44 protein-coding genes and 2 CRISPR repeat arrays are annotated in these 57671 nt (G+C 39.5%); of the genes, 16 read left to right on the top strand and 28 right to left on the bottom strand.

All coding sequences use genetic code 11. The features are described from left to right. Positions 1 to 67 precede the first annotated feature (67 nt). Positions 68 to 1846: direct repeats of the CRISPR family, unit length 33 nt; unit sequence ATTTCAATCCACTCACCTAATGCTAGGTGAGAC. A gap of 170 nt (positions 1847 to 2016) precedes the next feature. From A6K76_RS08245 to A6K76_RS08225, 5 genes are all read right to left on the bottom strand, one after another. Beyond that, positions 2017 to 4737 (bottom strand): CRISPR-associated helicase/endonuclease Cas3, encoded by a 2721-nt coding sequence (locus A6K76_RS08245; protein WP_066463980.1) that lies wholly within the window; start codon positions 4735 to 4737, stop codon positions 2017 to 2019. After that, positions 4734 to 5624 carry a type I-C CRISPR-associated protein Cas7/Csd2 gene (gene cas7c, locus A6K76_RS08240; protein WP_066463976.1) on the bottom strand — a complete coding sequence of 297 codons (891 nt, stop codon included), beginning with the start codon at positions 5622 to 5624 and terminating at the stop codon, positions 4734 to 4736. The genes A6K76_RS08245 and cas7c overlap by 4 nt, the downstream gene beginning before the upstream one ends. Before the next feature lie 21 nt (positions 5625 to 5645). Next, positions 5646 to 7571, bottom strand: coding sequence for a type I-C CRISPR-associated protein Cas8c/Csd1 (locus A6K76_RS08235; RefSeq protein ID WP_066463974.1), 1926 nt, complete (start codon positions 7569 to 7571; stop codon positions 5646 to 5648). 17 nt (positions 7572 to 7588) lie between these two features. Beyond that, complete coding sequence (gene cas5c, locus A6K76_RS08230; RefSeq protein WP_066463972.1) at positions 7589 to 8236, bottom strand: type I-C CRISPR-associated protein Cas5c; 648 nt, start codon at positions 8234 to 8236, stop codon at positions 7589 to 7591. 274 nt (positions 8237 to 8510) lie between these two features. Further along, a CRISPR array of direct repeats spans positions 8511 to 9954; the repeat unit is 33 nt; unit sequence ATTTCAATCCACTCACCTAATGCTAGGTGAGAC. Positions 9955 to 10222: 268 nt separating this feature from the next. Further along, entirely contained in the window at positions 10223 to 10579 is a 357-nt protein-coding gene (locus A6K76_RS08225; protein ID WP_066463968.1) for a hypothetical protein, read from the bottom strand. A gap of 99 nt (positions 10580 to 10678) precedes the next feature. Here A6K76_RS08225 and A6K76_RS08220 point away from each other — a divergent pair, with 99 nt between their 5' ends. After that, positions 10679 to 11647 carry a hypothetical protein gene (locus A6K76_RS08220; RefSeq protein ID WP_066463965.1) on the top strand — a complete coding sequence of 323 codons (969 nt, stop codon included), beginning with the start codon at positions 10679 to 10681 and terminating at the stop codon, positions 11645 to 11647. A gap of 93 nt (positions 11648 to 11740) precedes the next feature. Here the strand turns inward: A6K76_RS08220 and A6K76_RS08215 are convergent, their stop codons facing one another. The 5 genes from A6K76_RS08215 to A6K76_RS08195 form a co-directional block, all read right to left on the bottom strand. Then, positions 11741 to 17041 carry a DEAD/DEAH box helicase gene (locus A6K76_RS08215; protein WP_066463964.1) on the bottom strand — a complete coding sequence of 1767 codons (5301 nt, stop codon included), beginning with the start codon at positions 17039 to 17041 and terminating at the stop codon, positions 11741 to 11743. Next, positions 17025 to 17951: a hypothetical protein gene (locus A6K76_RS08210; RefSeq protein ID WP_066463960.1), complete on the bottom strand. Its 927-nt coding sequence runs from the start codon at positions 17949 to 17951 to the stop codon at positions 17025 to 17027. The genes A6K76_RS08215 and A6K76_RS08210 overlap by 17 nt, the downstream gene beginning before the upstream one ends. A gap of 2 nt (positions 17952 to 17953) precedes the next feature. Beyond that, a complete protein-coding gene (locus A6K76_RS08205) occupies positions 17954 to 18151 on the bottom strand; it encodes a hypothetical protein (RefSeq protein WP_066463950.1) in 198 nt (65 codons plus the stop codon). A gap of 170 nt (positions 18152 to 18321) precedes the next feature. Beyond that, positions 18322 to 20085 (bottom strand): hypothetical protein, encoded by a 1764-nt coding sequence (locus A6K76_RS08200; protein ID WP_066463948.1) that lies wholly within the window; start codon positions 20083 to 20085, stop codon positions 18322 to 18324. A gap of 12 nt (positions 20086 to 20097) precedes the next feature. Next, positions 20098 to 21579 carry a competence protein CoiA family protein gene (locus A6K76_RS08195; RefSeq protein ID WP_066463946.1) on the bottom strand — a complete coding sequence of 494 codons (1482 nt, stop codon included), beginning with the start codon at positions 21577 to 21579 and terminating at the stop codon, positions 20098 to 20100. A gap of 227 nt (positions 21580 to 21806) precedes the next feature. Between A6K76_RS08195 and A6K76_RS08190 the strand changes: the two genes are divergently transcribed. Further along, positions 21807 to 21995 (top strand): antitoxin VbhA family protein, encoded by a 189-nt coding sequence (locus A6K76_RS08190; protein WP_066463944.1) that lies wholly within the window; start codon positions 21807 to 21809, stop codon positions 21993 to 21995. A gap of 8 nt (positions 21996 to 22003) precedes the next feature. Here A6K76_RS08190 and A6K76_RS08185 read toward each other — a convergent pair whose 3' ends face one another. The 8 genes from A6K76_RS08185 to A6K76_RS08150 all read right to left on the bottom strand — a co-directional run bounded on the left by A6K76_RS08185 (position 22004) and on the right by A6K76_RS08150 (position 29954). Continuing rightward, complete coding sequence (locus A6K76_RS08185) at positions 22004 to 23068, bottom strand: helix-turn-helix transcriptional regulator (RefSeq protein WP_066463942.1); 1065 nt, start codon at positions 23066 to 23068, stop codon at positions 22004 to 22006. A 75-nt stretch (positions 23069 to 23143) separates the two neighbouring features. After that, complete coding sequence (locus A6K76_RS08180) at positions 23144 to 23485, bottom strand: hypothetical protein (protein ID WP_066463940.1); 342 nt, start codon at positions 23483 to 23485, stop codon at positions 23144 to 23146. 140 nt (positions 23486 to 23625) lie between these two features. Beyond that, positions 23626 to 24576, bottom strand: a complete 951-nt coding sequence (locus tag A6K76_RS08175) for an SDR family oxidoreductase (protein ID WP_066463936.1) — start codon at positions 24574 to 24576, stop codon at positions 23626 to 23628. Then, positions 24573 to 25499: a bile acid:sodium symporter family protein gene (locus A6K76_RS08170; protein ID WP_066463935.1), complete on the bottom strand. Its 927-nt coding sequence runs from the start codon at positions 25497 to 25499 to the stop codon at positions 24573 to 24575. Before A6K76_RS08170 ends, A6K76_RS08175 begins: the two co-directional genes overlap by 4 nt. A gap of 3 nt (positions 25500 to 25502) precedes the next feature. Next, entirely contained in the window at positions 25503 to 27245 is a 1743-nt protein-coding gene (locus A6K76_RS08165; protein ID WP_066463934.1) for a thiamine pyrophosphate-binding protein, read from the bottom strand. Positions 27246 to 27258: 13 nt separating this feature from the next. Continuing rightward, a complete protein-coding gene (locus tag A6K76_RS08160) occupies positions 27259 to 28383 on the bottom strand; it encodes an iron-containing alcohol dehydrogenase (RefSeq protein WP_066463933.1) in 1125 nt (374 codons plus the stop codon). Continuing rightward, positions 28380 to 29114 carry a GntR family transcriptional regulator gene (locus tag A6K76_RS08155; protein WP_066463931.1) on the bottom strand — a complete coding sequence of 245 codons (735 nt, stop codon included), beginning with the start codon at positions 29112 to 29114 and terminating at the stop codon, positions 28380 to 28382. Before A6K76_RS08155 ends, A6K76_RS08160 begins: the two co-directional genes overlap by 4 nt. Positions 29115 to 29420: 306 nt before the next feature. Beyond that, entirely contained in the window at positions 29421 to 29954 is a 534-nt protein-coding gene (locus tag A6K76_RS08150) for a pentapeptide repeat-containing protein (protein WP_139108668.1), read from the bottom strand. Positions 29955 to 30561: 607 nt separating this feature from the next. Here A6K76_RS08150 and A6K76_RS08145 point away from each other — a divergent pair. The 11 genes from A6K76_RS08145 (at position 30562) to A6K76_RS08095 (ending at position 43076) form a co-directional block, all read left to right on the top strand. After that, positions 30562 to 31743 carry a betaine/proline/choline family ABC transporter ATP-binding protein gene (locus A6K76_RS08145; protein ID WP_083995340.1) on the top strand — a complete coding sequence of 394 codons (1182 nt, stop codon included), beginning with the start codon at positions 30562 to 30564 and terminating at the stop codon, positions 31741 to 31743. After that, positions 31740 to 32375 carry an ABC transporter permease gene (locus tag A6K76_RS08140; protein ID WP_066463925.1) on the top strand — a complete coding sequence of 212 codons (636 nt, stop codon included), beginning with the start codon at positions 31740 to 31742 and terminating at the stop codon, positions 32373 to 32375. The genes A6K76_RS08145 and A6K76_RS08140 overlap by 4 nt, the downstream gene beginning before the upstream one ends. 11 nt (positions 32376 to 32386) lie before the next feature. Next, the gene (locus A6K76_RS08135) at positions 32387 to 33301 is read left to right on the top strand and encodes an osmoprotectant ABC transporter substrate-binding protein (protein WP_066463924.1); all 915 of its coding nucleotides are present in this window, start codon (positions 32387 to 32389) and stop codon (positions 33299 to 33301) included. Further along, entirely contained in the window at positions 33301 to 33987 is a 687-nt protein-coding gene (locus A6K76_RS08130) for an ABC transporter permease (RefSeq protein ID WP_066463922.1), read from the top strand. Before A6K76_RS08135 ends, A6K76_RS08130 begins: the two co-directional genes overlap by 1 nt. A gap of 140 nt (positions 33988 to 34127) precedes the next feature. Then, positions 34128 to 34901, top strand: a complete 774-nt coding sequence (locus tag A6K76_RS08125; RefSeq protein WP_066463920.1) for an alpha/beta fold hydrolase — start codon at positions 34128 to 34130, stop codon at positions 34899 to 34901. 103 nt (positions 34902 to 35004) lie between these two features. Continuing rightward, positions 35005 to 35349 carry a helix-turn-helix domain-containing protein gene (locus A6K76_RS08120; RefSeq protein ID WP_066463918.1) on the top strand — a complete coding sequence of 115 codons (345 nt, stop codon included), beginning with the start codon at positions 35005 to 35007 and terminating at the stop codon, positions 35347 to 35349. Beyond that, positions 35330 to 36052, top strand: coding sequence for an ImmA/IrrE family metallo-endopeptidase (locus tag A6K76_RS08115; protein WP_066463915.1), 723 nt, complete (start codon positions 35330 to 35332; stop codon positions 36050 to 36052). Before A6K76_RS08120 ends, A6K76_RS08115 begins: the two co-directional genes overlap by 20 nt. Continuing rightward, complete coding sequence (locus tag A6K76_RS08110) at positions 36045 to 36656, top strand: type II toxin-antitoxin system VapC family toxin (protein WP_066463913.1); 612 nt, start codon at positions 36045 to 36047, stop codon at positions 36654 to 36656. Before A6K76_RS08115 ends, A6K76_RS08110 begins: the two co-directional genes overlap by 8 nt. 13 nt (positions 36657 to 36669) lie before the next feature. Then, the gene (locus A6K76_RS16515; RefSeq protein ID WP_083995338.1) at positions 36670 to 37635 is read left to right on the top strand and encodes a DUF2691 family protein; all 966 of its coding nucleotides are present in this window, start codon (positions 36670 to 36672) and stop codon (positions 37633 to 37635) included. Between the two features lie 260 nt (positions 37636 to 37895). Next, positions 37896 to 41714 carry an AAA domain-containing protein gene (locus tag A6K76_RS08100; RefSeq protein ID WP_066463911.1) on the top strand — a complete coding sequence of 1273 codons (3819 nt, stop codon included), beginning with the start codon at positions 37896 to 37898 and terminating at the stop codon, positions 41712 to 41714. Beyond that, positions 41715 to 43076, top strand: coding sequence for a hypothetical protein (locus A6K76_RS08095; RefSeq protein ID WP_066463909.1), 1362 nt, complete (start codon positions 41715 to 41717; stop codon positions 43074 to 43076). Between the two features lie 138 nt (positions 43077 to 43214). Here the strand turns inward: A6K76_RS08095 and A6K76_RS08090 are convergent, their stop codons facing one another. From A6K76_RS08090 to A6K76_RS08065, 6 genes are all read right to left on the bottom strand, one after another. Beyond that, positions 43215 to 44114 carry a hypothetical protein gene (locus tag A6K76_RS08090; RefSeq protein WP_066463907.1) on the bottom strand — a complete coding sequence of 300 codons (900 nt, stop codon included), beginning with the start codon at positions 44112 to 44114 and terminating at the stop codon, positions 43215 to 43217. 164 nt (positions 44115 to 44278) lie between these two features. Next, entirely contained in the window at positions 44279 to 44845 is a 567-nt protein-coding gene (pdxT, locus tag A6K76_RS08085; RefSeq protein WP_066463905.1) for a pyridoxal 5'-phosphate synthase glutaminase subunit PdxT, read from the bottom strand. Continuing rightward, positions 44845 to 45732: a pyridoxal 5'-phosphate synthase lyase subunit PdxS gene (gene pdxS, locus A6K76_RS08080; protein ID WP_211271752.1), complete on the bottom strand. Its 888-nt coding sequence runs from the start codon at positions 45730 to 45732 to the stop codon at positions 44845 to 44847. Before pdxS ends, pdxT begins: the two co-directional genes overlap by 1 nt. 489 nt (positions 45733 to 46221) lie before the next feature. After that, positions 46222 to 48609, bottom strand: coding sequence for a heavy metal translocating P-type ATPase (locus A6K76_RS08075; protein WP_139108667.1), 2388 nt, complete (start codon positions 48607 to 48609; stop codon positions 46222 to 46224). Positions 48610 to 48725: 116 nt separating this feature from the next. Beyond that, on the bottom strand, positions 48726 to 48929 hold the full coding sequence (gene copZ / locus A6K76_RS08070) for a copper chaperone CopZ (protein WP_066463903.1): 204 nt from the start codon (positions 48927 to 48929) through the stop codon (positions 48726 to 48728). 11 nt (positions 48930 to 48940) lie between these two features. Continuing rightward, positions 48941 to 49252 carry a metal-sensitive transcriptional regulator gene (locus A6K76_RS08065; RefSeq protein WP_066463901.1) on the bottom strand — a complete coding sequence of 104 codons (312 nt, stop codon included), beginning with the start codon at positions 49250 to 49252 and terminating at the stop codon, positions 48941 to 48943. Positions 49253 to 49546: 294 nt separating this feature from the next. On the opposite strand from A6K76_RS08065, the gene A6K76_RS08060 reads away from it, so the two are divergent. After that, on the top strand, positions 49547 to 49825 hold the full coding sequence (locus A6K76_RS08060; RefSeq protein ID WP_066463899.1) for a hypothetical protein: 279 nt from the start codon (positions 49547 to 49549) through the stop codon (positions 49823 to 49825). Here the strand turns inward: A6K76_RS08060 and A6K76_RS08055 are convergent. From A6K76_RS08055 to A6K76_RS08045, 3 genes are read right to left on the bottom strand one after another with little or no spacing between them, the layout of a single operon-like run. Continuing rightward, positions 49799 to 53935: a hypothetical protein gene (locus A6K76_RS08055; protein ID WP_066463897.1), complete on the bottom strand. Its 4137-nt coding sequence runs from the start codon at positions 53933 to 53935 to the stop codon at positions 49799 to 49801. The two genes, A6K76_RS08060 and A6K76_RS08055, sit on opposite strands and share 27 nt — an antisense overlap. 57 nt (positions 53936 to 53992) lie before the next feature. After that, the gene (locus A6K76_RS16510; RefSeq protein ID WP_083995342.1) at positions 53993 to 54457 is read right to left on the bottom strand and encodes a helix-turn-helix domain-containing protein; all 465 of its coding nucleotides are present in this window, start codon (positions 54455 to 54457) and stop codon (positions 53993 to 53995) included. A 14-nt stretch (positions 54458 to 54471) separates the two neighbouring features. Next, a complete protein-coding gene (locus tag A6K76_RS08045; protein ID WP_066463895.1) occupies positions 54472 to 54831 on the bottom strand; it encodes a helix-turn-helix domain-containing protein in 360 nt (119 codons plus the stop codon). Between the two features lie 137 nt (positions 54832 to 54968). On the opposite strand from A6K76_RS08045, the gene A6K76_RS08040 reads away from it, so the two are divergent. After that, positions 54969 to 55148: a hypothetical protein gene (locus A6K76_RS08040; protein ID WP_066463887.1), complete on the top strand. Its 180-nt coding sequence runs from the start codon at positions 54969 to 54971 to the stop codon at positions 55146 to 55148. 181 nt (positions 55149 to 55329) lie between these two features. Here the strand turns inward: A6K76_RS08040 and A6K76_RS08035 are convergent, their stop codons facing one another. Next, positions 55330 to 56655 carry a CAP and S-layer homology domain-containing protein gene (locus A6K76_RS08035; RefSeq protein WP_066463886.1) on the bottom strand — a complete coding sequence of 442 codons (1326 nt, stop codon included), beginning with the start codon at positions 56653 to 56655 and terminating at the stop codon, positions 55330 to 55332. A 290-nt stretch (positions 56656 to 56945) separates the two neighbouring features. On the opposite strand from A6K76_RS08035, the gene A6K76_RS08030 reads away from it, so the two are divergent. Beyond that, a complete protein-coding gene (locus A6K76_RS08030) occupies positions 56946 to 57602 on the top strand; it encodes a DsbA family oxidoreductase (protein WP_066463885.1) in 657 nt (218 codons plus the stop codon). Positions 57603 to 57671: the final 69 nt, after the last annotated feature.

The raw sequence follows: 57671 nt of genomic DNA, 5'->3' as shown, positions 1-57671 counted from the left end.
GCTTCAACTCATTTGCCACATACAAGGTGAGACTATAGCATATATGACGGTTGCAACGTCGAACTAAATTTCAATCCACTCACCTAATGCTAGGTGAGACAACTCGTTTAGGTGTTATCATATGTGCCACATCAATTTCAATCCACTCACCTAATGCTAGGTGAGACGCGATGGCGCGGATTACGTCCGACTTTTAGCAATTTCAATCCACTCACCTAATGCTAGGTGAGACACAACGTAAATGACGTTTACCCGCACGCGGACGTATTTCAATCCACTCACCTAATGCTAGGTGAGACAATGGCTGTCTACGATTGAAGATGCGACATTACAATTTCAATCCACTCACCTAATGCTAGGTGAGACGTGAGAAGCGATTAACGCTAGCTGAACGTATTGCAATTTCAATCCACTCACCTAATGCTAGGTGAGACAGTTTGCTACTGATTGACGTAGACGACGACCAGATTTCAATCCACTCACCTAATGCTAGGTGAGACACTCCGCCATCGCTTCGCTGATGTTTGCCTTAACGTATTTCAATCCACTCACCTAATGCTAGGTGAGACAATTTACCAATACATATCTGATTGAGAATCTTATTTCAATCCACTCACCTAATGCTAGGTGAGACTGATAGAGCTGCAAAAGTTCCACTAGCACCGATCCATTTCAATCCACTCACCTAATGCTAGGTGAGACACAGCAAGCGACACCTGCGGTGATGGCGAAAGCATTTCAATCCACTCACCTAATGCTAGGTGAGACGACTACGGGAATGCATACGATGTGGTGAGTGTCGAACATTTCAATCCACTCACCTAATGCTAGGTGAGACCCTGACGTTGTTTCGAATACTAGATGCTTACTTAATTTCAATCCACTCACCTAATGCTAGGTGAGACCGAAGCAGATAATGTCTCCAGCTTCCGTTGGTTCATTTCAATCCACTCACCTAATGCTAGGTGAGACCTCTGTATCAAATGGTAATATCACGCACACCGTCATTTCAATCCACTCACCTAATGCTAGGTGAGACCTTGCGACGATGTTATTCATTTGCGTACGCAAAATTTCAATCCACTCACCTAATGCTAGGTGAGACTATGGTGGAGCATTAAACACTACTAACAACAAAATGATTTCAATCCACTCACCTAATGCTAGGTGAGACAACCATTTCATAATCTCTCCTTTGACTACTCTACATTTCAATCCACTCACCTAATGCTAGGTGAGACGGTTATATCTAACGTTATTGATGTTAAAAATCGAATTTCAATCCACTCACCTAATGCTAGGTGAGACAAACGCAGAAGCGGCATCGAGAATATGCTACAAATTTCAATCCACTCACCTAATGCTAGGTGAGACGCAACGACACTAAAAGGGGTGCATGTTGGTGAAAAAATTTCAATCCACTCACCTAATGCTAGGTGAGACTGTTAATGTACCACCGTACAGACCGAAGCTATAGCATTTCAATCCACTCACCTAATGCTAGGTGAGACAACCGATGGTTGACGATACTGGCGCTTTTTCACTGAGATTTCAATCCACTCACCTAATGCTAGGTGAGACGTAACAGACGCAGAAGTTGTTGTAAACCGACCGATTTCAATCCACTCACCTAATGCTAGGTGAGACACTTGAGCAGCGCTATTTCCTTTATGTAAAAGTATTTCAATCCACTCACCTAATGCTAGGTGAGACGCGAGTTCGTATACAACCCATTGAAAGTAAGGCATATTTCAATCCACTCACCTAATGCTAGGTGAGACGGCATCTTGTTAGCTAGATACTTAACTGCAGTATTTCAATCCACTCACCTAATGCTAGGTGAGACTGCGATTTGTCGCAGAAAAACGTCTTTATCCTCCTAAAAATACAACTAATTAGAATAAAGGATGTTATAAATTCCATTATAAACCAAAAAATATTCAATTTCAGCTCTTTTTTTGGTGCGAATCGCTAAGGATTTTATGTTTACTTCCCATCCGCACCGAAAAAAGTAACTTACATCAAGCCATATTCCTCATCATAATAGTCTAGTGCGGATAACACTGCATATGTTTCTGTGCCACGTTCAACTTCCTTTATGATGCCTTGCTGTAGCATTTCTTCATAACGATTATGATAAACAAACACTGAATAGCGATTTAACGTTCGCAAGTCACCTTTTGTTAATGGACGATGTAACGCCAGCAGTTCTTCAACAACTTGTTCATTCACTAAAATGTTGCGACCGTTGCCTTTTTCAATGACGCTAAATTGTCGTCCTGATGTCGCAAATGGCTTTTGAAAATGATTTTCTTTATGCATTTCAAGAAGCTCAATTGCGCCGTCTTTAAAAATATTTTTGCGTGCCTCTGCTAGCTCAAGTAAATGAAACTCCCCCATTTCCACCTCAGTTAGCTCAGATTGATGCTCAAATTTTTGACGAATAAGTTTAATACCGACTTCTATTCCTAACCCGTATTCATCTACTTTCGGATTGCCAAATAGCTTGAATAGCGTCATACGTCCTTCTGCATTTTTGCCGAAGCGATTGACGCGGCCAGCTGCTTGCACAATCGAGTCGATACGCGAAATTTCCTTGTAACACTTGTCAAAGCTCAAATCCATACCGACCTCGATTAAATTCGTACTAATGCAAATGATGGGCTTTTGCTTAGTTTGCGCATGCTTGCCAACATGTTGTTTCAATATATCGACGGTGTCATTAATGTGCTGACGATGCATGTTCGTGGATAAATGCTTCAACAAAATCATCTGATCGAGCTGTTTTTCTTGCAGTGCGACTTTCATTTTTTCATACAGCAGACGCGCATCTTTCTTATAGTTTACGATAACGAGAATATTTTTAGCGGTTTGGCATTGCTGTAAAAGTTTCGCAATCATTTCATCATGCTCGATTTCTCGGTAAGGAGACGTAAACAAGTCGAACGTGACGCGGTTAAACGTATGTAATGTCTTTTCTGGTAGTTCAATGAGTTCGATGTCGTCTCGCTGAATCATTAATGGCAGCTCGTCTTTATATAGCTGTGGATTTAGTAAGTCCGGTTGTGTCGCAGTAGACAACACGACGCTACACCCGAGACGTTGCATCGAAAATTGCAGCACGTTTTTGAGTGGCACAACTTTACTTAAGCTGAGCGATTGAATTTCATCAAAAAATAAAAATGCATTACCTAAATATGCGATGTTTTTATTGCGTGTGCCGCCATTTTTGTACCATGACTCTAAATATTGCACCATCGTCGTCACAATCACAGGTGAATCCCAATCGTTTGACGCAGTAGCGTAACGGTTATTGTCTATCATTTTTTCTTCGTCAGCTTTTTCAAAAGTCACGTTGCTATGAAACTCTGCAATAAAATTTTCAAGCGGCACTCCTTCATAATAGAAACCTTTCACAATTGTACGCAATGCCTCTGCATTTTGTTCAATAATGCTAATGTATGGCATAATAAACACAATACGCTGTAAATTATTCGCAATCGCATGCTGTAATGCAAAGCGAAAGCCTGTAAAGTTTTTGCCGCTTCCTGTAGGTAACGTGAGCTGACGAATGCCTTTTTCACTAGACGCTTTCATACAAACTTTATCTGAAATGTCATTGCGTAACTGGAAAATCGCTCGCTCTTTTTCACTTTTAGCATCAAACGTCGCCTGCATGTGACGAAGGTTATGCTCCATTGCATGTAGCATCGCTTGCCATAACGCTTTGTTATTGCGTTGATGATCGTTTTTTGACGCACTGTTTAACTGCTGTTCTGTCCATTCACGCGCATCTTTTCTATCTGCCATCACTAATAAACTAAACAAATATTTCGTATACAATACTTGATCCATATTAATTTGCTTTTGCAACATATCTTTCCACTTACGTTCGTCCAATGGCTCGTGTAAACTCTTTAAAAATAGACGCTCATTTTTGTAATACAGCTCCTCGACATATTGTCTAAAGCCCTTCTTTAACATTTCCGTCAACCCACCAAGTCCGCAACTTCCGTTATGTTTCGGGCAACTTGTCGTATCAAAACCTTCACACGCATGTTTTGGAAAGTCATCTTGGAAAAACTTCAATATACGAGGTATTTCGTCGTGAATGCTTTTGATTTCGTAATCCGTTAGTTCGCCTGGCTTTTTTACACCTTGTGTTCGTTCAAAACCGAGCGCGTACGGTGTTTTTAATACTTCGCGCAATGACGTTTTCGCTTCAGTCGGGCGAACTTCGACGTTTTTTAGCCGCGAATGATGCCCGATAATAATGTTTGCAAGCATTGTTAAATAATCATATAACATAAACTCTGATACGTATTTTACTTTATGTGTCAATCCGCTTTTGTATGCGCTATACAACGCATCGACGTACTGCTGCTTGCTTTCGATATATGTATAATCGCCATTTCCGATAAATGTCCGTTGTAGCCAATTCCCTTCAAATGTCAGCTTGCGTGCATCAACACCTACTAAACGCATTAACAAATTCGCACCAAAATATGCATGATTCATCTTCGCTTTCGATGTTTCATCAAACATGTACGTCTGAAACGTCGGGCGATATTTCCCTATGTCATGTAACAAAGCAAGGAGGAGTAGACTTTCATCTAATCCTCCTGCATGTTGTTGACGCATATGTTCATACACATTGAGTAAATGCTCACTTAGTCGCTGCTTTTTTACTTCCTCACCGACACGTAACCAACGTGCATAAAATGTGCAATTTGTCATTTTAACTGGCTTACCGTCACCGTTTCAGGCAATGCTGATGGATCTAGCTCCACAACGTAATCATCTACACATAGAGGCATTGTATCTGGCTTTGGTGTGACTTTTAGTGCAGCGAAAATATCACCACTACCGATGTCACCAAGCTTTGTGCTATGTTGCCATTTAAAGACGTTCACAACGTTCATCGAGCCTGCTGGACGCGCAGCACTTGCATCGTTAATAAATAAATTTTGCAGCGCGTATTCTAAATCTTTAATGTCCTGCTCCGTTACGCCATTTTTCTCACCTTTTAGCATATTTACAGATACATCGAAGCGGTACAGTCCATGATTGACAAATTTACTGCTACCACCCATCGTATCGTTCTGCCCTTTCGCTGCTTCACGCTTTGTTGGAATTGCCTTCGTCGTCGCATGCTCCTCGGTCTCAATTGGGTAAATCGACGTTGCACCTGTTACCGTAACAGCACCGTATACGTTTGTGTTTTTTAAGTCACCTTTTTTAGAGCCAAGCTTATATTTCATATTCGTTGTAATAACCGAGCCGAATAAACGAATATCCATATATACCTCACATAACACCTTCTTCACTTCACGCTCAAAATCTAGCTCGCTTGCAAATGTTTCTTTACTGAGCTTTTCGCTTTGCTCTACTAAAAATTGAATTTTTTCTTCTGGGTATTGGAATTCTTCTGCCTCTTTGTCTTTTGATAAATAAATCACGTTACCTTGTGCAGCGAATAAATCCTTCATTTTGCGCTTTAATGCATTTTGCGTCACAAAGCCGTAGCCATTACTATCTGTGCGTGGTAAGTTATCACCATCTGGATCCCCGTTTGGATTTGCTTTTTTCACTTCGAATAAAACTGAATATTCAACCTTTTCCATGTATATCGTTCCTCCAATATTTTAATCTTCTAGTAATACGTCGCTATGTAAATCGTCGTTTGCTTGCGGCTCTTGTACTGTAGCGTTTTTTTCTTGTTTGTTACGTGATCTTTTCAATTTAATATCGTGTAGCTGCAATGAATAACCGAGTAAATATTCTTGCTTTAGCGGAACATTTGAAAATCCATCGTCTGGCATATGCGCTAAAATTTCCGCAACATTCGCTTCAAAGAAATGAAGTGATTTTTCTTTTTTGTAAACTCGAATTAAACGCTCATAAATCGTTAACCACGTATCAATCGGACGGTTTTTCATCATTTTCATTCGCTTATGTGCAAATGTCACTTTGACTGATGATTCCACTTCATCTTCTTCCTTAACGTTCCCTTTTTTCTCGCGAGCATATGCTACACTTTGTTCAAACGAATGAGCATTCGCAAGCAACGCACCGAATAAAAAATCACGGCTTCTATTTTGTAATGTAAAGTTCAATTCATACTCTCCTTCGTAATCATTTTTGTTAATAATGGCGCAATATAGCCACAGCTGCTCATCATACGATTGCTTATCCGTAGACGGCTTCTTTTTCGCGGCGTTGTCCAAAATATTTTGCTCTAACTCCTTCACAAGCAGCGTTGGAATGGCACGATTTTCGAGTTTATGCTTAATAAGCTCGTTTGCAAACCGCGCTCTCTTTTTTTGTTCAGAGCTATTCACGAGTACACCTTTTTTCGCAAATACTAAATCAAGCACAGCTTTATGTCCTCGCTCAAAAAACGATACTGCTTCGTTCCGTTTATTCACCCACAATGTTTTTCGTTGCCAGTCGGTCACGGTGCCGTGAAACTTGCTCCCGTCGATATACAAATGATTTGTCACAAACATACGTCCATTGTCTGGAATACTATAAAATAATACGTTGAACCCACTTAGTGTTACTTCATCGCTCATGACTTGTCGTTTCCCGTTAATAGCATTTTGGAAGTACGTAAATTCGTTATCTTCTTTTGTTGAAAGATCATCTCGCCAGCCGAGGATTCCGCCATCATTAGTTTTGATAAATGAGCGATTCTCTTGTAGCCAATCAAGAATAGCAGCGAATTTCATTTCTTCAACTGCATCGAATTGATACAATTGCTCTCGGAAATTACCTTTCGTATGTTTGTCTACAAAATTTGTAGTAGAAAATAATTTAGATTTTTCGATATTTGTTATACTTTTCTTTGCTAAATATTGAATTTTTTTACCTGTCAATGCACTTACTGTTCCGTCACTTTGCGTAAAAAGATTTTTTTTATATGTTGCAAAAGACTGGTATGTGTCCTCACAGCGCCATACTTCTGTTCGATGTTCTACATTAATGCGATAATTTAAGTTTTTTTCTTTCGTTTTGCTCATTACTTCTGTAAACCAGTTCGTGACTTTGTCGTTGAAGCTCCCCTTTTCCGACTGCAGTGGAAAATCAGGAAAAAGTTTTTCATCATTTTGTAGTTGTTCCGTTTTTATCAGTTGTGCAATAACCGTTTCGAATTGCTGAATCGCTTTATCATCTGGCTCTATGAAATATTTTTCATAGAAGCATTTAATGGCAGTAACACTTTCAGGTAATGGCTCAATTTCAGACCAACTTTCAAACGCCTGCAAACGATGCTTTATTTTTTCTTCTGCTAAATATTTAAAGCTATCGTACAAAATATACGGCGGTGCATTAGTACCTGACCTTACAAATTCATTCGCATCTCCTAAATACGGAATTTTTTTCAGGCTAAGTATAATCTTTTGCAGTTCGCCCTCAGTATTAATGACAAATTCTACACCTGTTTTCCGAAAAACGGAGAAAATCGGTAGCACAGAATAATTATCCGTTTCCTCACTATCCCTCAACCCGACTTCACCATTTGCATCTAGTTGATCGTAGTAATCAACAAACTTATTTACTAAATACATATTCTCACCTCGTTTCGCTAAAACTGAATAATGCCATTTTTCATCACTGGCTCAATAAATTCATTGATACCCACACGTCGACCGTTCGAATATTGAAAGCTATGAAACATTTTTTCAAATGTAATAGTGCCGCTGTTATCGTAAAAACCTTCATCTTCGCCAAATTTACATGGCTTCACATATCCTGGACAGTCCGTCGTGCCGAGCCAAATATCGTATCGACCGCCACGCTTCAGTGAACGTTGCAGCATATTGCTATGTTTTTCAACGTTACGATCTTCCTTTAAATCTTCTCGTTCCTCGTTAAATTCAAAGCGTGCACGCACTTGATATTTAACATCTTTTAATACGGTGTAACTCGCTTTTAAACGTTCATTCACATAAGTTGGCTGTAAATGCTCATGAATGCCTTGCTGCTTCATACGTTTCGTTTCACGCAAATGCAGCACCGAATATTCTTCAGTGCGTATTTCATGCATTACACGTACTGCTTCGATGACATATTTAATTGTAGGCTTCCAGTAAATATTTTCGAGTATTCCTGTAATCGCCGAGTATGTAGGGACTAAATAACTTACTTTATAACCATTCATTGATGAGTTCGGTGTCGAAAACAATGCCTGCTTGCCACTCACCTCAAACTCCACTCGCTTGAACTTTTCCATTCGTTATCACCATCTTTCCTTGCACATTCTTCTACTACATAATGACGCGACAAATATCACCTTATCTCATTTATTAAATCAAAAAACCTTTCAAAATAGCTACTAAAAACACATATAAATTCATATTTTTACCTCATTTTATTTTTTTACCCATAAAAAAAGACTCCATCTAGAGTAATTAACTTTAGAGAGAATCTTTTCATCAATGTTTAAGTTGTTGATTCACCTATGCTAGGTGAGACGTAGACGGGCAACCATGCGCAAAGATGCGTCAATTTCAATCCACTCACCTAATGCTAGGTGAGACTATGACGGTGTCGCATCACCTTTCTCCCACTTGATTTCAATCCACTCACCTAATGCTAGGTGAGACTAAAAAAAGTATAAGCGTAATAACCAGTAGAGAATTTCAATCCACTCACCTAATGCTAGGTGAGACATAATCGTTCGTTTCCCTTCATCAGACCAATGCAAATTTCAATCCACTCACCTAATGCTAGGTGAGACGAGCGCCATACTTAATGATTTAATTGAATCTGAGCATTTCAATCCACTCACCTAATGCTAGGTGAGACTCTCCTTTTCGCACAAACAAAAAAGCCAGTTACCATTTCAATCCACTCACCTAATGCTAGGTGAGACCCATTTGCAACGCACTTTACACGCCCAGCGCTTATTTCAATCCACTCACCTAATGCTAGGTGAGACGTGCAGCGTGTGATATACACACTGCTTTCCAACGCTATTTCAATCCACTCACCTAATGCTAGGTGAGACGATTACTCCGTCGCCAGATCTCTTTCAGGTGAGCAAGATTTCAATCCACTCACCTAATGCTAGGTGAGACTTTCACACGTTGTTCCGCTTCTGTAAATGCTGTACATTTCAATCCACTCACCTAATGCTAGGTGAGACTTTGCGGGCTAGACTTCACCTCATACTTACTAATATTTCAATCCACTCACCTAATGCTAGGTGAGACCCCAACTCGTACATTAATGGTCGTTTAATTCCTAATATTTCAATCCACTCACCTAATGCTAGGTGAGACCCGTATTCGCCCATCATTTTTTTGATGACGTTCACATTTCAATCCACTCACCTAATGCTAGGTGAGACCAGATACGAATTAAAAGCGCCTACCATCTTTTTAATTTCAATCCACTCACCTAATGCTAGGTGAGACGCGGTGGCAGGAGCGAGAAGCACGGTACTTAAAATTTCAATCCACTCACCTAATGCTAGGTGAGACAACTTGCATACGTGTTGCGTCATTTTCGTCGATTATTTCAATCCACTCACCTAATGCTAGGTGAGACAGAAAAAGCAAAACAATTACTAAACACATTGGAGATTTCAATCCACTCACCTAATGCTAGGTGAGACCCACACGTCGTAAACATCATTACCAATAGGATCATTTCAATCCACTCACCTAATGCTAGGTGAGACGATACTGAACGCGAATAAGATAAAAGCATTTTTGATTTCAATCCACTCACCTAATGCTAGGTGAGACTTGGGGTCTTTCATACCGCAAAAGCACTACGGCATTTCAATCCACTCACCTAATGCTAGGTGAGACGAAATAAGCACCGTTGATGGACATGCTGCAGCATTTCAATCCACTCACCTAATGCTAGGTGAGACCGTTTTCGGATTCCTCTACGGCTTCTAATTCTTCCATTTCAATCCACTCACCTAATGCTAGGTGAGACTGCCAAAAACGCAAAAAATATGCCATTTTCAGCAAATAAGTATGTTTTTTCTAAAGCACACTGCATTATTTGCCCTACAATCCATTCAAACATGCTCACATTTACCACGCGTTATCGGTGCGGATAGTGCGGTGTTTTCATGTTCACTTCCGGCTCGCACCGTCGTTCATCGTTTGGATTTCATGCAACGTACTTATGAATAGTTTATGCTATTTTCTATTTAATGGCAACAAAAAAACGACTACCTCAGTAGCCGCTTCCTTTTATATTAAAACTGTGAAAGCCAATTTTTCACATGCCTCGCTGCGTAATCTCGCTTGCACGCTTGCCATGAATCGTCTAGCCCAATTTCATGTACTTTTTCCTCAAACTTGTCGATCGGGCTTGGGCTGCACAACGCGGCGTATAAAACCGGCTCAATATCGTGCGCTTGGCGATTCGTGAAGTCCGCCATTTCTAAATATAGCTCGCGCGCGTCTTTAAACGGCACATAGACGAATTGCCCGTTGTCGCTTTCATCTAATTCGTCCTCTAAAAATAATTCTTCTGTCGCCGGCTTGTAGACGAAACGAAATAATGTGTCGCCTGCTAAGTAAGCATCAATTAATGCGTCTAGCTTTGTCATTTAAATTGCTCCTTTTTCAACAGCTTATTTCTTTATATTCTCATACATTTCCACGTTATGCTATGATAATAATCGATCGATAAAACAAGAGGTGGAAACATGACAGAGACAATTTTAATCGTCGGTAGCGACAATGCATTTGGACGAGCAGTAGCGGAACATTTTTCAGCGAGCACGATCATTCGCCTAGACGAGCAGCTACACAATATAACATTTTTAAAACAACAAGTCGAACAGCTAAAACAAGCGCACGACACGATTGACTACGTGTTCTTTTGCCACCGCGAAAAGGCAACGAGCCAATGGACGACGACAGAAGAAAATGTCGAGCGTGCCTTTGCGTACAATTATGTAAGCCGCCACATTATTAGCTACGGGCTCGGCGATCGCATTACGAAGGCAGTTGTGTCGATTCACCGACGCGCAAAAGACGAAACCGTATACGTGCGCGACCTTGAGCTAAAAGACAGCTATCAAAAAAGCAAGGCAAACACGCACATTCGACGCCTCATGGATTTATGGGCTGTCCATTTTCACGAAAAGCATGGGGTGTTAACGATCGGCTTTGACCCTGGCACAGTGAAGGAGCGCGCGTCATTTTTCACCGCTCTTTTTGCAAAGCCTGCCGCAGTTGCGTTTGAACCGCTTTGGCCACTGCTAGAGGAAGAGCCGAGCATCGTACTCGTTAATGGCAGCGAGCGCATTGACACGACTGACCGAACTTACCACCCAGGCAAAGCATACGAGGTATTTATGGAAACGAGCCGCAAACTTGTCGTTGCCCAACATACGCAAAACGTCATGCAAGCAAAAGCCACAACAACAGTTGCCAAACCAATCGAGGCTGAAGTTGCTGAAACAGAAGAAGTTACAGAATTAAACCTCACGATCGAAGCTACTAAAGCCGCCGACGTACACAAAACACCAATCGTTGAAGCAAACGAAACAGCTAACTGGAAACAGCAAGCGTTCCGACAACGTAAAAAACGCATGCAACAAAGCTTCGCACAACGCAAGCCATTCGCGAACCGCAGCAAGTTCACGCAGCGCAAGAAGTTGCTGAAGTAAATGATAAAAGGGAATGCCCAGCATACGGACATTCCCTTTCTATGTTGCTACAGCAATAAAAGCATCGACTAACTCAAATATACATATGATTTTCTATTTCAGTTCACATACATTTGGTAAATCAAATTTGATTTCATATGGCGAATAATAAGCTCTTATTCCATCATTGCACCTTTTTTCAATATTATTTTTCATTGCAATTTGCTTACCATTCTGCAATTGAAGATATGCTTTTTCATTTTCTACTTTTAGGTCAGTGTAATTTATGCCCTGATGTAAATCATATGCCGCTTTTACTAATTTTAAATAGCTTATTTGTTGTTCCAATGTATAGGTTGGCAACTCACCACTATCTAAGTACGTTAGCAACTCCAAGCCTAGCATTCGATTTAAACGCTCGTGCTTCATTTGATTTTGATAATTTCGCAGACATTTATAACATGAAGATTCACAGTCATTCATACAGCTGTTTAACACATTAAAAGTTTCCTTAATAATTTCCTCAATGCGTTTTCCTGCAACATACGAATAACCAGCACCACCTGATAAATTATCAAATAAATATAGATCTACATAATGACCTAACTCCTCATTATGAACAATTCGATATCCTACCGATAATTCTTGCGCATCAATATCTAATACTCGACTAGCTGCTAATACAATGCCTTCACCAAGTGTTAATAGTGCGTCATGTAACCACGATTTACTTGCATTATAATCTAATTCGTCTGTCATGCTTAAACGAATTAAAAGTAAATCGCTCGTAAAACTATTACCTAAATAAATTTTTTCTAAATAGCCTTTGCATGTAAAATTAGCCCCTCTGTCCAGTTGAAACGGTTTTTCATGCGGCTTTGAAAAATCTTCTTTTTTCCCTAAGATTGGCTTAATGTATCCACAATCCTCACACATATAAAAACCACTATAATCATCAACGCCTCGATTCATGACAATTAACTTTTCATTTTCACGATGCACAAATTGAATATAACGTAACTCATTTAAAGGCTCGAATATAAATTGCTGCTCTTCGTTTGGAACTGGAAATTGAGGTGTACTCGCAAAGCTATACTCCTGCGCTAAATCCCCTTTTCGAACTTCTCGACCACGTTCTGGAGAAAATCCAGTTGGACGTACATACGGCATAACATTTAATTGCTCTTTACAGTTTGGACATTTACTCTCCTCTTTAGTAGACAATTTTGTAAAGTTACATTTTGTACATGTAGCAACGTAATGTTCTTTTAAATTCAAATCCTTCGCAGGCAATTCAGGATTTTTTGAGAATGGATTATATATCCCACCAATACGATATGTTTTTTTATTAACAACAACTTGTCTCCCAGGTGCATATTCACCTAACGCGCGATTCAATTCAAGCTGTGGGCGCTGTTCAATAATGATTTTACTATTTCTATCTCTTCCTTGAATGTAAAGGCTAGTCAAGTCTCGTGGAAACGCGTATGTTGGTAAAAAGCTATGATTAAATAAAAAGTTCAATAACATTTCGTCAGGATGTTTTTCCTTAAAATCACTAGTATCCTCTTCTAAAGTAAAATCACTATATTTAGTTAAATTTTCTTCAATATCTTTAAAAGCATCTAATAAATCTTTCTTTAGACTTTTTGTCGCTATTTCAATAATTGACCACTTTTCATCTTCCGTCTCATACGCTTCTACTGGAATAATATTAAACACTTCAGGATATTGCTTGAATTTTGATTTTAATTGCTTTTCTAGCCATTCACCAAAATTGTCTAAATTGAACATTGAAGAACTGTTGAAGAAGTCTATCGTACTCCCTAAAGAATCAATAATATTGCTAGTCGCCAGTTCTCCATCAAGACCATATTGATGGAAATACGTTTGAATTAATAATGCATTAATATGACGGTATATTATTTTTTTGTTCGTAATGTAAATGTGCGCTTCACGCGTATCTCCACTAATAATTAATTCTGGATTTTTAAAATAATAATGATCATGTGGTCCATCTTGCGCATACGTAATAACTGTTGATAATGAAGAACCTCTTCGTCCTGCACGACCTGCACGCTGCTGATAATTTTCGCGCTGCGGTGGAATATTACGCATACCGACCGCAGTTAATGAGCCAATATCAATTCCTACTTCCATTGTCGTTGTGCAGCTTAAAATATCAACAATGCCTAAACTATCTTCCAATACAATATCTTGGAATGCCATTTCATATTGTTCAGTCGTTGCTAATGCAATGCTTGGGTCTTTTTGAGATAATTGTGCCGTATGCTCTTCTACTGAAACATTCGTAATTTTCTCGCCAATTAAAATCTCTTCAACCGGTGTTCGCCAGTAGCCTTTTTCAGCCTTTAACACTTCGCTCGTAGGCTCTAATATTTCAATTGTTACAGCATCACAGCTCGGACATGCATCATTTACTGTTACAGCATGAATTTGCTTGCACGATGTACACTTATACCAAGTATGATGAATGCCGTCTTTTATTTTCAACTTATCTAAATCCAAATAATATTTTTCATTTTTACTTCTACACAGCTGCTCAAATAAGTGTGTAATAGTGTATTCGACATTCGTTTCCCCCACAAATTTCTCTAGCATTTCACGAAACTTTTTAGAAAGAGAAGTCGTCGTTTCACCGAAATCATCTTCATCACGATACATCCCGAAAATCTCACGTCGATCAAATACATCTAATGTAATATCAATTGAAGTTTTTTCTAATAGCTCTTTAATAAACAAAATAGTTACTCTTTCTAAATCTTCCTCACTTATTAGCTCCTTAATTGTCTCATCACGATACATTCTACGCATATTCGCAGGAACAACTATACCTGTTGTCGTCTCATAAACCGAGTAACCAGGTGCTGCAATAACTTCTAACATTCGTAGTTTAAACTCTTCACGCATCGACATGGTCATTTCATCAAATTCAACGTCTTTCAATTTCTTTTCATAAAAATTTTTAACATAATTTTTAATATCAGCTGTCACATCTTTACGCTGCATTTGAGAAAATAACTGTAAGCGATGTTCGTGTAATATGTGTAAAATAGTTGGATAAAGCTCACGTCCAATTGTCGATCGAACACGATTTTTCTCCAATTCATACGCTGCTTTTAAAATTAACTGACGAATCGCATCTTTCTCTACTTCATTCGGAATATCACGTGCTAAACGTGCTGCCTTTTGTCGCCCATCAGAGAAAATCAATACTTTTCTACCTTCGTTAATATTTTCAGTTTTGCCCTCAACAGGCGGCTGAATGTTAAATTGTTCCCGAATTAAGTTAGCAAATGGCTGCTCACCTTTAATTTTTAAATCTCGAATATTAAATCGCGCACTGCGTAAACAACATGGGCACTTTTCAAATGAACGCGCATTTGAATATCTTCTTCTAGATTTCTTGTTCGACGTTTTTTCAGTAGATTCAAAAACTTGAATATATTCATGTGAATTTTCCATTGGTGGTGTATCTTGAATGAAGCCTGTCTCAATATGTAACCATAAAGGGGCAATCTTCTTTCTTTCAAGTGCCTTTTCATGTGGGCGTTCAATCAAATAATGAATTTCCTTTAATTTTTCACCTACAATCCCATGACCACTTTCATTCCATAAATATGTCGGGTAAACTGCTCCTTCCTGAATATACGCCTTAATAAAAATAGATCCGCAATAACGATGTGTCATAATTTCAAATACTCGTGATCCACAATCACAAGTCACACGATAATCGTCATATATTTTCCCTAACAAACCTTCTTCCCCACACTGAGTACATGCTGGGTTTATACAAGAAAAAATGCCTGATAAACCTCTAAAGAAAATATGTACACGTGCAGGCAACAGCACACGTCCATTTAAATTTGACGCATTGGCTAAAAGCAATAAGTTACTTACGGCTTTTTCAGCTATTATTGGTTCAATGTTTGGACATACTAGCTCGACAATTTCATTCAAAGACGTAGCTTGACCACTAATTTTCTCGATAATTTTTTCTAATGGTCCATATCCATCTAACTGTTTATATAAATAACTAGGGAATTGTGCTGAATCATTCGGTACTTTCTCCCATTTCATTTGCTCAAAAAATGGAATCATATGCTCCATGCTTTCCTCATAATTTGTGCGGTATTTAATAAACTGTTCACTATCGATAGAAGCTAGATTTTGAATTTCTAAGAAATCTGCTGTTCTTGCAGGTGGACGTACTTCTTTAGTTCCTCGAATTAATTTAAACTTACGCGATTCAGGCTTACCTGTTAATTGTTCGGCGAATCGAATTGGTGCTTCATCGTCATTTTCTTTTCCTAAACTTGCTGAAGTTAAAATGCATTTCATTTGGTCACGATCAATACCAAGCCTTGATTGTAAACGACGAATCAGTAACGCTACTTCTGCGCCACCCGTTCCTCTATACATATGAGCTTCATCTAAAATTAATAAAAAGTAATTATCTTTGCTTTGTGATAGCCATTGCTTCGTCTGTTCCCAAATATTACGTTCAATCGGACGCATTAACATATACTCAAGCATAGAATAGTTTGTTACGAGTATATCAGGTGCTGACTCTTGCATCTCATGACGGGTAAACAGTTCCGCATCCGTTACTAAACCTTTGTAGCGAGCATTTCTTTTAACCTTTGAATTTTTAAACGCTCGTAAATCTTTCGCTAACCATTTACCTCGTTCTTTCATTTCTTGTGCTTTATCAGGCTTTTGTTCTTCTAAGTCAATATAATAATTAAGTATCGAGTCTAATTGATACTTATCCTTTTTAGTCGAATGTTCCCCAGCATACGGTGTGCGAGACGTATACATACCAAATTGCGCCGGTCTACCCGTAGCGTCCTGAAACTTTTTCTTCACTCGTTCATCACCAAATAGCTTTCTTAAACGTGTCATTTGGTCACTTACAAGTGCATTCATTGGATAAAGAATTAAAGCACGAACAGCACGTTGCTTAAATGTTTCAGGACTGCTAGTTGCTTCTTCATAAAGCATATTCAACGTTGGGTGCAAAAAGGATTCCGTTTTCCCTGAACCTGTACCTGTTGAAATAATTAAATCGTTATGGTCACTTAAAAAAGACTCCATTGCCTTTTGCTGATGTAAATATGGCTTCGGAAAAATACCTACTGGTGGATTCAATTTAGCCAGTTCATTCATTAATTTCTTTGCATTATTCGGAATGTTCATCTTTTCATACGTATCGCCAGGCTCATAAACTGGTGTTGCTTCGATATATGGCTCGGTACATAAAGTTCCTGATTTGTACAATAACTCTGTACGCTTTTTTTGAACGCTCGGTTCACTAATTGGATATTGTGTTTCAATATATTCCGCTAACTTTCGATGTAATCGCTGCGTTACATAATTAATTGTATATTGCATTTTCTTTCACTTCCTTTAATTCGCAATGAGATAAAATTGCTCGAATATTTTCAATTTGATTTTCTGCTGTTAAGTACTTTTTCGTCCATTTATTTTCTTTTGGTGTAGCAATTAAACGCATTAAAATATCTTCTTCCTTTGGCAAAGAATATTGTAAATTCACCTCAATAAACCCTGAGGAATGCGCTGAAAAATAATACGTAGAATAAAGCCCTTTTCGACTTCTTAAAGCCATTCTTGTGCGTAATAGCAATCCATTTTTTATTTCAGCCACGAACCATTTTTTCTCTTTCCATTGTGCAAAATATCTTTCTCTTTTTATTTGAGAACCTATCGATCTCTCAAATACTAAAATATAGTATTCCTTATCTTTAAGTTGTTTCAAATTATTTAGTTTAAACGATCCTCGCTCCGTAAATTGAATAATTTCTGTCGGTTCAACATCATGATGATCGGTTAACTGCTGTACAAAATACTGAATAACTTGTTGGAAACTTGGTAAATAAACATACTGATTGTACTTTAACGAAATAGCTTCCTGAGTTTCAGTTAAACGCCCTATTCCAACTTTATTTGAATTCATTTTTAACGAGCTAATTACAACACTTTGATTATCTGGTAAAATAATGTTTCTTTCAGGTGGTAATGAATAATAACCTTTTCCTACACTTAAAATTTCTCCTTGTGCATTCAAATATTCTAGTATTTTATAAGACGCAGATCGTTTCTCATCTTCTAAAAAATTTAGAAATAATCTGTCTTCATTCATTAATAACCGTTCAATTACAGAAGTAAGTCGTTTAAAATGTATTTTATTTGTCTGAAGTTCTTCGCAAAATCCATTCATTAACCGCTTCGTATAGCAGCTATAGTAATTTATTCTTTCCTGTATAAGTAAATACTCTGTCACGATTACACACCTACTCCATAGCCATGTTCATCTTTATTCGAAAGAGAATTTTTAAATAGCGTGTATGAAGCTTTGTACAATATTTCATCTTCCAAAAAGATATTTAATAAATTCAACCATTCAACTAATTGATAAGGAATTGACTTGTCTTCATCTTCATTATCTTCAATCCATTCTCTAAAACTTCTTCGAATACTCACAGAATATTCTTCTATATACAAGGTGATTGAAATTTAGAATGTGAACGAGGCTCGAAACAAGAGGCGGACTCCTGCGGGAAAAGCGTGAGCGAGAGACTACAGGCTCGAGCCACGCCCGCGGAAAGCCTGCCTCGATGTGGAGAGCCGACGAACAAAACGCTAAAATACATTCACCGTCTATATACATCATAATTTTTAAAAAGATCTAACGCCGTCTGTGCAGCTTGAAGTGATCGAATCGTTCGTTTATTAGTAAATCGAGATATGTAATCAGCTGAATTAATTAGTGGTTTATGTACTATTTGGTCAAGAAATATTTTTGCATCCTCTAAAGAATCTATTGTTATGATGATTAAATTCGGTACTAATTCCGCGTCTATCCATTTATTATGTTTAAAATACGATGGCAAGCTATATAACCCTTCCGTCGTATGTGGATTATGGATAATTATTGACTTCACGTCATCAACACTCGAATAATTTGTGTATTGATGATGCAGTTCATCTAATGAAAATCGATCAATTTCTGGAATAATGGAGATTGTTTGCTCACAACTAATCGTTTTTGCAATACATTGCGCTAATTCAAAACAATGCTCTCCATAAATGATAATAGGTTCTTCTAATAGAACTGCTGCATTGACTATAGATGCTAATACACGCTGATCATCGCTCCCTTTAAAGCAAGATAGATTATTATTCAACGTTTCAGAAAACGTCGAAAAATCATACAGCCTCTGCCCCACAGTAGATTGGAATTGTATATAGCCATTCATATTATTGACTTTCGATACAATATTAGATGATTGCATATTTGGAAATGCATTTAAAGCTAACTGCTCCGCATACACATCTGAAAAATTTTGGTGTAACTTCTCAATTTTTGACTGTATATTTTGTTCTAGCGATATATAACTACTTTGTACGATTTCTAAAGCTTGAGCAATTTGAGAGTAGCGTTCTTCAATAGTTTGTAATTCTTGTTTGCGACGCTCACATTCTTTTATTAGCTTTTCATGTTTCTTTAGAAAAGTATCATATTCATTTTCAAAAGCTTTTTTTGTTTCATTATGAATAATTTCTTGTGTCAATTCTAAATCTAATATTAGCTTTGAAAATTGATCAACGACTTCAGCTGATAACGTATTACTTTCGAACATATAAATCGCTCTATGTAAGCGTTCTTGAAGATGAGGCTCTCGAGCTCGTCCCGAACCGTACCATTCTTTTAATCGTAGAATCATTTTTCGAGATAGCTCACCTAATTCCATATTGTCTTTAAGTTGTTTTAAAGCATCACTAATCACCCGTTGCTCATTGGCAACATCAACCCAACCAATAATATTTTGCTCTACTAATTGATTCGTACTAAATAATCGTTCTTGATTTTTATATCCATCTAAAATCGATATAATATCTATTTCCTGCTGATAATATGGTACGAAATTTAAAGTTGAATCTTTCATCATGTATAATCCATCGATAAACTCCATTTGAATCGGTCCTATTAAAAAATCATCAGCTGTTCGAAAAAGTATAGCTGAACTCACGCTAAAAGGAATATAAATACCTTTCGTCAATTTATCTACAATTAATGCCTTATCTGTTGTAATGGTTTCATCTAAATCTAATACTTCTAACAAATTAACGTTATAAATTTCCTTACCTAATATGTATTTCATCGATGTTGCTCTACTTTTATCAAACGTAGTAGATTCAATCAATTCGAATAATTTAAATGTATCTATTTTAGGTGCTTCAAATGATTCATGAACAAAAACCTTCCCGTTATTAGGAAAAACCTCAGATATTTCACCTTCTGGTTGATTTAAAATACCATTCTCATATATGGCATAGGGTTGTGCTCCTGCAACTTCACGCACAATACCATCTCTAGTTTTAAGTTTTTCATATAACTTCACTAACGCTATCATTCGAACACCTCATCATTTCATTATTTTTGGAATCTCTCTCGGTACTCGTACACCCATTTTTCTAATGAGAAATAGTAGCTTATCTTTATATTGAAATTTACTTGTACTTACTAGCTCAAGAAGCTGGCTCACATATTTCACATCAACTATTATCTTTTGGTACAAATGTTGCCGTTCATAAACATGAAAAATTTGTTCCACAACACTATCTCTACTTTCTAATTTATAATTTATTACTTCTAAGCTCCAAACTCTTGGCACATCAATTCGCATCGGCGCAAGTAAATTTCTCGAGAAGCTCGTACCCAATCTATAATACATTCCAAAATCAGAATGAATTAATAAATCCAGTTCTGAATTAATATTTACTTGTGCCGCTTCTAACTGTTGTTTATGAAATAATATATTTTCACCGTTAACAAATATATTCCCTATAGATATTTGTTTATATTCAATTTCAGGTAATTGTCTAATTGTGTATATTTCTGATACTTCTTGATCTAAATACATTTCATAATCGCTACCTTCATTTAAATTGAGCTCGATTAATTGCTCATCTGAAACTTGTAACATTTGACGATGATTTTTTGAATCTACAATGATTAACCGCTGATTCAAAAATCTTTCTCCAATATTCGTTAATTGCCATGTACTGTGAGAAGTTGTCAAATATATAGTTGTTCCTATCTTTTTGAAATCTAGAGGAGAAATAATATCTAGATGACATGTAGCTGATTGAAGTGTGTAGTTTAAATAAACTGTGAACCATCGCTGAAGATCGTCGTTAAATGAAACTGGCATAATAAGCTCATATATGTGAAAAGAGCTCATTGCAGTAATATTTATTACTTCTAAATCTTCATGTATGGATTGTAACTTTTTTTTTGAAACAATAAAAAATTTACCCGAAAGAAGAATGTTACGATACGGAATACTAATATGTTGACCATGAATTTCCTTGAAAATGATTGCTCCATCTTCAAACGGATTATATTTACCACTATTATTTAATCCCCAGTACTTTTCAAAACGATCATTTGTAGAAGATATACTATAAGAATCTAGTAACGGGACTATTACATCATTTCTTTTTCTTGAAGGTAAAAGGTGAACTACATTTAAATCGAAGTCATCAACTTCTTTACATCGATACGAAAAATATGAATTTTTCAGTTGGTTTTTTAAATACTGTGATTTTATTAATGGAAATATCAATTTAAATTGGTATTCGTCATCTAATCTTTCTATTGCTAAACGTATTTTTTGACGAGCTGAAAACTCATCTTCATAAATAGAATTTGCACTAACACTTTTAGAATAAAATTCACAATCAATTTCGCCTGGATTATTATGTGTATGTTTAAAATAAGGTATTCTTTTTTCTCCATGACAAAAAATGACGTCATTATTGCAGACTATACAAAAATATTTTCTGCCTTTTATCGCCTCTCTCGCCGTAATCAGTCGATAATTTGCAGAATAGGCAACATCCATTTAATCACCCCATTACAAATATTTAACATTAATTATATATTAAACTACAAATAAGATTTTAACCACTAGACAAAACAAATCATGATACTTCCAAATAACTTCTATTTAAAACATAAAAAAGAAAGCACAGAGAATGCACGACAAAAGAGAATGCCCAATATATAGACATTCCCTTTTATGATACGATGATGAAAAACATCGTTAATTTTTATGAAAGGAGACACCTTATGAAAAATTGTTCACAACTAGATCGCCGCAAACAAACTCAATCTGCCATTGCAATTGCGGCAATAAATGGTGGAAAGCTAACTGAATTTACACAACATTTGTTGAAGCAATATGAAGATTGTCAAATAACTTCACGTGAATTAAAACAAGCAATTATTCAGCACTATACGAAAGCGTCGAAATCATAAATCCATCCCTACTGAAAATAATTCCCCCACACTTGCTCAATATCCGCCTTTATATCCTCAACAAGCTGCGCGGGCTCGATGACGCGGAAGTATAGGCCATACTGCAGCGCCCATTTGCGAAGCGCGTTGTAATTGACGCGAATCGTTGCAGTAATGTCGTCGGTCGTTTGGTTGGAAAAGTACGGCTGTGTTGTGCCAAACCAGTCGACGAATTCCGTTAATCGCTTCTTTTGAAATCGAATCGACGCCGTAATGAGCTCGCCTGAAAATAAATATAGGTGCTGCTGCATATGCTCGGGCATGTGCAAGCCTTTTTCATAACCTGGAAGCGTCTTAATTGGCTTTACCGCTTCTTCCTGTACGACGATATGCGACATGCGATCGATGCGGTAATACGATAGGTTATCGAAGCGGTCGTTATTGCAAATGACGTAATACCGTCCGTTCGTCGCCACCATTTGATACGGATTGATAACGTACTGCCTCACTTGCCCGTCACGTGTTTTCTCTTGCTCAAACAACAGTTCATAGCGCGCATTAACGACGTAACGATTGTACGAAAATGCGACTTTTTTGGACGCGCTCATTGCCTCATTTAGCTTGCGTATATTTTGAAATAGTTGCGCATCTGTTAATCCGATACCATCGTCGGCAATCATATAGCTTTTGCGCGATTTGAAATGCTCGCTCGTTAAATTTTCTAGCTTTTCAATGAGCGCTTGCTTCATACTATATGTCGCATGTTTCGAAAACAAAATGCCATCGATGAGTAAATGCAGCTCCTGTTCAGAAAATGGCGGCTTGTAATAATAATCTCGGTATACCGTAATTTCCTCGATTTCGCCCGTTTGTTGATTTTTCACATTGCGCGAATATGCTTTTGCGTCAACAAAGCCATAGTCTCGCAGCTTTTGTAACGCATGCTTCACCGTCTTTCGCTGCACAAACTCATAATGCTCGTCTTCTTGTAGTTTGTCGATTACTTGCTTTTGCGTAAACGTGTGCTGCTCGTTTGAATGCTTTTTCAAAATATCCAACACATCTAGCAGTAAAACGCGTTCGTGTAGTGTCATTCGTCGTTCCTCCTTCGTCTATGTATACCCAAAAGAAAAGCGTTAATTAACATCGCTGCTAATTAACGCCATCTGTTACCCAAGCCAGTGAACTTCACACGTTTCATAACGATTTAATAGCGTCGCCAGCTTCAGATCCAGTGAAAGCTGTCCACCCATATCTTCACGTTCATACAAGCAATGCAAGTGCACATAGCTGTTTTCAATGTCGTTAATTTCGTAATCCGCATCGAACTGCTCCTTTAACAACTTCACAATTTCTTTCGTCGAGCGTTGTTGGAAGTACAATTTCACGCAGTAGAGCGACACGTCGTTGTATTCCGCAATCGAGCATGGCCAGTAACCCCATCGTTTTAAGAATTCCTTTTTCTCGGTGCGACCGTATTCATACAATTGTTCAGGCGTAATGTTCGTCATATAGCATAGCTCCTTTCGTCTGCTTCTACATTTAGAATACCAACTCGTATGTGTCATTTTGGGCGCATCACGAAAAAATATTCGATTATTTTCATAAAAAAACGAGGCACGCAATCACCTGCGCCCTCGTTTTTTCCTATTTACTTCTCCTTCATCCGACTCCACATATAATGCTCAAACACTTCAAGCGATGTTTTTTGCGGTATGTAGCCGAAATCGTTTTTTAACTTGTCGTTGCTTAGCACGGGACGGTAGCGCAAGAAATCGACTTGCTCCTCGCCGTACTGCGTTAGCTGCAAGCGCTTTAGTACGAACAGCGCCGATGAAACGACGGCAGCTGGAATTTTAATGACGCGCTTATTTAATAGCGTGCCGAGCTGATCGACTGTGAGTGCGCCGTCGCCTGCAACGTTGTAAATGCCCGTTTTGTCGCTGTCGATTGCTTTGGCGAAACAGCGCACGACGTCTTGATCCCAAATGAAGACGAACGGACTGTCTGAGCCGTGAATACCGATTAAATATTGTTGCTCGAACAAGTTCGTAATTTGGTTGCGCACGTTTTCGCCTAAAATCGTCCCGATGCGAAAAATCGTTTGCTCTAGCTGTGGTTGCTTTTGGCGATACGTCGCAAGCATTTCCTCGACTAAGCGCTTATGATGCGAGTACGCAAATGCTTCGTTTCCGCGAATGGCGTCCGTTTCCTTGAGCCATGCCGGATTGTCCGCGTGATAGCCGTACGACGCGCCACTTGATGATACGATAATACGGCGTACGTTTGCTTCGATGCATGCGTTTAACATATTTTCTGTGCCGAGTACGTCAACTGAATATTCGAACTCGCGGTTGCTTTTTTTGCCTGGTGTGACGATGGACGCTAAATGAACGACAACTTCCACTTCATGCTTTTGAAACAGTGCTGCCGCTTCATTTGAACGGACGTCGAGCTGCTCGTATAAAAGGCGCTCATGTGCTTCAAACGGCGAGGTGTCGCGAATGTCTGCGGCAATGACTGTATGATTCGTTTCGTGCAATAAATAGTTCGTCAGCTGCTGCCCTAAATAGCCCGCCGCTCCTGTAATGACTACGTTCATATGTGCATCTCTCCTGTTTCTTCTACGTTAGGTGGTGGATTTTTCGCCCAAATTGTTGCAAGCGTTAAGCCTGAGACAATATGCCATACGCCCCAAAACGCTGCGACAATTGCCATGCCACCTGCACCACCGAAGAAGTTGAAAATTAAAATGAGCCCAAGCCCTGAATTTTGAATGCCTGTCTCGATCGTAATGGCACGTCGGTCGCGAACGCTCACTCGTGCAAGGCGCGCTAAAATATAGCCAAAAATAAACGCCAATGCATTTTGTAATACGACGACACCGAGAATTTGCCCGATGTTTTCAGAGAAGACGCTAAAGTTATTCGCAAGCATAATGACAACGAACACTAAAAACACAACGATCGACACTTTCATCATCATGCGATTAATGCGCGCTGCTACTTTTGGCATTTTGTAGCGCACGTACATGCCGAGTATAAGCGGCAAGCCGAGCATGAAGAAAATCGTCGTGAACATGTCGAGCGCGTTAATGCTAAATGACGTCATCATATCCTTCGTTGGGCCGTACATCGATGCCCAAAATAGCGTGTTCAGCGGCGTCATCACAATCGCAAGCACGGTTGATACGGCAGACATGCTGATTGATAGCGGCGTGTTGCCTTTTGCTAAATGCGTTAAAAAGTTTGATAAATTACCTCCTGGACATGCGGCGACTAAAAATAAGCCGAGCGCAATGCTTGGGTGTGGCTGCACAATTAATACAAGTACGAACGTAATCGCTGGCAGCACTAAAAACTGACATAATAAGCCAATGAGTACGGGCTTTGGTGTTTTCAGCGAGCGCTTGAAGTCGCTGGCGCGTAAATCAAGTGCTACACCAAACATAATAAAGGCGATTACGACGTTCATCATCGTTAATGCACTTTCACTAAAATTAATTTGAATTTGGTCTATTCCCATACATTATTTTCCTTTCGGCTCCGCATGCATATCTTTGAAGTAACGTAAACCTGGAGCCCACATATGTTTCACGGGGTCTACTTCCGCGTGAATGACCGCACATTTACCGGCTGCTAACGCGCGCTCATACGCTGCTTCAAGCTCAGCAGGGTTTTTCACGTATTCACCGTGCGCGCCCATCGCCTCAGCAACTAAGTCAAAGCGAATTTCGCCTAAGTCTGCGTTAATGCTTTCGTGTGGGTCAAGCGTTTTTTTGAGCATCGTCTTTAGCGGGCGAAGTGCAAAGTGCTGATTCATCTTCACCATGCCCCATTGCTTATCGCACATGACGACATAAATGACGTGCAAGTTGTTGCGAATAGCCGTTTCGATTTCTTGCGGATGGAAGCCCATTGCCCCGTCACCGATAATGCATAATACGGGCGTGTTCGGACGCGCGACGGCAACACCGAGCGCTTGTCCAACGCCTGCACCGAGCATGCCGAATTTAAACGTCGATAGAAGCGGCATTTGATCGCTCACCTCGTAGTAGAAGTTTGACCAAATGACTGTGTTCCCCCCGTCCATTACGAGCGGCGTATGTTTTGGCATTACTTTTTGCGCAAGTGTCGGCACTTGTGCAGGGTTGATTGGGCTTCCTTGATCGCTTAAATGTTCATCGAGCTTTTTACGATGCTCCGCGCGTGTTGCATTATGCTTTTGAATGAGCTGCTGGCGATGCGGATCGTTTCGTGGTGCATCGTTTGCTAGCTCTTGTAGTAGCTGCTGTAGGAAAAACTTAATATCTGACTGTACGAGTAATGATGATGGCTTATTTGCCCCTAAATTGTTCGGATCTAAATCAACTTGAATGACTGTTTGATTGGCGTTCCAGTACGGCGCTTTCCCCCACCAATCCGTTTCCCCAACGCGCGAGCCGAGAATGAGCACAACGTCTGCGTCATTTCGCACGTTGTTGTTTGCTTCGATATGAATCATCGGCATCATGAGCGGATTGCTTTCATCCATTGCACCGCGTCCTGCCCAGCTCGTCGTCACCATCGCCTGTAGCTTTTCAGCAACTTCTGCTAGCTCTGGCTTCGCGCCTGAATGCAATACGCCGCTTCCTGCATGAATGAGCGGGAACGTTGCGCCGCGCAGTAGCTCAAGCGCTCGTTGCACTTGATACTCCGACGCTTTCGGGTGCTCCATCATGCGGTATTGTGACGGCTCCCAAAACGAAATGTCGCATTTAACTTTCGTGTTCATAATGTTTTCTGGAATGTCTAAATGCACAACGCCTGGACGTCCTTCGAAACATTTGCGCAGCGCACGACGAAGCATTTCAGGAATGCGGTCAAATGATGGCACCGCCTCGCTCGACTTTGCAAATGCGCCAATTGTGCTCACTTGGTCAAAGCATTGGTACGTGCCACCGCGGTCTGGATACATAATGCCTGTGCGGCGCGAGCTCGTAATGCATAGCACGCGGTTTCCTTCTGCTTCCTCTACAACGAGCCCTGGTAAAATGTTCGCTACACCTGGTCCGTTACTCGCCATACAAACGCCGAGACGATTCGATGTGCGTGCATACGCGCCTGCCATATGTGCTGCACTCGTTTCGTGGCGCGGTGAAATTAAGCGAATGCCGTGCTTTTGCAAATTCGAATAAAACCCAAAATACGTGCCGTCAATAATACCGAAAACATTTTTTACCCCTTCAACTGCGAGCATTTTCGCAACTACTTCTCCGCCTGTCATCATCATACCGTTAGCCCCCTTATTGTTGTAAACGTTCCTTTAACTTCACAAATACGTCTGCAATATCGTCTTTTGTTACGTCCCATCTGTTTGTAAGTAAGCCATTGCCGGTTGCAACGAGCGCTGTCATATGTGCAATCGCATCATCATCGAGTACATTCGCTAAGCTTGTCGCACTTTTCCACACATGAAGCTTGTCGTTTAGCGTACGTAAATACGGTGCAATGTCCTCACGTGTTGCTAGTCCCATTGCCTTTGCGACGTGATCGTAACGCTCGCTTGCCGCTTCAAGCCCTCGCTCGACGACGAACGGGTGCGTCAGTGCGACACTTTGTCCGTGCGGTAAATGATACGTCGCCCCGAGCACACGCCCCGTCGCATGCGCTAAGTTCGTCGTCGCATTTGAAATCGCAATTCCTGCATAAAAGCTACCGAGCATTAATTGCTCACGCGCTACTAAGTTCATCGGCTCATTCACCGCAGTTTCAATGTTTGCGGTAATAAGCGGCATCGCCTGTAGCGCAAATACATCGCTTAACACCGTCGCATTCGTCGCCACATACGCTTCAATGGCGTGCGTTAATGCATCAAGTGCCGTAAACGCGGTAATGTGCGCAGGCATCGACACCGTTAGCTCCGGGTCTAAAATCGCAATGTCTGGAATGAAATCAGGGTGCGCAGGATTTAGCTTCATGCCGCGCTCCTCATCAATAATGACCGTAATGCGCGTCGCCTCTGCCCCTGTTCCTGCTGTCGTCGGAATCGCAATGAGCGGCAGACGGCGAAACGTTTGCAGCTGCTGAAACGACATGAAATCGCGCTCTTGATCGTACACAACCGCTGCAGCTGCTTTCGCTAAGTCGATTGCACTTCCTCCACCAATTGCGACGACGCTATCATTGCCTCGTTGTTGAATTGCTTGCACCGCATCGTCTAACATGCTTAACGTCGGTTCTCCTTTTGGCATTTCAAAAAACGTCGCGCCCGAAAACGTGTCGCGCAGCCAGTTGAGGCAATCATTCACCGCACTGCCACTATACATAATAATCGGCTTTTCAACGTGTAGCCGTTGCAGCTGCGTCGGTAGCTCATACAATGTGTGCGCTCCATATAGCAAACTTTGTGGTAAATTCATTAACATCATCTTTTACTGCCCCTTTTTGTTTTTAATCGTAACGAATAATGCACTGGGTGAAACAAGCTTTCGTAGTACTCGATCACTTCGCCGTGTTCACCAAAAATCGTGCGCTCAATGCATAGCACGTTCGTCCCCGGCGTAATGTGGAGCCGTTTAGCATCGCCGTCATCAATCGGCTTACAACAAATCACTTGGTCCGCCTCATGCATCGCGATATGTAACTCCTGCTCGATGACGTCATAAATCGTCGCCGTCTCCAAATCAAATGCCGCAATTTGTTCTCCTAATCCTTGCTTGTAATAATGACGCTCAATCGCGATTGCCGCATCATTCGCCGTTCGCAGCCGCGCAATCATATAAAGCGGCTCCTCACCGAACACAGTCGTCGGTGCGTCGTCATGCGCAATCGCTTTCGCCTCTAGCAAATGCGCCCCTGGGATCATGCCGAGACGCTTCACCGTGTCGCTAAAACTATTGAGCGTATCGAGCCAATCATGCACCGTTTTCGCCTGCGTTAAAAACGTGCCTTTGCCGTGCTTTTTTTGCAGCACACCTTCTTGTACGAGATGATTGACCGCTTCTCGCACCGTCGAACGGCTTACCGAAAATCGCGCCATTAGCTCGCGTTCACTCGGAATTTTGTCCTCGTACTTTTGCGCTTGAATTTCACGTATGAGTACATCCTTTAGTTGAATATGCAATGGCATTGGATTATCGAAGCTAACGATTTCAACCATCCCCTTTTGTCCGAACGTCGTAACGTCCGTACCAGTTATTGTTCGATGGCTTGATTATAGCCCGCGCCCATACTACTTAGCAATCATATTTTAGAATTTTCAGAATTAATATGATGAAATAATATGGCGCGATACGATAAAAAAAGACCGCCATTCTCCATTATCAAAAATGAGAAAAGCAGTCTTTGGTCATCCAATCAACTATATTGAGCATAAAGCATTCAAAACCAATGCGTCAACTACATTTTAAAAATAAATGCAATAATTCACGCTAAACGGTAATAAATTTTTTTCACGCACGCACGCTTAATCGACCGCTTCTTTCAGTCGAATGCCGCAGATCGCTAACAAAATCGGCGCCTGCTCAGCATGAATGATGCAGCCTTCTACATCGTCCTTTGAAATGTGCAGCGCCGAAAATTGCGACGTCGAGATGTCTACCCCGTTCAACGTCGTCTCCTCAAAGCGTGCGTCCGTTAATTCGCACCGATCGATGAGCAAGTGATCGTGCTTCACCGCATACCAATCACTGTTCGTCAACGTGCTCGCCTGATATGTAACATGCTTCCACACGCTTTCTTCAAACGCCGCACGCTCCATCAAGCAATCGACAAAGCTCGTCGCCGTTAACGTCATGCCAACAAATTTCGTGCCGACCATTTTGCAATTCGTAAACGCCGTCCGGTAAAGCAAGCTGTTGGAAAACGTACAGTTCGATAAATCACAATGTAAAAACGATGCATCGGTAAAATCAATATGTGAAAACGTACAGTCAACGAAATGACAGCGCTCAAATACAATCCCAATTGCCATCTTTTGCTGTAGCGTCTCCGCGGTCACCGTTTCACGTACAATGATGACGTCTTGTACAATATCTGTCTGCTGTTGTAACGCGTTAAATGTAAACGATTCGATAAAGCAGTCCTCCTTACGCGATGTTTACAGCTATTATATCAGGTCTGTTGATACGCCACTTTTATACAGCTGAATCGCTTGTTTTAAACAGCAAAATGAGAATTATTGCTATTTTGTAGTGGCAGGAAGCGTGCGGCGAGACTCCTTTGGGAAAAGCTCGAACCTGTAGTCTCTCACTCACGCTTTTCCCTCTTATTTCGAGCCGCGTTCACATTATAAATTTCAATCACCTTCTGTTATCGAGGAGCGATTATTTTTCTAAAATCGGCGCTTCCGCTTCCTTCTTTCAAAAGCTGCTCAAACTCCGTCGTGACAACGTTTAGCTACCATTTTCCCACAATGTAAAATTCGCTCGAAAAAGCACGAATTTTACATATTAATACACTTATTTTATAATAATAAAAGTAGCGTCGTTCTTTAAGAGAAAGTGACGCTAACTAAGACGTATGCTTTCGATTATTATACGTATATAATTTTCTGGAGCAACATGAACAGAAAACAACGATTTTTGATGAAAAAAGGAGGTTACTGTATGCTATCCATTGAACAATTAACGAAAACATATCGAGGAGGCAAAAAAGCTGTCGATCATATGACGCTGACGATTGAAAAAGGAGAGTTCATCGCCTTTATCGGCACGAGCGGCAGCGGTAAAACGACAGCGCTGCGCATGATCAATCGCATGGTCGAGCCAACGAGTGGCACAATCACATTAGATGGTAACGATTTATCAAAAATGAATGCGGTGCAGCTACGTCGACAAATTGGCTACGTCATTCAGCAAATTGGACTTATGCCACATATGACGATTCGCGACAACATTACGCTCGTGCCAAAGCTATTAAAATGGGACAAGCCGCAAAAGGACGAAACGGCAAAGCGTCTCATTGAGCTCGTTAACTTACCTGAGTCGTATTTAGATATGTACCCTGCACAGCTTTCGGGTGGGCAGCAGCAACGCATCGGTGTACTGCGCGCACTCGCTGCGAACCAAGACATCATTTTAATGGACGAGCCGTTCGGTGCACTCGACCCGATTACGCGCGATACGCTCCAAGATTTAATGAAAGATTTACAAGTGCGCCTCGGCAAAACGGTTATTTTCGTAACGCACGATATGGACGAAGCGATCAAGCTTGCCGACCGCATTTGCATTATGCACGAAGGAAAAGTTGTGCAATTTGATACCCCCGATAACATTTTAGCGAACCCCGCTACCGATTTCGTGCGCGATTTTTTAGGTTCACACCGCCTCATTCAGCAAAAACCGAGCGTCAAAACAGTAGATGAAGTAATGATTCAGCCAATTGCCATTACGATTGAAAAAAGCTTAGACGATGCGTTACGTCTCATGGTGAAAAAGCGTGTCGATACGCTATTTGTCGTGGACGCAAACGATCATTTACTCGGCTACTTAAACGTCGATAGCTTTACCGGACCGAAACGACAGCACGACACAATTGCTGAGGCGATGAACAACGAAGTCATTTACGTCAAAACCGGCACGAAACTACAAGATACTGTGCGCCGTATTTTAAAGCGCAACCTCCAAAACATTCCCGTCGTCGACCACGACAGCAAACTCGTCGGCTTAATTACACGTGCCAACATTGTCGATACGATTTACGACACGATTTGGGGTGATGAACCACTTGAAGCAACGGACGCATTGCTTACAAATAGCGCATCTCCAATCGAGGAGGAGACGCGATGATTGATTTTTTCACACAAAATACAGATGCGATTTTATTAAAAACGTGGGAGCACTTTTACATTTCGATTATCGCGCTATTTTTAGGTGCAATCGTTGCCATTCCACTTGGCATCGCACTATCAAAAACGACAACGCTTGCCAAAATTGTACTCGCCATTACGAGCGTCTTTCAAACGTTACCATCACTCGCCATTTTAGCACTCATGATTCCTTTTTTAGGCGTCGGCAAAGTACCTGCCATCGTCGCCCTTTTTATTTATACGTTACTTCCAATTCTCAATAACACGTTTGCCGGTATGCGCTCGGTCAATCAAGATTTAGTTCGTGCTGGTCAAAGTATGGGCATGACGACGTTCCAAGCAATTCGCATGATTGAAATACCACTTGCTATCCCGATTATAATGGCAGGCATTCGTTTATCTGCCGTCTACGTCATCGCATGGGCAACACTCGCCTCATACATCGGTGCAGGTGGTCTCGGTGACTTTATTTTCAACGGGCTCAACTTATATCAAACAGATTTCATCGTCGGTGGTGCGATTCTCGTAACTGTACTCGCATTGTTAACCGATTTTTTATTATCGAAAGTCGAAAAATGGGTAACGCCTAAAGGCTTGCTCGTTGAAAAATGAGGTGAGGAATAATGAAACGTATTTTTTTACTGCTTATGGCGACCGTGCTTTGTTTCGCTGGTTGCTCGAGCTCACAGGAAAGCAACACCGACAACATTGTCATTGCCAATATCGTGACGACTGAATCACAAATTTTGAGCTACATGCTGAAATATTTAATTGAATATTATACAGATGAGGAAGTGGAGCTCATTAACAACCTCGGCTCAAGCATGGTGCTGCATCAGGCGATGATCAACGGCGATGCGAACATTTCAGCACTGCGTTACACCGGCACTGATTTAACCGGGCCGTTGCAAGAAGCGCCGATGAAGGACTCGGTCGAAACGCTCGCCTTCGTACAAAAAGCATTTAACGAACGCTTTAACCAAACGTTTTTTGACTCATACGGCTTTGAAAACACGTACGCGTTCATGGTGTCAAAGGAAATGGCACAAAAGCATAACTTAACTAAAATTAGCGACTTACAAAGCATTGCGTCGACATTGCAAGCTGGCGTTGATACGTCGTGGATGAACCGCGAAGGCGATGGCTATAAAGCATTTACAGAAGCGTATGCATTTGATTTTAAGCGCACATACCCGATGCAAATCGGCTTAGTGTATGACGCCGTGCAAGCAGGTGAAGTCGATGTCGTGCTCGGCTATACGACGGACGGACGCATCGCTTCATACGATTTGACGGTGCTCGAGGACGATTTAAACTTCTTCCCACCGTATGACGCGAGCATGATGGCGACAAACGAGCTGCTTGAAGCAAAGCCGCACATAAAACCGATTATGTCGCTGCTCGTCGGCAAAATTTCGACTGAAAAAATGCAGGAGCTCAACTACTTATCTGATAACAACTTAATGGAACCTGCTGTCGTAGCGGAAAACTTTTTAATCGAGCACAATTACTTTAGTGAAGAAGTAGGTGATCAATGATGGAAGATTTATCAAAATTGAGTACGTGGGAGCAGTTTACATACTACTTCCGCGAAAATGGCATGTACGTGCTTGAACAATTTATGTCGCACTTTTTCATTTCAGTATACGGTGTATTGCTCGCCGCACTGATCGGCATTCCACTCGGTATTTTCATTGCCAAAACGAGCAAGCTAGCAACACCCGTTATGGCACTCGCGAACATTATTCAAACGATTCCGGCGCTCGCGCTCATGGCCATGCTTATGCTCGTGTTCGGTCTTGGCAAAACGACCGTCATTGTTACCGTCTTTTTATATTCGCTCTTACCGATTATTAAAAATACGTATACCGGCATTTTGTCAATTGATAAAAGCTTAACCGATGCAGGGCGTGGCATGGGCATGACACGAAAGCAAGTGCTGTACATGATTGAGCTGCCGCTATCACTATCGATCATCATTACTGGCATTCGCATCGCCCTTGTCGTCGCAATCGGCATTACGGCAATCGGGGCGTTCATCGGCGCAGGTGGCTTAGGTGACATCATTATTCGCGGCACGAACGCAACAGACGGCACGGCCATTATTTTAGCCGGCGCCATTCCGACAGCGCTCATGGCGGTCATTGTCGACGTCATACTCGGCTGGCTCGAGCGACGTTTCGACCCGCAAAAAAAACAGCAGCGCCTCGAAAAAATGATTTAACGCATCCAAAGAAACTGCACGCCACGCAAACGGCATGCAGTTTCTTTTCGTTTCACAAATGCGATGAAACACGTTTTATCATACAAAAATAAAGGTATGAAAAGAAGAGGCAATCATTATTCGTAAAAGGGGGATGCAATTTGCTACATTACAAAATTTATAGCCAGCACCATCAAGAATGGGTCGTCCTCGTACACGGTGCGGGTGGCAGCTCTAGCATTTGGTATCGTCAAATTCGCGCATACCGCAAACAATTTAACGTCCTCGTCGTCGATTTACGTGGCCACGGTTCATCGAAGTTTATACATAATCCACACCGCTACACATTCGAGCTTGTCAGCAAAGATATTTTAGACGTTCTCGATCACGAGGGCATCGACAAAGCACATTTCGTCGGCATCTCACTCGGCACCATTTTAATTCGTCAGCTAGCTGAGGAGCATCCAGAGCGCATTCAAAGCATGATTTTAGCAGGAGCGGTCATTCGCATTACGCCGCGCTTAAACGTTTTATTGTCGATCGCCAACAGCTTGAAGCGCTTCGTCCCGTACATGCTGCTTTACCGCTTCTTCGCGTGGATTTTAATGCCGAAAAAAGTGCATGAACAATCGCGCTCGCTCTTTGTCGAGGAGGCAAAAAAGGTGCAGCAGCGCGAATTTTTACGCTGGCTGTCGCTCACGAACTCGGTGACGAAGCGGCTGCTTATGTTCAACGAGCGCGACACCCGAATTCCGACGCTCTACATTATGGGCGATGAAGATTACATGTTCCTTGAATCGGTGAAAGAAATTGTGCGCAGCCAGCCAAAAAGCGACTTAATCATCTTGGAACAAAGCGGGCACGTATGCAACGTCGATCAGCCACAGCTGTTTAACGAACGCTCGCTATCGTTTTTGCATAAAGTCGCATTATGAAACCAAATGTCACAAATGTCACTAAAATAAAACATTTTAGTGACATTTTTTATTAGTACATGTTATGCTCAAAATATACTGTACGATGAAAGGAGCATATTTGATGTCAAACATATTAGCGAAAAATATTAAATCAATCATGACGTCTAAATCAATGACACAGCAACATTTAGCTGAAAAATTAGGTGTATCTAGATCATATGTAGCGATGTTAATTAACGGTGAACGTGCACTCACTGGCAATTTACTTATTGAATTTTCAAAAGCACTAGGTGTCACACCAAAGGAACTTTTATATGATCCAAACTTACAAAACGAAGACTATATTTTTTATCAGCGCGGATCATTTGAATCCCGAGCAGCGCGTCTTGAATATAGAAAGATGATTGTAGAAATGGATAACTATACTCGTTTAAAGGAGCAATTTGATGAAGGGAAAATCAACTAATTATGTCGCAAATACACATAAAGTAGCTCAAATGATTGCTCTCGATTTTTTAGAAGATTTAGATGCGCATGATTTCATTGGTCCTACGCTATACGATTTAACTGCACTAAAAGATATTCGCATGATGTATAAACCATTAAATGATGCAAACGCAGAAGGATTTTGCGCTATCGGAAAAGGGCAAAAATTTCTTTATGTCAATACAAACTTTAATGTGCGCCTCCAAAACTTCACTGTTGCGCACGAGCTATGGCATATTCATTTACACGACCTTCCAAATGTTTTTAATTTTAATGAAATCGACATAGAACGAGCTGCGGATCATTTTGCAGCAAATATTTTATTGCCAACGAAGAATGTACTCAATAAATACTATCATTTAAAACAAAGTGGGAAATCTGAAAGTGAAATTCTTTTCATCATTGCGGATTTATCTGCCTCACCATATGAAGCTGTATTAAAAAGATTTGTTGAACTCGATATTAATACGAAACAAATCGATGAACAGCTAAATACAATAACAATGCGTAATGAAGACCCTTATATAACACTGATTGAACATAAACTGCAACAATTGCGTTGTCACTTAGCGTTAGCCAAAAGTTCTTTAGATACCGCAACGAAAATTTCAATGTTTCCTGAATTAGATTCATTGAAATTTTATTTTAGCGACAAAAATTCGGAGGCAGCGAAACATGACTAAACTGTCTCCAACTTTCATTGATACGAATCTACTTATTTATTGTACACATATGAAAAACATAGATGTATTTGCATGGATTAATGAATTGTATGAGAAGGTTTATGTACATATAGACGTTTTAGCTGAAGTAAAACAAAATGCAACGACAGTGGAACAAAAAATAAATGAACTCCATTGGATATTATTTGACCCTACTTCTGAACATTCTTTAGATGAACTACAATACACTGCATACGAATACTTTTTCGAGAAAGTGAGTATCGATTTTGCAAACTATCAAAATAGTAGAGCATTTAAACAGACTGTAGATACAGGAGATATTAGTATTTTAACTAGTTGTCTTACGTTGGGCATCAATCTAATTACGAGTAATGATACGGATTTTCAACAAATCATTCCACTTAACAATTACCGAATTTCTTCTAGCATCGAAAACGAGCCTGATAAATTAATCGAAGTGCACGGTTTGTTCGAATTAGGTAAATTACTTATTGAAAAAAGCATTTGCAAAAAAAGAGATTATTTTAAATTTTTAAGTGCAATTCATATAAAAGATGCACAACTGAATGCGATCAAAAATGAACTCAATAAACTATTCAGTTAAGATGTGTTAGATCATGATTCACTTCCACAACGTCACATACCCTGCGTTTATTAAGCAACAAGACGGCACATTCGGCGTCTACTTCCCGACACTTTTTCCCGAACATGGCGCCGACTATCCGCTCGCAACCGGCAATACGCAGCAACACGCTATCGCCAACGCACAAAAGGAGCTCGCGTACACGTTAGCCGGCATGCTGTATGACAACGAAACACTCCCTTCCCCCGTACCGTTTCATTGCGACGACGCATCGCAGCAATACATTGAAATGGAAACGTCATTTGAGCCGTATGCTGAGGAAATCAACGCGCATTTACGCGGGCGACATTGGCATATCGATTATTATGACGCGAACGATCCCCCACGATTTAGCGCAGTCGGCTACAAAAATGAAAACGATCAATGGGACATTTATTTCAACGACGCGCTGTTGTTTACTGTCATGCGTTACGCCGAAGCAGAGGAGCAGTTCCATCACTACGCGGAGCATGTGCTGCTGCCAAACTTAGCAAAGAAAAGCCGCGGACTGTCGTTTCATATTCCAAACGCATACGGCACGTATTTGCACCATATTTTAAACGGCATAAACGTGCGCGATTTCATTTGGCATAACGGCGGCCGAGAAGCGTACTATATCGAGGATGACTCGCTCGGTCGCGATTTATTTCCACCTGCTCGCCTACTCGATGGCAGCACGCTTCAACACATCATTTCCGACGAGCCGTATTACATCATTTTCGCCGATTTAAAAGCATTTCAGCACGAAGCGGACGTCGAGGACATTGCGAATTACGAGCAATTTGTAAGAAGTGAATGCCAGCTCGTGTTGCTCGTCGTCGATTGCTCGCACGTATACATGTATGCAAAAGATCCGCAAACACTGGCGCAAATTTATGCAAATGCAGTAGCACAGCAGTTTGAAAAAATTCAGTTCATAACGGATGATAATGATGAGTTGACGATGTTTGTTGCGTTTTAGCAATGAGTAAAACGATTAAATGACTATAACTTACGTACCAAATGAGATGTTTTTTTGTTAACTATAGTAAAAAAAGTGAATCATTGATAGAATAAGAATGCATCTGTATATGTCCTTCTGTTGCTACGTCACACTGCAACAGTAGCAAATACAGATTTTTTTATTATTTCGAAAACTTATAATGCATATAAAAGTCTAGACATCCTTAATTAGTCACTAAACCTGTAACATTCTAAAAGAAAGTAGATGATTACACTTATATGGAAAAGCTATACGTTAAATTCACAAAAAGCGCACAACAAAAAGTGATGGAGCTAACAAATAAAACTTACTTAAATTTAAATATTTTTAAAACTGTACAACCCGCCCTCGTCTCTAAAACTTCTGGACGTAATGAAGCGAGCACGTACATTTATTTAAACTATGCTGAAAATGATGATTTGACTTTGTCTTTCTTTATCGAATTATTGCATAACGAAGCTGTTTGCATCGCTGTACAACGATTCGGATCGTCAAGTTTAAAAAATACAAAGTTAAATGTTGCAACAACTATACAATTTGTGGATCAACGAAATCATGTACTATCATCTCAGCTAACTCAACAAATTAAGCAATTAAAAAGTTCCCAGGAGCATTCTCGCAATATGAACTCGCGAATGGAGCAATGGCAACATTTTTTAAAATATGATTTTGAAAAGGCCAAGAAAGATATGATCAAAATCGACATAAAACTGCATAAAAAAATTGATAAAGACTTTTGCTTTGTACATATTTCAAGTGATGTCAAAAAAAATTTCATAAACTGGTCTATTTATGAGATGGCACATGACGTGTCAACATATAACGATTTTCAAACATCGCAGAGACGACGAATAGGTTCCATTATTGAAAAAGAAAAAGGTTCTGTATATAAAATTCAACTGTCATCTAAACTTTCATCTGAAAAGAAATATTACGCAATTAACGATGGGAAAATCATTCAACTCGAACGCCAATTAAACGCAATGAAAGATTTAACGTTAGGTAGAGTAGCGAATAATGAAGTAGAAAATTGGATTTTTGGGGAGCCGGTTAATTTAACCGCGAACGCTATTGATTTACCTCGTGCTCATTTATTTAATACGGATTTAAACAAATGGCAATACGAGGCAGTAAAAGGTGCACTAGCTGCAAATGATTTATATTGTATACAAGGTCCTCCAGGTACAGGCAAAACAACTGTTATTACTGAAATTTGTTTCCAAAATACAAAAAATGGATTAAAAACATTAATTGCTTCCCAGTCTAATTTAGCGGTAGACAATGTACTAGCTAAATTAATGGCAGATTCAGACATATTGATGCTTCGAAAAGGAGATCCAGATCGAGTTGAAGAAGAAGGTATGCCATTTATTGAAAAAAACGTAATTTATAATTGGCAAAAAAATATTATTGAGCTAAGCACAAATAATTTAAATCGATTACAGCAAGATATTTCTTCTTATGAGCCTAAAAATTTTGATGAATTTAATATCGAACAACAACGATTACGAGAACAGCTAAATTTACAACAGGATATTATTAACAATTTAGAGGAAAAAGAAAACTCTTTACAAACAGAACTTACTTATCAAGAAGAGCTAATTAATAACATCATGCAACAGTATAAAGATGTAATTGAAGAAGCAAAAAAATTACAGCATTATACACAAATAGAAGCGACGAAGAAAAAAATTGAGGCGTGTTGTAAACAAATTGTTGCTCTAACGAATAGTGACAAGCAATTAGATCAAACACTAGCAAATGAAAGCCGAACTTTAACAAGCTTGCAGTCTATTGAAGGTATTAGCAAAATTTATTATCAAAAAAAGGATTTACATGACAAACTAACCGAAGAAATTTCAAAACTTGAAACGGTTAAAATACAGCAAGAAAAATATTTCAATGAATTAAAACAAGAAATCGAATTTGCTGAAACATTACACACGAAGTATCCGACAACGCTTTTAAGTGATTTGATGTATTACACAGAAAAATATTCGATTCCATTTGACTTAACTGAATTTACAAATGAAGCAAATAAGTTACTAAAAATCGATGAACAGCTTTATGAACTCAATAAAATGATTACGCAATATGAAACACTTGAAAATGATGCGAATCAGTTATTTATTCAACGACAAATTAATATAATGCAAACGAACATAACAACATTACTTCCTCATCAGTTTGAAGAAGCTAGCACCCTACTTTTAAATCGGTTGCACAGTCAGCCTAAACAATTAGGTGGTGGCAGAACGCAATACATTTTGACAGAAGAATGGTTTAATGCACTTTGCCAAGACTACACAAATTTTAGAGCATGTGGTCAGCAACTGTATTCAAATTTGCAACAACTTACGGCTACACGAGAAACATTCAATACGGAAACAAGCTTATGGACGCTACTAAAAAAATATCAAGCAAATTTATTAGAAATTATGCAGGAAGAACGCATTACGTTAAGTCGAATGTTCAAACATGTTAAAAAATATGAAAACTTACAACAATCAATCGAAAATGCAAAAGTTGCAATGGAAGACATTTCAAAAGATTATGTTGAATTAAGTCTCATTCCTAGTTTAGAAATGTATTACGAAAAAATTGCGCTACAGCAATCAAAGGTTGAACACATTAAAAAGAAAAAAGAGTTGCTAAAGCTTGAACAAAAAAATCTCGAACAAAACTTATTGAATGAACAATCTGCTTTAGAATACTTTTCAACTGAAAAGCAACAATTACGTGACCATCTACTTGCAAAAATACAATTTTTAGAAAATCAATCGCGCCTTATTCATCGTAAGAAAAAACAAATTATAGGTGAGCAGCGTCTTGTCATTTTTGAAAAAGAACAGCCTTTAAAAGAAACATACGCATTAAAAGAACAGCTGCACACATCCAAACAAACATATTTAAAAGCACTTGAAAATGAACAAAAACAGCAAGCCATTCTTGAGGAAAAAGCGTTACTAATCGAATTCCAGCAAGAATGGATTCAAGAAATAAAACAGCTAAAAGGTGCTAAGTTAGATGAGTTAGCTTCTATTTATATTGACCATGCAAATGTCATTGGCACAACATGTATTCAATCTGGCTCTAAAAACTTTAAAGAAGCATTTAAAGAATTTGACGTTGTCATTATCGATGAAGTATCAAAAGCAACGCCTCCAGAAATATTGTTACCTGTTTTAAAAGGCAAAAAAGTTATTTTAGTAGGTGATCATAAACAGCTTCCTCCTATGATTGAGGAAAGCTTATTAAATGAGCTTGTTGAACAAGATGAGTATGCTCAAATAGACAAATTAGATTTAAAAACATATTACAAAGAATCATTATTTGAAAGATTATTTACTCAACTAACCACACAATTTAAAATGACACTCTATACACAATATCGAATGCATCCACAAATGATGGATTTAATTCAACAGTTCTATACTGACCAGCAACATGCGCTCGAGTGTGGTTTACATGACCCTGATCAACAACGAGCACACAATTTACCTTTAACAAATGTACAGACGAACGATCATGTCATCTGGCTGGACGTTCCAAATACACCTGATTTTTATGAACAATATGTAAATAAAACGTATCAAAATAATGCAGAAATTCAGCTGATTCAACAAACAGTAATTGAAATTATTCATACTATTCAGCAACAAAAAAACGATGGCATTTTAGCAGTTGACTATAAAAAAGATATCGGTATTATTAGCTTCTATTCTGGTCAAGTAGAAGCAATTAAAATGATGCTAGAAAAATTAAATGACGAACAACATATATATGACCACGCTGACTTACGTGTAGGCACAGTAGACCGATTCCAAGGCATGGAAAAGGAAGTTATCATTATTAGTTTTGTTCGAAATAATGCACAAAATCAGATTGGCTTCGCAAAAGATCCGCGTCGTGTCAACGTAGCACTATCACGCGCACAACAATTATTAGTTATTATCGGCTCAACAAATAACTTCGGTAAAAAAATGCCTATTTATCGAAATATTATTGAACAATTAAAAAAAGATAATCGCGTAATTAATACGATGGAGATGGTTTAAATGTTAATTGACAAACAAATTTATAATGAAGCAGTCATATGGCTGCTTCAAAAATATCCACATTATTTAATCGAAGAAGTGTCCGAAAAAACAGAGAATTATGTTGGTTTCGAGGCAGTCGTTCAAGTAAATGTGGAAAGAAAAATTGATGTAATTGAAAAATTCATTTTAAAGTTATTGCAATTACCTTTAACGAATCGAAAAACGATTGAGCTTATTAACGACATCTTAAATATCGGAACAGTTTTTGTAAAATCCTATATAGCGAAACTTCAATCATATAACGCTATACAGGAACAAGATTTTGAGTACGTTATTACAACAACAGGTGAACAACTTTTAGAAAAAGGCATTATCGATATCGAAATGAACGAAAACACATATCAATTTGTATACAATCTCGATACGCAACAGATTTTGTCATCACAAGCGATAAAACAATTAACAAAAGTTCATACTAATGAACACTTCGTCACAGAGCGACAATTTCTAACATTAGTACAACAGTTTGATCAAAATGTAGTTAATAATTTGAAAGTAAAAAGCTTACAGCAGCAAGCTTATATTAGCGATGTCTCATATGAGGTAATTGCTATAAATCGTTCAACACGCCAAAGAGAACTTCTAGTCATCAATGAAAACGGCGATATTTTGTCTACAGTATTACATGATGTACAAACTTCTCTAGCGTTATCTCAAATAGAGCAACAACATTCAAAATCAACTGGTCAAGTAATTACTGTTACAACTGAGACTGTTTCATATGAACTATCACAAGCCAAACACAATATTACGCTAGCATTTAAAAATTTGAATATAGAAACCTTTAGTTTATTAGATATGTTTTTTGTAAGAAAAACGCGTGTACCAACTACAGTTTTTTATGAAAATACAAATGTAGTAAATGATAAAGGTACGCAGCGAGATATTCGACAATACTATACAATTAAAACAACTGGCAAACGCCCTATTTGCTTTATCCACTCAGAAGTTGCATTTGATTGTATCATTATTGATCAAACATCATTATTTTATTTGGAAAATAATCAATGGTATTATGATGGGGATTATAACAATTGGTTTGAGAAAAAAGAAGGAACGTTACAATTATTCACTGAACAATTGCACGCTGAAAAAGATGAAGTGTTATGGTATCCATTATTAAGAGGAATATTTACATTTAAGCCAAATATGAATGAACTATTAGCAATCGTTCAAAAAGCAAAAAAATCAAAGCCTATTAATTTTGCTCATCGCTTCGAAAAACTGCTTGTTAGTTATCAAATCGATGATGAAATATTACGAAGTGAGCTTACTCATTGGAAACAAAATTATTATAAAAATAAAAAGGCTAGAGCCTAGTCACTTTTAAGATGACCTCAGCCTAGCCTAGAGATACGCTTAGTATCTCTAACTTGGAAGTTACTAGCCTCCATCGTTACGATTGACCCGCAATGAAGAGGGTATTCCATTTTATTGTAAAGGAAATTATGACTTTAATCAACTTTTACTCGAAATATATTGTGTGCGTGCATTATACTCCGTTTCAGACGCTGCTTGCCAATAACATTGTGGCGCTTCAATCACTTCACAAGTGAGGCACGTAAACATATGGTCAATCGATTTTTGCTCTTGCTGAATCTTGATTGAAATGTTGCGTGCTTCAATTTCATATTTCAAGCTACCACATCTTGAACAATATTTTTCAGATATACGCCAATTTGGACCTAAATAAGCTAGCTCTGCTCGTTCAGTTTCATCTAAAGTCGATGTAGAAATTGTAGATAACCACTCGTTTCTACTTTGTTCAGACGGCAATTGACTAGCTTCAACAAATGAAAATTGCGGTAATGTATGTGTCACCATTTTATCGACATATACATTCATTTGAATCGATGTACTTGAAACTTTATCAATCGACACTTCATATGCACATCGATCATCCAACATATCACTATGAACCGCACTATCTTGTAAATTCATAATCCCAACTTGTTCATGATTTGTATTAAAAATTTTTATGATAGGCAAATTTATTTTAAAATCAGTACTTTTCATCGCATAATACTTCTCATGTTGTAGTGGCACGTCCGTGTCCTGGTACAGTTGAAACAAATCTAAGGCTGCATTCACAATTTTAGGCTGAGGCTTTTCACTCTTTGAAGGGCTACTAGCTGTAGATTTTTCAGTCGATTTAGAAGTGTACTCCTTAGATATTGAATTATAAGAATTAACCGTACGTTTCTTACTAGTAAAAAGAGATTCGATCCATTCGAAAAAACTGTCAATACATTCTACAATTAAGTCGAAAATATATTCGAGCAATTCTACAAACTTACTAAATAAATCCTTACCTATCAGAATGAGTATTAAGATAAAAACAATACTACCTACTAGCAATTAATAACACCACCGTTTGATTGAATAGCTATATTATAACATTATTGAATAATTATAATTATATAAACTTCCAAAAAAGTGATTTTATATTAAAATATAATATTTCTGTATATTAATATTGCGACGAACCGATGCACTCGATTCGCCGCTTTTCTCATGTCAGCTCATTGATACGCTTCCACCATCTCGACAAAATAACGCATAAGCGCTAAATCGTCCGTCAGCTCTGGATGAAACGAGCAGGCGAGCAAGTGACGGTCGCGTGCGCATACAATTTCACCGTTATGCGTTGCAAGCACGTCGACACCGTCTTGTACGGCAACAATTTTTGGAGCGCGAATGAAGACGGCAGGAAATGCATCGCTCACCTCTTTAATCGGTAGCGTTGTTTCAAAGCTGTCTACTTGTCTACCAAACGCATTGCGGTGAGCGGTTATGCCCATTGCCCCGATGTGCGCCGCTTCGCCTTCAATCGTTTCTGCCAGTAAAATGAGCCCTGCGCACGTGCCAAACACCGGCTTGCGGCTTGCGAACGTTCGAAGCGGCTCCAACAGCTCGTAATAATCAATGAGTCGTCGCATCGCTGTGCTTTCGCCACCTGGTAAAATTAACGCATCGAGCTTTGCTAAATCGTCTGCGTTCTTGACGATTACTGCTCGTGCGCCGACTGCTTCAATGGCGTTCGCATGCTCAGCAACCGCCCCTTGTAACGCCAGTACACCGATTTTCATTACCAGCCACGCTCCTGCATACGCTCCGATGCCGCAAGCTGTCCGATGTCGATTCCTTTCATCGGCGTACCAATTTCCTTCGACACTTCCGCAATCAATGCGTAATCTTTATAATGCGTCGTCGCTTGAACGATCGCGCGCGCAAATTTTTCTGGGTTTTCCGCTTTGAAAATGCCCGAGCCGACGAACACTCCGTCTGCCCCAAGTTCCATCATTAGCGCTGCATCGGCTGGCGTTGCGACACCACCTGCTGCGAAGTTCACGACGGGCAAGCGACCTAAACGTTTAATCTCAAGCAACACTTCATACGGTGCGCCGAAATTTTTCGCCGCTGTCATCATCTCGTCCTCGTTCATCGCGACAATGGCACGAACTTCTGCATTTACTTGACGAAGATGACGAACCGCTTCGACGATATTGCCTGTACCTGGCTCCCCTTTCGTACGAAGCATTGCTGCGCCTTCCCCGATGCGACGAGCGGCCTCGCCTAAATTGCGACAGCCACAAACGAATGGCACCGTATATGTATTTTTTAGTAAATGATATTCCTCGTCCGCCGGTGTTAACACTTCACTTTCGTCGATGTAATCTACGCCGAGCGATTCAAGCACGCGCGCCTCCACAATATGACCGATACGCGCCTTTGCCATAACTGGAATCGACACCGCTTTCATCACTTCCTCGACGATGCGCGGGTCTGCCATACGCGCCACGCCACCTGCTGCACGAATATCTGACGGCACGCGCTCTAACGCCATGACCGCAACCGCCCCTGCTGCTTCGGCAATTTTCGCCTGCTCTGCATTGACGACATCCATAATGACACCACCCTTTTGCATTAATGCCATACCGCGTTTGACGACTTCTGATCCTGTAATGATTGACATAAAAACATCCCCTTGTTTATGAAATGCAAGCATGTTCATTCGCATCAACACGCTTGTTAATAATCCTCATTATAGACGCATCTGACTTCTTTAAAATAGTCAATTTAACATAAAATAAAGTGGTCAGTTCACAAAACGAACGGCTTTCCTTATTAAGAGGCGTGGGAAAAATAATAAAAATTCAAGCGTGTTGATTAGCTAGTGAACAGGCAGAAGCGTATTGCGGCTCGCGGTGCTCCTGCGGTTACTCGTCGCAAAAGTCCTGGGGCTCGGCGCACGCTTCTTGCCACTATCATGTTGCATTCATTTCATTTTTGCTACTAACAACAAATTAAGCTGTATAAAAGTGGCTAATCAACAGACCTAATAAAAATTCATAACATGTTTTGAATTGATTAATCGATTATAATCGATTACCGATCGATCATTTTAAAATAATCGATCGCTCACATAAAAAACGACGAGCCGATTTCTCGACTCGTCGTTTCTTCATTTTTTCAGCTTCACTCGTTGTAATCGCAGCGCATTGAGCACAACCGATACCGAGCTAAATGCCATCGCCGCGCCTGCCACCCACGGAGCGAGTAGCCCTGCTGCTGCGATTGGAATGCCGAGCGTATTGTAGCCAAATGCCCAAAATAAATTTTGTTTAATGTTGCGAATTGTGGCGCGGCTCATGACGATCGCATCGGCCACTTTGTTTAAATCGCCTTGCATAAGCGTCACGTCCGCCGCCGCAATTGCCACGTCCGTTCCAGTACCAATTGCCATGCCGATGTCCGCTGTCGCCAGTGCTGGTGCGTCGTTAATACCGTCCCCAACCATCGCGACACGCTTGCCGTTTGCTTGTAGCTGCTTGATGACGTCCGCCTTTTGCGATGGTAGCACGTCCGCAATGACCTCACGAATGCCGACTTCACGCGCAATCGCTTGTGCCGTCTGTGCATTGTCGCCCGTTAACATCACGACATGCAGCCCCATTTGTTGTAGGCGCGCGACCGCTTCACGCGACGTCGCTTTCACCGTATCGGCAACTGCGACGATGCCGGCAAGCTGCTCGTCAATCGCTACGAGCATCGCTGTTTTTCCTTGTGCTTCAAGCTCGCTCAATGCCGCTTCTTCATACGAAATGTCGTGTTGCTGCATAAGCTTGCGTGTCCCTGCGATGACCGCTTGCCCGTTGACGTTTGCCCGAATGCCGTACCCTGGTAACGCCTCAAACGCACTCGCCTGTAGCTGCGTGTTTGCCGCGTTGACAATCGCACGGGCTAACGGGTGCTCGGACTGTGTTTCCGCCGCGGCGACAATCGCTAAAAATTCCGTCTCGTCCATATGCGTCACGACGTCCGTTAATACCGGCTTGCCGTTCGTCACCGTTCCCGTTTTATCGAGCACGACCGTATCGACGTTGCCCGTTTGCTCTAAAAATTCGCCACCTTTAAATAAAATGCCGTATTCCGCCGCGCGACCGGATCCTGCCATAATCGATGTCGGTGTCGCTAAGCCGAGCGCACATGGACAAGCGATGACGAGCACCGCGATGAACACTTCAAGCGCCTGTGTGAAGTTACCCGCATCGATCACCGTCAGCCATACGATAAACGTCACGACCGCAATCGACACGACAACGGGAACGAAAATACCCGAAATTTTGTCGGCAAGTCGCTGAATCGGTGCCTTGGAGCCTTGCGCATCTTCCACGACTTGAATGATGTGCGCTAGTGCTGTATCGCGCCCAATTTTTGTCGCCTTCATTTGGAAAAAACCGTGCGTGTTCATCGTCGCCCCGAACACCTCGCTACCTGTCGCCTTCTCGACCGGCATGCTTTCACCCGTTAACATCGCCTCATCGACTGCACTCGTTCCGCTCACAACAACACCGTCGACCGGAATTTTCGTCCCTGGCTTAATGTTGAGCACATCGCCAACGAGCACTTGCGCAATCGGAATTTCTTGCTCGATGCCGTCACGTACAACGAATGCTGTTTTTGCCTGCAAGCGCATAAGCTTTTGAATCGCCTCAGATGAACGCCCTTTCGCCTTTGCTTCAAATAGCTTGCCGAGTAAAATGAGCGTAATGAGCACCGCGCTCGTCTCAAAATAAACGTGCGGCATATGCCCGTCATGCGCGCGCACCGTTTCGTACACGCTGTAAAAATAAGCAGCTGACGTACCGAGTGCAACTAATACGTCCATGTTCGCCGACTTGCCTCGAAGCGCCTTGTACGCCCCGACGTAAAACTGCCAGCCGATAATGAACTGCACAGGTGTCGCTAACGCAAGCTGCACCCATGGATTCATGAGTACATCTGGCACGTATAAAAAGCTCGTCCACGAAAAGTGCGCAACCATCGTCCACAGAAGCGGCAATGAAAAAATCGCCGCCGCTATTAGCTTCATTTGCTGGCGCTCAATCGCAGCTTGTCGGTGATCGACGTGCTCCGTTTGCTTTGGCACCTCTGCCCCAAACCCGAGCTTTTCGATGCGCGCCGTAATGTCTGCTGCGCTCACGTCCGCCGGGTAAAACTCAAACGTCCCTTTCTCAAGCGCTAAATTGACGTTTGCACTCGCCACCCCTTGCAGACGACTAAGCCCTTTTTCAATTCGCGCCGAGCACGCAGCACACGTCATGCCCGTAATGTTAAGCTCGACTTTCTCCTTCACGACACCGTAACCAATTTTTTCGATTTTCGCCTCGATTTCTGCCGGTGACGTTTTTTGCGCGTCGTACTGCACGACCGCTTTTTCCGTCGCTAAATTGACCGTCGCCGCTTCGATGCCGTCCATTTTGTTAAGCACTTTTTCGATGCGCGCCGAACAAGCTGCACACGTCATGCCTGTCACTTGCATCGTCGTTTCTTTTGCCATGCCTCTCACCTCTATATACCTAATGGGGGTATCTGTTTATTAAAAAGAAAGAGCGCACTCAACGCGCACTCTTCTTCGCTGTTGCAGCTCGCGGCAAGTCCGCGTCTTACAACGACGAGCACCAATTAAACAACATCGTACCCTTGCTCTTCGATTGTTTCTTTTAATGCATCAATCGTTACAACCGCATCATCAAACGTAATCGCGACTTGTGCGTCCGCTAAGTTTACGCTCACGTCCGTTACACCTGCTACTGCGCCGACGCTATCTTCCACTGCCTTTGAGCATTTGCCACAAGACATACCTTGTACATTTAACGTTACTAACATATAAAACACTCCTATTTTTTCATTAATTTTTGAATCGTCACGAGTAGCTCATCTACAACTGCCTCGTCACCTGTCTGTAATCGATCGACGACACAGCCTTTCACATGCCCTTCCAATAAAAGCTTCGCTACGCTGTTAAGTGCCGATTGCGTCGCCGAAAGCTGTGTAATGACATCATCGCAATACACATCTTTCTCAATCATCCCTTTAATGCCACGAATTTGCCCTTCGATGCGATTGAGCCGCGTCGTCAAATCCTTCTTCACACTGTCAGGATGATGACTTTTACGACATGCCTCCTGCGAACTTGCGATGTTTTCCATATACACACCCCCGATTCGTTATGGCTACACTTTAGCATACGTGGGGAGGGTATGTAAAGAAGTTGCTTTTAGCTATCTCTCCATATAAAAACGTAGTCAATGTTTTTTATGTACTTACTCTATTTTTAAAAGTAAAATGAAAAAGAGAGCGCGTGTACCAAGCGACACGAGCCCTCTTTCTTATGAGACGTCAACGCATGTACCAAGCGACACGAGTTGAACGTTTCCTTCTAATTTGTATACCCATTATGTCAAAAAAACATACCTTTTGTCAATATTGGAGGTGACATTACATTGACACAATCATCCAACTTACTCATTTGCTTCGATGAAAGTGGTAAAAATAGTCGTGATCCGATCCAGCTCATGGGTGCTTTATCGGTTCCCTATAACATTTATCAGCATCCTAATTATCAAGCTTTTCATGATTTGAATAAAGAATACTCCTACCATTGGAAAAACTATGGTGGTGATAGCAAAAGTCGTAACGGCATTATCAAATTATTCGAGCTTGCAACTGGCTTAGTAGATTATATGAACTTTAATCTACTGATTCTGATTTTTCCTTTTTAGAGCTTCTTCATATTTAGCTGCAATTATGTTATTAGTATTCAATTCGTTTAAATCAAGATTTTCCAACTCCCATACTTCTCCTTTTCCATTAATATATTTCTTTCTAACAACTTTTAAGTCTAATATCATTCCTAAAGAAGGCTTATGATCTATACCTAATTTATTTTTATGAATACTAGCTAAACTCTTATTTTTTGTGATGATACCTGTATAATAATATTCTAATTCTCCTGTAACTTCAAACTTAACTGTCTCACCTATAACCAGTGTTTCATCATTGAAATTCAGTTCTTCAGTACTAGCTTCAACTAATTTTACTGTACTATTAAATGCCCTAGGACCTTCGAATGAAAAACCTACCCCAAATTGTACTCTTTGATTTTTCTTTGAACGATCTATGCCAACTGTGTAAGTAGGATTGAAAAATACATCAATTCCAAAAATACTTATATACGCTGCTTGATTAGATGTAGAGAAATTTGGAGTTATACGTCCAGTTAATGTTCTTAATCTAGCTAAATCCCTCTCATCCTTTTCTTTTTTGTAAAAATCTTTATCTGTAATTAGTGAATCTAAGCCATCACCAAAGCCTAACCATTCAAAAGTTTTTCGGCTATTCGGTGAGTTAAATGATTTCTCTTTTAATTTGTTTAACAAATAGGGTAACTTTTGTTCATATTCGGTACTATTATTTACAGCTTTTATAAAAGCTAATATGAAATAATAATAATGAGCCTCAATAGTATCACTTTCAGCAATCCATTGTTGTAACTTTAAGATAGCTTGATCTAAGGTAGCCTCTGAGCTTGATGAGGATGTTTTTCTAATAGCTTCGAACCAAATTCGTATATTATTTCCATTATCAGGTTCTATTTTCATATTATATTCCATTAATTCTTTAATACTTTCTAAATTTTTATAATAATTCTCTTGATTATTTTGAAAATCTAAATTTTCTTCATAAGCACGTGCTAACATTCTTCGTACTCTTGGATTGTCTGGATTATCGCTTTGAATATATTTTTCCCAAATGCTAATTGCTTCATTTAAGTTACCTTTGATTTTTTGGATTGAAGCTTCAACATCAGAATTAATATTCCTATTATCTTCCAAAGGGAATTTTTTACTATCTTCAAATAAATTGAATGCTCTATCAATAACACTTTTATACCATCCGTCTATTTTACTATCTGCTAAAAAATCTGATATACCATTCTTACCTTCAATCCTCACACCCATATCTACCAAATTAATACATAGTGAAATATCGGAAATATAGCCAGCTAAATTTATAGCCAACCCCTTAGCACTAAGAGAACGTACTTCTTCAAAAATCTCAAAGGCTATATTAGCTTCATGTTTTATTTTTTGCATTAGCTCTCTTTTTAATATTGCATCATCTAATCTACTTGCCTCTTTAATTTCTGGAATCAATTTAGAGGTAATTTCAGCTACCTGCCCCATAGCCTGCATGTGGTATAGGTGCGAATCTTTATTACCTTCTTTTTGCTCAAAAATATCCAAAGCATTTTTAATTGTTTCTTTTCCCATTTTATAGTTTTTATCGATATAAAAGTAATATCTAGCCAAGTGCCCTAAATAATGTGGCTCTTCAGGATATATTTCCGATAACTTTTTAAAAATATTACCTATTATTACATTTTGATTATCTGGAGATTCTGAAATTATTTTTTCAATAAGTGGTGCAAATTTATCTTTAATCATGTCATTTTCTTCTCTTGTTATAAATAACTCTCGCAATAAAATTTCTGTCTTTTTACTCGTTGACGTACTTAAAAATCTAGAATCTTCTATAAACTCTAGAATATACTCTAATAAATTTGAAATAATTATACCTTTTCTTTCGGATCTATCTTCATTAGGATTTGAAATTTGCCTCAAAATTTCTTGTGAAAATATTGGATATTTAATCTTAAATGTCTTTTCATTGTAATTAATTTTGATTAAATGAACAAACGCGTTACTAGATATTAGTGGAAAAATTTCATCTCCTGATTTTCGGAAAAATGTTTCTTCTATAGGTTTATTAATCGCATAATCAACTATACTTAAATAGACTAAAAATCTTTTTTGTGTTGGATTAAGTGTTTGTAAGAATCCCCTTATATAATTACTCAGTCCTTTAAAGTCTTCTTGAAAAGCTGTTAATGACATAATAATAGGTATCCTGTCCTCATGCTTTGAAGATTTAACTAACTCTAGTAATCTATTTCTAGCTTCTATATCAGACCTAATATACGGCAGTAGCTTGTCTTTCATCGACTGCTCTTCATCCTTCGAAAAATAATCGATAGTTGATTCTGTCTTTGAAGATTTTTTGCTGATAACTTCTCTTTCGAAATGAAGTAATACATATGGAAAACTCTTTAGTGTTAAGGCTCTTCTTAATTTATTTAAGTTATCTTTCGTGAAATTATTACTATCTATTAATATGAATATAGTTTTCCGAGCTTTCCTGTATAGTTCAAATAATGCATTATCAGTAATACCGTCTAAATAATTTTTCAGTATAATTGTTGGATACTTAGAATGAAATTCAAATGCTATTCGTCTTAATATTGTTGTCCCACCCACACCTGGAATATATTGAATACTCTTTTCTGCTGTACCTCTATTAACAAGTAGTTTTTCAATTTCTCTCCTTAGAGTGTTGAACATCTCTTTTCTCTCTACATCAAAGTGTCTCTTAATACCCATCCAAGAAATCTCAGTTTCACCTTTATAGAACTTTTCCCTATCCTCAGTTTCATCATAGGTATTATAGTCAACTTGATCAATATCTATATATAGCAACTCACCATTCACTTTTAGCTCTTCAAAAAATTCAGACTCTAACTCATATACTATTTTATTATTATTTTCTTCATATGGATCTGCCGGAATAACATAATTGATAACATCTTTTGTAGGAGTTTGAGGTAAATTATTCAAAAAATCAATAAATTCAGCATAATCATATTTTAAAATTTTTGCATTAATTATCGGGTCAAGATCTACAAGTGTATCTTTGAACAAAATAATTTCATAGTCTGGAACACTATTAGATGTGTCAGTAAAATCAGCATATACAGCATCAATATCTTGCATTAACCTTTCTACTAATAATTTATTTTGATTTAAAATTATAATTTTTAAAGGTTGTGTATATAAAGACCTGAATTGTTGGAAATAATCACTTAAAAATCTTCCGTATTTTCTAATAAACATATTAGATTCAATTATAGTTTCCGGTCTATCTGAATAACCTCTTCCCATAATCCAATATGGCATTTCACGTCTAATATTTAACTCTCTAATGGTATTATTCGTTAAATCTCCAACAATTGGTCTTAAAGCACTCTTAGATTTGTAATAATTAAGCAGACCTTTTTCATCTGAATAAATATCAAAATCCATAACTAGATCCCATTTTATTTTCAATAAATTTTGACATGACGTAATATCTAATTTCTCATCCTGTGTAATTAAAATATAATGGTTGTTTTCATTTTCCAAAACAAATAATTCCAATAATTCCGTATATGAGTTAAATTCATTTAATTCTTTAATCGGTCTTAGGAACGCATTGTTATCTATAAATACTAGAATGAATCTTTTAACAATTTCAGCTATAACTTCAAACTTTTCTTTGTCTGGATCTTCTGCGTAATGCTTAGGACCATTGTTTAATATATATGAATATTGTGCGACTGTGTCCAAATTGATATCATTTGCATCTAACTCATTCTGATAAAAATGCTTTATTTGACTAACTAAAAAATTATTTTTGGTTCCAGATTTCTTTAACTTCCCTTGAAGATCTTTACATTTATTAGAATTAATTTTCCCTTTCTCTCTCTCCTTTCTATAAGTTTCATGTAATAAATGTTTATACGCCCATTCCATAACATTATAAAGTAAAGTTCCCGCTGGAATTAACTGTTGTTTAGCACCTGAGTAAGAATGCGAGTCTAAATAGAACAAATGATCTTTGTAAAACAAAATACTTTGATTATAACAATCAATAATGTTCTTACTATCTTTATAACTTGTTTTCACTTCATTTAATTCTGCAATTCTACCCATCTTCAATATATTTACATTAGTCATTTTTAAACCTCACTTTCTTAATTATTATTTATTACCTAATGTTACATAAAAAGTATATCATTCTAAAAATAGAAAAACAAATACAGAACACAAAGAACAATATAAATGATTTTTATAGCAAAAATCATTTATACCCTTCGTTATTACCATTTTGTATTCCTTATACATCCGATAATACAACTCGAACTGCTCCAACACTTTCTGCAATTCCTCTGGCTTGTCATAAAACACTTCCCGATCCAAATTCACAAAAAACGTCACAACATCTTTTTGTGGCTGTCGTAAGTTTTCGTCATATTGCGGTGCTGTGCCTGCCATCGTTCGTACATCGGAGCGTCCGAGCAAGTAATCGGTGCTGACGTCAAAATAATCGGCTAATCTCGTTAACGTCTCTGTATCCGGTGAGCGATTGCCGTTTTCATAACCCGATATCGAAACTTTCGTGACGTTAATTTTATTTCCTAAGTCCGTTTGCGTTAATTTATGTTCTTTTCTAAGCTGCTTTAGGCGCTCTCCGTTCACTTGAACCACCCCGCTTATCGCTTTTGTTGCTCCTTATACATCCGGTAATACAACTCAAACTGCTCCAACACTTTCTGTAATTCCTCTGGCTGCTCCTCAAACAACTTGCCATCTAGCTTCATAAAAAACTCGATGATGTCCTGCTGTGCTTTGGATAAACTTGTGTCGTTTGCCTGTTCTACTTCGCGTCCAAGTAAGTAATCAAGCGACACGCCGAAGAAGTCTGCAATTTTTTGGAGCGTTTCGAAATCGGGCTGTCTCGTTCCTTGCTCATAGTTCGCAAGCTTGCCTCGTGAAAATCCGAGCTGCTCGGCTAACTCGTATTGGCTTAAATTTTTTTGCTTTCGTAGCTCCACTAGTCGCTTATTAAACAAAGCGCATCACCTCGTTCTTCATTATATAAAACGTCCCACCTCGTTTCTATTGCACGCTACCTACATATCGATTTTACATTGGCGCAGAAACTGGCAACGTCCACACCGATAAAACGGCAAGCGATTTCGTTAACCGCGTGCTTCGTGCGGTATTAAATGCTCGTCAGCACAAAAGCACGATTTTTACGACGAACTTAACGCGCGCGCAGCTTGAGCACGTTTACGACAAAAAACTCGTCAGCCGTGCGATGCGCAACGTCTTTTTAATTAAATTCGAGCAAGCAACCGACAAACGCATTCGCCGCAAAAGGCTATAACGCAAAAAAAGAGAACGCATGCACCAGGTGGCACGAGTTCTCTTTCTAAAAACGGCAACGCATGTACAAGGCGACACGAGTTGGGCGTTTATGATTCACTATTATAACGTATTTTTCATATAGGGCAACGTATCATATTCACAATAGAAGCTTATATGTTTAACAATACTTTATTAGCGTTTTACATATTTGCAAATTTAGTCGTGTAGTATCTCTTGTATTGGCTACTTGCATCATAACCTGCTCCAAAACCAATTTTGCGATATAACGGGCTTAACATATTAGCACGATGCCCAGATGAATTAATCCACCCTGTATGTGCTTCAAAAATCGTACTACGCCCAGCCGAAATGTTTTCTCCAGTCGCTTTTAGCTGTAATGTAGAATCAATTTGTTCGATACGATCACGATGCGATAAACCGCTTAACGCTGTATGCGAAAAATAATTTTGCTTTGCCATGTCAATACTATGAAGCTGGGCGGCTTTTGTTAATACAGTATGTGCTTGTAACTGCTCCATATTATTTTTCACGCGGAACTCATTCGCTAAGTCCGCATAAAGCTGTCCAACTAAATCCGCGTTTTCAAATGTCGTCACATCTAACGCGTGCTGCACCTCTTCATTGTCCTTATAGCTAACATGCTTGTATGAAACCGCACGCACCTCATCATCATTATATTGATCTACATGTGGTGTCACTGTATAATACACCGGAGCAATAACTTGTTCCTGTTTCTTTTTTCCAATTTTATAGCCTAAAAACGTCGTATTCGGTACAGCATAATAACCGCCTACAACACGGTTATCTAACACAATTTGCACTTCATAATTTGCGACAGCATCGTCATGTGAAAGAACATGATATGTTACTTTTTCGCTCATATTATAGCTTCTTAGCACACGCTCTTGCTCTGTAAATGGTGGTGCTTCATATATGTATTGAATTTCTTCATCTAAATGTAGTAAGTCCATTTCATTCGCGCGATGCAAAAACGTTACTGCCTGTCCACGTGTTAATGGATTATGTACGCCAAAAATTTCAGCAGCTGTCTTTCCATTATTTTGTCCAGTGGAAAGTTTTGAATCAAGCATGTACTGTGCAGCTTCTTCATAATATGTTTGGAGTGATGCAGAAGATAAATCACCACTTAATGCACCTGCTGCATATGCAAACAATACCGCCACATCCCCGCGACTAATGTGCTTCGGTTTAATCCAAAAATCAATATTATAATTGTTTAATACATCATAAAAATCTTCATAAGACGTTGCCCCATTTTTTTCAAACGGAAAGCTGTTTGTGTACATCTTAATAAACTGGTCAAATGTCACTTGAGCTTTCGGTTTAAATGTATTGTCCTCATATCCTGATACAATTTTTTGCTCCGCCGCCCACTCAATCGGCTTTTCGTAATACATCCCTTTTGCTACATCAGAAAACGCATAACTTGTTGTTGGCACAAATAGCATACTTGCACAAGCGACCGTCATTAACCACTTTTTCATCTCCACTCACTCCTTCTACCTAATTATTTACAACGATATTCATTGTATACTCGTATTATTATAACAAATTATGTAAATAAAAAGTGATAATATAGAATTTTTATACTATTTGAGTAAGTCAAATTAAAAAAACATACACAAGAATCGTTCATCGTTGCAACATTGATAATATGCCGTAAATCTCATATAAATAACATCAATATGTCATTTGCAGCTCAATGCTTTGAACCGTCACAATCAATATATATATGCTATATTTGACATAAAAACTCAAAAAAGGAGCGCACATTATGCACATCGAAATTTTTTCAGACTTCACCTGCCCGTTTTGCTACATCGCCAAAAAGCGTTTGCAGCGCGCAATTGACGCCTTACAGCTACAAAACGTCACAATCGAATACAAAGCGTACGAGCTCAACCCCGACGCACCAGTCAAAACGACACTATACAACGAGCTACTCGCTAGCCGTATGAGCGAGGCGAAACAACAAGAAGTGATGGAATCGATTCGCGCCCTCGCAGCGGAGGAAGGCTTAACGTACAACTTCGAGACGATGCGCCTAGGCAATACACGTACACTACACCGTTTAACGAAATGGGCGGCGACAAAAGGACGTGCCGATCAGTTCGTCGAGCGCTTCATGCACGCCTATTTCATCGAAGGCTTTGACATGAGCAACGAAGCGGAGGTGCTCGCACACATTGACACACTCGGCTTGCCCGTCGACGAAGCACGAAACATTATAAACAGCGACGCCTTTAGCGAGGAGCTCCGCCGCGATGCATACGACTGCCAGCAAATCCCGATCCGCAGCGTTCCATTTTTCGTCTTTGACAACCGCGTTGGCATCAAAGGCGTCGAGCCACTCGAAGTGTTTACGCGCACGCTACAGCAGCTAACACCACCCGATTCGACTGGGGCGAGCTGTACAGATACGTCGTGTTAACAAGAAAAAGGAGCTGGCGACAAAATGAGGGCACTGAAAAAGTCACTGAATCAATAGGAAGGGCATGTT

Source organism: Caryophanon latum (assembly GCF_001700325.1).
In the GTDB taxonomy this organism is placed as follows: Bacteria; Bacillota; Bacilli; order Bacillales_A; family Planococcaceae; genus Caryophanon; species Caryophanon latum.
The sequence above is the reverse complement of the archived record's forward strand: the minus strand, read 5'-3'. Positions and strand labels throughout refer to the sequence as shown.

Coding starts and splice junctions, on each gene's coding strand:
- A6K76_RS08135 (WP_066463924.1), top strand. CDS start 32,387: ATGAAACGTATTTTTTTACTGCTTATGGCGACCGTGCTTTGTTTCGCT.
- A6K76_RS08215 (WP_066463964.1), bottom strand. CDS start 17,041: ATGCAATATACAATTAATTATGTAACGCAGCGATTACATCGAAAGTTA.
- A6K76_RS08245 (WP_066463980.1), bottom strand. CDS start 4,737: ATGACAAATTGCACATTTTATGCACGTTGGTTACGTGTCGGTGAGGAA.
- A6K76_RS08030 (WP_066463885.1), top strand. CDS start 56,946: ATGCACATCGAAATTTTTTCAGACTTCACCTGCCCGTTTTGCTACATC.
- A6K76_RS08185 (WP_066463942.1), bottom strand. CDS start 23,068: ATGACACTACACGAACGCGTTTTACTGCTAGATGTGTTGGATATTTTG.
- A6K76_RS08235 (WP_066463974.1), bottom strand. CDS start 7,571: ATGTATTTAGTAAATAAGTTTGTTGATTACTACGATCAACTAGATGCA.
- A6K76_RS08130 (WP_066463922.1), top strand. CDS start 33,301: ATGGAAGATTTATCAAAATTGAGTACGTGGGAGCAGTTTACATACTAC.
- A6K76_RS08140 (WP_066463925.1), top strand. CDS start 31,740: ATGATTGATTTTTTCACACAAAATACAGATGCGATTTTATTAAAAACG.
- A6K76_RS16515 (WP_083995338.1), top strand. CDS start 36,670: ATGATTCACTTCCACAACGTCACATACCCTGCGTTTATTAAGCAACAA.
- A6K76_RS08035 (WP_066463886.1), bottom strand. CDS start 56,655: ATGAAAAAGTGGTTAATGACGGTCGCTTGTGCAAGTATGCTATTTGTG.
- A6K76_RS08120 (WP_066463918.1), top strand. CDS start 35,005: ATGTCAAACATATTAGCGAAAAATATTAAATCAATCATGACGTCTAAA.
- A6K76_RS08225 (WP_066463968.1), bottom strand. CDS start 10,579: ATGACAAAGCTAGACGCATTAATTGATGCTTACTTAGCAGGCGACACA.
- A6K76_RS08190 (WP_066463944.1), top strand. CDS start 21,807: ATGAAAAATTGTTCACAACTAGATCGCCGCAAACAAACTCAATCTGCC.
- A6K76_RS08175 (WP_066463936.1), bottom strand. CDS start 24,576: ATGAACGTAGTCATTACAGGAGCGGCGGGCTATTTAGGGCAGCAGCTG.
- A6K76_RS08155 (WP_066463931.1), bottom strand. CDS start 29,114: ATGGTTGAAATCGTTAGCTTCGATAATCCAATGCCATTGCATATTCAA.
- A6K76_RS08100 (WP_066463911.1), top strand. CDS start 37,896: ATGGAAAAGCTATACGTTAAATTCACAAAAAGCGCACAACAAAAAGTG.
- pdxT (WP_066463905.1), bottom strand. CDS start 44,845: ATGAAAATCGGTGTACTGGCGTTACAAGGGGCGGTTGCTGAGCATGCG.
- A6K76_RS08065 (WP_066463901.1), bottom strand. CDS start 49,252: ATGGAAAACATCGCAAGTTCGCAGGAGGCATGTCGTAAAAGTCATCAT.
- A6K76_RS08180 (WP_066463940.1), bottom strand. CDS start 23,485: ATGACGAACATTACGCCTGAACAATTGTATGAATACGGTCGCACCGAG.
- pdxS (WP_211271752.1), bottom strand. CDS start 45,732: ATGTCAATCATTACAGGATCAGAAGTCGTCAAACGCGGTATGGCATTA.
- A6K76_RS08170 (WP_066463935.1), bottom strand. CDS start 25,499: ATGGGAATAGACCAAATTCAAATTAATTTTAGTGAAAGTGCATTAACG.
- A6K76_RS08055 (WP_066463897.1), bottom strand. CDS start 53,935: ATGACTAATGTAAATATATTGAAGATGGGTAGAATTGCAGAATTAAAT.
- A6K76_RS08165 (WP_066463934.1), bottom strand. CDS start 27,245: ATGATGATGACAGGCGGAGAAGTAGTTGCGAAAATGCTCGCAGTTGAA.
- A6K76_RS08115 (WP_066463915.1), top strand. CDS start 35,330: ATGAAGGGAAAATCAACTAATTATGTCGCAAATACACATAAAGTAGCT.
- A6K76_RS08110 (WP_066463913.1), top strand. CDS start 36,045: ATGACTAAACTGTCTCCAACTTTCATTGATACGAATCTACTTATTTAT.
- A6K76_RS08160 (WP_066463933.1), bottom strand. CDS start 28,383: ATGATGTTAATGAATTTACCACAAAGTTTGCTATATGGAGCGCACACA.
- A6K76_RS08220 (WP_066463965.1), top strand. CDS start 10,679: ATGACAGAGACAATTTTAATCGTCGGTAGCGACAATGCATTTGGACGA.
- copZ (WP_066463903.1), bottom strand. CDS start 48,929: ATGTTAGTAACGTTAAATGTACAAGGTATGTCTTGTGGCAAATGCTCA.
- A6K76_RS08200 (WP_066463948.1), bottom strand. CDS start 20,085: ATGATAGCGTTAGTGAAGTTATATGAAAAACTTAAAACTAGAGATGGT.
- cas5c (WP_066463972.1), bottom strand. CDS start 8,236: ATGGAAAAGTTCAAGCGAGTGGAGTTTGAGGTGAGTGGCAAGCAGGCA.
- cas7c (WP_066463976.1), bottom strand. CDS start 5,624: ATGGAAAAGGTTGAATATTCAGTTTTATTCGAAGTGAAAAAAGCAAAT.
- A6K76_RS08195 (WP_066463946.1), bottom strand. CDS start 21,579: ATGGATGTTGCCTATTCTGCAAATTATCGACTGATTACGGCGAGAGAG.
- A6K76_RS08095 (WP_066463909.1), top strand. CDS start 41,715: ATGTTAATTGACAAACAAATTTATAATGAAGCAGTCATATGGCTGCTT.
- A6K76_RS08145 (WP_083995340.1), top strand. CDS start 30,562: ATGCTATCCATTGAACAATTAACGAAAACATATCGAGGAGGCAAAAAA.